This window comes from Photobacterium kishitanii, assembly GCF_003026355.1.
Classification (GTDB): Bacteria; Pseudomonadota; Gammaproteobacteria; order Enterobacterales; family Vibrionaceae; genus Photobacterium; species Photobacterium kishitanii.
Window position 1 is genome coordinate 1 of the sequence record NZ_PYON01000005.1, and the last position, 57,671, is coordinate 57,671.

Annotated in this window: 53 protein-coding genes (1 of these 53 running past the window's edge); 33 read left to right on the top strand and 20 right to left on the bottom strand. The window is 38.5% G+C overall.

What is annotated here, in order from left to right; genetic code table 11:
* The 5 genes from C0W29_RS07245 to C0W29_RS07265 all read right to left on the bottom strand — a co-directional run.
* Positions 1-1,669: VWA domain-containing protein (locus C0W29_RS07245; RefSeq protein ID WP_107277782.1), on the bottom strand; the 1,669-nt coding region annotated here is incomplete at its 3' end.
* On the bottom strand, positions 1,662-2,627 hold the full coding sequence (locus C0W29_RS07250) for a vWA domain-containing protein (RefSeq protein ID WP_036791231.1): 966 nt from the start codon (positions 2,625-2,627) through the stop codon (positions 1,662-1,664). The genes C0W29_RS07245 and C0W29_RS07250, both read right to left, overlap by 8 nt.
* Positions 2,620-3,144: a DUF4381 domain-containing protein gene (locus C0W29_RS07255; RefSeq protein ID WP_045042419.1), complete on the bottom strand. Its 525-nt coding sequence runs from the start codon at positions 3,142-3,144 to the stop codon at positions 2,620-2,622. Before C0W29_RS07255 ends, C0W29_RS07250 begins: the two co-directional genes overlap by 8 nt.
* Complete coding sequence (locus C0W29_RS07260; RefSeq protein ID WP_045042420.1) at positions 3,144-4,094, bottom strand: DUF58 domain-containing protein; 951 nt, start codon at positions 4,092-4,094, stop codon at positions 3,144-3,146. Before C0W29_RS07260 ends, C0W29_RS07255 begins: the two co-directional genes overlap by 1 nt.
* Positions 4,091-5,047, bottom strand: coding sequence for an AAA family ATPase (locus C0W29_RS07265; RefSeq protein WP_036791220.1), 957 nt, complete (start codon positions 5,045-5,047; stop codon positions 4,091-4,093). The genes C0W29_RS07260 and C0W29_RS07265 overlap by 4 nt, the downstream gene beginning before the upstream one ends.
* Positions 5,048-5,717: 670 nt before the next feature.
* Here C0W29_RS07265 and C0W29_RS07270 point away from each other — a divergent pair.
* From C0W29_RS07270 to C0W29_RS07295, 6 genes are all read left to right on the top strand, one after another.
* Positions 5,718-6,458 (top strand): SDR family oxidoreductase, encoded by a 741-nt coding sequence (locus C0W29_RS07270; protein WP_036791217.1) that lies wholly within the window; start codon positions 5,718-5,720, stop codon positions 6,456-6,458.
* A 58-nt stretch (positions 6,459-6,516) separates the two neighbouring features.
* Positions 6,517-7,722 (top strand): acetyl-CoA C-acetyltransferase, encoded by a 1,206-nt coding sequence (locus C0W29_RS07275; RefSeq protein ID WP_045042421.1) that lies wholly within the window; start codon positions 6,517-6,519, stop codon positions 7,720-7,722.
* A gap of 74 nt (positions 7,723-7,796) precedes the next feature.
* A complete protein-coding gene (locus tag C0W29_RS07280; RefSeq protein WP_045042422.1) occupies positions 7,797-8,147 on the top strand; it encodes a phasin family protein in 351 nt (116 codons plus the stop codon).
* Positions 8,148-8,264: 117 nt separating this feature from the next.
* Positions 8,265-10,040 carry a class I poly(R)-hydroxyalkanoic acid synthase gene (locus tag C0W29_RS07285; RefSeq protein WP_045045175.1) on the top strand — a complete coding sequence of 592 codons (1,776 nt, stop codon included), beginning with the start codon at positions 8,265-8,267 and terminating at the stop codon, positions 10,038-10,040.
* Between the two features lie 202 nt (positions 10,041-10,242).
* Positions 10,243-10,647 (top strand): DUF4332 domain-containing protein, encoded by a 405-nt coding sequence (locus tag C0W29_RS07290; RefSeq protein WP_045042424.1) that lies wholly within the window; start codon positions 10,243-10,245, stop codon positions 10,645-10,647.
* Between the two features lie 52 nt (positions 10,648-10,699).
* Positions 10,700-11,005 carry a DUF1496 domain-containing protein gene (locus C0W29_RS07295; protein ID WP_052671661.1) on the top strand — a complete coding sequence of 102 codons (306 nt, stop codon included), beginning with the start codon at positions 10,700-10,702 and terminating at the stop codon, positions 11,003-11,005.
* Between the two features lie 104 nt (positions 11,006-11,109).
* On the opposite strand, the gene C0W29_RS07300 is transcribed toward C0W29_RS07295, so the two are convergent.
* The 6 genes from C0W29_RS07300 to C0W29_RS07325 all read right to left on the bottom strand — a co-directional run bounded on the left by C0W29_RS07300 (position 11,110) and on the right by C0W29_RS07325 (position 18,338).
* Positions 11,110-11,409 carry a DUF406 family protein gene (locus C0W29_RS07300; protein WP_036791199.1) on the bottom strand — a complete coding sequence of 100 codons (300 nt, stop codon included), beginning with the start codon at positions 11,407-11,409 and terminating at the stop codon, positions 11,110-11,112.
* 126 nt (positions 11,410-11,535) lie between these two features.
* On the bottom strand, positions 11,536-13,461 hold the full coding sequence (locus tag C0W29_RS07305; protein ID WP_045042425.1) for a RecQ family ATP-dependent DNA helicase: 1,926 nt from the start codon (positions 13,459-13,461) through the stop codon (positions 11,536-11,538).
* Between the two features lie 234 nt (positions 13,462-13,695).
* Positions 13,696-15,132 carry an amidohydrolase gene (locus C0W29_RS07310; RefSeq protein WP_045045174.1) on the bottom strand — a complete coding sequence of 479 codons (1,437 nt, stop codon included), beginning with the start codon at positions 15,130-15,132 and terminating at the stop codon, positions 13,696-13,698.
* 100 nt (positions 15,133-15,232) lie between these two features.
* Complete coding sequence (locus C0W29_RS07315) at positions 15,233-15,949, bottom strand: PAS and helix-turn-helix domain-containing protein (protein ID WP_230850397.1); 717 nt, start codon at positions 15,947-15,949, stop codon at positions 15,233-15,235.
* 301 nt (positions 15,950-16,250) lie between these two features.
* Positions 16,251-17,129 carry a phospholipase A gene (locus C0W29_RS07320; protein WP_045042427.1) on the bottom strand — a complete coding sequence of 293 codons (879 nt, stop codon included), beginning with the start codon at positions 17,127-17,129 and terminating at the stop codon, positions 16,251-16,253.
* A 165-nt stretch (positions 17,130-17,294) separates the two neighbouring features.
* Entirely contained in the window at positions 17,295-18,338 is a 1,044-nt protein-coding gene (locus C0W29_RS07325; protein ID WP_045042428.1) for an alkene reductase, read from the bottom strand.
* A 124-nt stretch (positions 18,339-18,462) separates the two neighbouring features.
* Here C0W29_RS07325 and C0W29_RS07330 point away from each other — a divergent pair, with 124 nt between their 5' ends.
* Entirely contained in the window at positions 18,463-19,047 is a 585-nt protein-coding gene (locus tag C0W29_RS07330; protein ID WP_045042429.1) for a TetR/AcrR family transcriptional regulator, read from the top strand.
* Between the two features lie 83 nt (positions 19,048-19,130).
* Here the strand turns inward: C0W29_RS07330 and C0W29_RS07335 are convergent, their stop codons facing one another.
* Together C0W29_RS07335 and C0W29_RS07340 are read right to left on the bottom strand one after the other, a co-directional pair.
* Positions 19,131-22,181: an efflux RND transporter permease subunit gene (locus tag C0W29_RS07335; RefSeq protein WP_045042430.1), complete on the bottom strand. Its 3,051-nt coding sequence runs from the start codon at positions 22,179-22,181 to the stop codon at positions 19,131-19,133.
* Between the two features lie 5 nt (positions 22,182-22,186).
* Entirely contained in the window at positions 22,187-23,332 is a 1,146-nt protein-coding gene (locus C0W29_RS07340; protein WP_373455684.1) for an efflux RND transporter periplasmic adaptor subunit, read from the bottom strand.
* Between the two features lie 176 nt (positions 23,333-23,508).
* Here C0W29_RS07340 and C0W29_RS07345 point away from each other — a divergent pair, with 176 nt between their 5' ends.
* Together C0W29_RS07345 and C0W29_RS07350 are read left to right on the top strand one after the other, a co-directional pair.
* Entirely contained in the window at positions 23,509-24,114 is a 606-nt protein-coding gene (locus tag C0W29_RS07345) for a TetR/AcrR family transcriptional regulator (protein WP_036791183.1), read from the top strand.
* 157 nt (positions 24,115-24,271) lie between these two features.
* Positions 24,272-24,682, top strand: coding sequence for a YgiW/YdeI family stress tolerance OB fold protein (locus C0W29_RS07350; RefSeq protein ID WP_036791180.1), 411 nt, complete (start codon positions 24,272-24,274; stop codon positions 24,680-24,682).
* Between the two features lie 64 nt (positions 24,683-24,746).
* Here the strand turns inward: C0W29_RS07350 and yidA are convergent, their stop codons facing one another.
* On the bottom strand, positions 24,747-25,556 hold the full coding sequence (gene yidA, locus C0W29_RS07355) for a sugar-phosphatase (protein ID WP_045045173.1): 810 nt from the start codon (positions 25,554-25,556) through the stop codon (positions 24,747-24,749).
* Between the two features lie 248 nt (positions 25,557-25,804).
* On the opposite strand from yidA, the gene C0W29_RS07360 reads away from it, so the two are divergent.
* The 8 genes from C0W29_RS07360 to C0W29_RS07395 all read left to right on the top strand — a co-directional run bounded on the left by C0W29_RS07360 (position 25,805) and on the right by C0W29_RS07395 (position 34,664).
* A complete protein-coding gene (locus tag C0W29_RS07360; RefSeq protein ID WP_045045172.1) occupies positions 25,805-26,803 on the top strand; it encodes an ABC transporter substrate-binding protein in 999 nt (332 codons plus the stop codon).
* A 17-nt stretch (positions 26,804-26,820) separates the two neighbouring features.
* Positions 26,821-27,717 carry an ABC transporter permease gene (locus tag C0W29_RS07365; protein ID WP_107174039.1) on the top strand — a complete coding sequence of 299 codons (897 nt, stop codon included), beginning with the start codon at positions 26,821-26,823 and terminating at the stop codon, positions 27,715-27,717.
* Positions 27,714-28,925, top strand: a complete 1,212-nt coding sequence (locus C0W29_RS07370) for a quaternary amine ABC transporter ATP-binding protein (protein ID WP_045045171.1) — start codon at positions 27,714-27,716, stop codon at positions 28,923-28,925. The genes C0W29_RS07365 and C0W29_RS07370 overlap by 4 nt, the downstream gene beginning before the upstream one ends.
* Before the next feature lie 168 nt (positions 28,926-29,093).
* Complete coding sequence (locus tag C0W29_RS07375; protein ID WP_045045170.1) at positions 29,094-30,092, top strand: glycine betaine ABC transporter substrate-binding protein; 999 nt, start codon at positions 29,094-29,096, stop codon at positions 30,090-30,092.
* Between the two features lie 348 nt (positions 30,093-30,440).
* Complete coding sequence (locus C0W29_RS07380; RefSeq protein WP_045042432.1) at positions 30,441-31,169, top strand: response regulator; 729 nt, start codon at positions 30,441-30,443, stop codon at positions 31,167-31,169.
* 77 nt (positions 31,170-31,246) lie between these two features.
* On the top strand, positions 31,247-32,698 hold the full coding sequence (locus tag C0W29_RS07385; RefSeq protein WP_045045169.1) for an ATP-binding protein: 1,452 nt from the start codon (positions 31,247-31,249) through the stop codon (positions 32,696-32,698).
* Positions 32,699-32,711: 13 nt separating this feature from the next.
* The gene (locus tag C0W29_RS07390; protein WP_045045168.1) at positions 32,712-33,968 is read left to right on the top strand and encodes an ABC transporter substrate-binding protein; all 1,257 of its coding nucleotides are present in this window, start codon (positions 32,712-32,714) and stop codon (positions 33,966-33,968) included.
* A 33-nt stretch (positions 33,969-34,001) separates the two neighbouring features.
* Complete coding sequence (locus C0W29_RS07395) at positions 34,002-34,664, top strand: alpha/beta hydrolase (protein ID WP_045045180.1); 663 nt, start codon at positions 34,002-34,004, stop codon at positions 34,662-34,664.
* 74 nt (positions 34,665-34,738) lie between these two features.
* Here the strand turns inward: C0W29_RS07395 and C0W29_RS07400 are convergent, their stop codons facing one another.
* Complete coding sequence (locus C0W29_RS07400; RefSeq protein ID WP_052671660.1) at positions 34,739-36,106, bottom strand: MATE family efflux transporter; 1,368 nt, start codon at positions 36,104-36,106, stop codon at positions 34,739-34,741.
* 92 nt (positions 36,107-36,198) lie between these two features.
* On the opposite strand from C0W29_RS07400, the gene C0W29_RS07405 reads away from it, so the two are divergent.
* The 5 genes from C0W29_RS07405 to C0W29_RS07425 all read left to right on the top strand — a co-directional run bounded on the left by C0W29_RS07405 (position 36,199) and on the right by C0W29_RS07425 (position 40,889).
* Positions 36,199-37,083, top strand: a complete 885-nt coding sequence (locus C0W29_RS07405; RefSeq protein ID WP_036791153.1) for a LysR family transcriptional regulator — start codon at positions 36,199-36,201, stop codon at positions 37,081-37,083.
* Between the two features lie 32 nt (positions 37,084-37,115).
* Positions 37,116-39,029 (top strand): metallophosphoesterase family protein, encoded by a 1,914-nt coding sequence (locus C0W29_RS07410; RefSeq protein ID WP_045045167.1) that lies wholly within the window; start codon positions 37,116-37,118, stop codon positions 39,027-39,029.
* A gap of 110 nt (positions 39,030-39,139) precedes the next feature.
* A complete protein-coding gene (locus tag C0W29_RS07415; RefSeq protein WP_045042434.1) occupies positions 39,140-39,472 on the top strand; it encodes a hypothetical protein in 333 nt (110 codons plus the stop codon).
* A 316-nt stretch (positions 39,473-39,788) separates the two neighbouring features.
* Positions 39,789-40,355, top strand: coding sequence for a hypothetical protein (locus C0W29_RS07420; RefSeq protein WP_045042435.1), 567 nt, complete (start codon positions 39,789-39,791; stop codon positions 40,353-40,355).
* A 93-nt stretch (positions 40,356-40,448) separates the two neighbouring features.
* Positions 40,449-40,889 (top strand): copper resistance protein NlpE, encoded by a 441-nt coding sequence (locus C0W29_RS07425; RefSeq protein WP_045045166.1) that lies wholly within the window; start codon positions 40,449-40,451, stop codon positions 40,887-40,889.
* A 103-nt stretch (positions 40,890-40,992) separates the two neighbouring features.
* Here C0W29_RS07425 and C0W29_RS07430 read toward each other — a convergent pair whose 3' ends face one another.
* Positions 40,993-41,898 (bottom strand): LysR family transcriptional regulator, encoded by a 906-nt coding sequence (locus tag C0W29_RS07430; RefSeq protein ID WP_036791141.1) that lies wholly within the window; start codon positions 41,896-41,898, stop codon positions 40,993-40,995.
* A 175-nt stretch (positions 41,899-42,073) separates the two neighbouring features.
* On the opposite strand from C0W29_RS07430, the gene C0W29_RS07435 reads away from it, so the two are divergent.
* Positions 42,074-43,330, top strand: a complete 1,257-nt coding sequence (locus tag C0W29_RS07435; RefSeq protein ID WP_045042436.1) for an adenylosuccinate synthase — start codon at positions 42,074-42,076, stop codon at positions 43,328-43,330.
* 99 nt (positions 43,331-43,429) lie between these two features.
* Here C0W29_RS07435 and pepT read toward each other — a convergent pair whose 3' ends face one another.
* On the bottom strand, positions 43,430-44,671 hold the full coding sequence (pepT, locus tag C0W29_RS07440) for a peptidase T (protein ID WP_045045165.1): 1,242 nt from the start codon (positions 44,669-44,671) through the stop codon (positions 43,430-43,432).
* Between the two features lie 350 nt (positions 44,672-45,021).
* Here pepT and trmY point away from each other — a divergent pair, with 350 nt between their 5' ends.
* The 5 genes from trmY (at position 45,022) to C0W29_RS07465 (ending at position 51,158) form a co-directional block, all read left to right on the top strand.
* Positions 45,022-45,618 (top strand): tRNA (pseudouridine(54)-N(1))-methyltransferase TrmY, encoded by a 597-nt coding sequence (gene trmY / locus C0W29_RS07445; RefSeq protein ID WP_045042438.1) that lies wholly within the window; start codon positions 45,022-45,024, stop codon positions 45,616-45,618.
* Positions 45,619-46,011: 393 nt separating this feature from the next.
* Positions 46,012-47,472: a peptide MFS transporter gene (locus C0W29_RS07450; RefSeq protein ID WP_045042439.1), complete on the top strand. Its 1,461-nt coding sequence runs from the start codon at positions 46,012-46,014 to the stop codon at positions 47,470-47,472.
* A gap of 173 nt (positions 47,473-47,645) precedes the next feature.
* The gene (locus tag C0W29_RS07455; RefSeq protein WP_045042440.1) at positions 47,646-48,965 is read left to right on the top strand and encodes an ABC1 kinase family protein; all 1,320 of its coding nucleotides are present in this window, start codon (positions 47,646-47,648) and stop codon (positions 48,963-48,965) included.
* A 155-nt stretch (positions 48,966-49,120) separates the two neighbouring features.
* Positions 49,121-50,110, top strand: coding sequence for a patatin-like phospholipase family protein (locus C0W29_RS07460; RefSeq protein ID WP_045045164.1), 990 nt, complete (start codon positions 49,121-49,123; stop codon positions 50,108-50,110).
* Between the two features lie 124 nt (positions 50,111-50,234).
* Positions 50,235-51,158, top strand: coding sequence for an alpha/beta fold hydrolase (locus C0W29_RS07465; protein WP_036791121.1), 924 nt, complete (start codon positions 50,235-50,237; stop codon positions 51,156-51,158).
* A 110-nt stretch (positions 51,159-51,268) separates the two neighbouring features.
* On the opposite strand, the gene C0W29_RS07470 is transcribed toward C0W29_RS07465, so the two are convergent.
* Entirely contained in the window at positions 51,269-52,111 is an 843-nt protein-coding gene (locus C0W29_RS07470; protein WP_045042441.1) for a hypothetical protein, read from the bottom strand.
* 271 nt (positions 52,112-52,382) lie between these two features.
* Entirely contained in the window at positions 52,383-53,321 is a 939-nt protein-coding gene (locus tag C0W29_RS07475; RefSeq protein ID WP_045042442.1) for a Dyp-type peroxidase, read from the bottom strand.
* A 471-nt stretch (positions 53,322-53,792) separates the two neighbouring features.
* On the opposite strand from C0W29_RS07475, the gene C0W29_RS07480 reads away from it, so the two are divergent.
* The 5 genes from C0W29_RS07480 to C0W29_RS07500 all read left to right on the top strand — a co-directional run bounded on the left by C0W29_RS07480 (position 53,793) and on the right by C0W29_RS07500 (position 57,070).
* Positions 53,793-53,990, top strand: a complete 198-nt coding sequence (locus C0W29_RS07480; protein ID WP_036791113.1) for a hypothetical protein — start codon at positions 53,793-53,795, stop codon at positions 53,988-53,990.
* A gap of 544 nt (positions 53,991-54,534) precedes the next feature.
* Complete coding sequence (locus C0W29_RS07485) at positions 54,535-54,825, top strand: hypothetical protein (RefSeq protein WP_045042443.1); 291 nt, start codon at positions 54,535-54,537, stop codon at positions 54,823-54,825.
* Between the two features lie 306 nt (positions 54,826-55,131).
* Positions 55,132-56,007: a class I SAM-dependent methyltransferase gene (locus C0W29_RS07490; RefSeq protein WP_052671659.1), complete on the top strand. Its 876-nt coding sequence runs from the start codon at positions 55,132-55,134 to the stop codon at positions 56,005-56,007.
* 155 nt (positions 56,008-56,162) lie between these two features.
* Positions 56,163-56,579, top strand: coding sequence for a GFA family protein (locus C0W29_RS07495; protein ID WP_045042444.1), 417 nt, complete (start codon positions 56,163-56,165; stop codon positions 56,577-56,579).
* Between the two features lie 203 nt (positions 56,580-56,782).
* The gene (locus C0W29_RS07500; protein WP_045042445.1) at positions 56,783-57,070 is read left to right on the top strand and encodes a hypothetical protein; all 288 of its coding nucleotides are present in this window, start codon (positions 56,783-56,785) and stop codon (positions 57,068-57,070) included.
* A gap of 121 nt (positions 57,071-57,191) precedes the next feature.
* Here the strand turns inward: C0W29_RS07500 and hemB are convergent, their stop codons facing one another.
* On the bottom strand, positions 57,192-57,671 hold the end of the coding sequence (gene hemB, locus C0W29_RS07505; RefSeq protein WP_045045163.1) for a porphobilinogen synthase. It continues 513 nt past the right edge of the window; the window shows 480 of its 993 coding nt (coding positions 514-993); its start codon lies off the right edge, out of view — the gene reads right to left on this strand; its stop codon occupies positions 57,192-57,194.

Below are 57,671 nucleotides of genomic sequence, written 5' to 3' on the forward strand. Positions count from 1 at the left end.
CTTTATTGCCTTGCTGACCTTGTTGTTGCTGCTGGTCTTTATTGCCTTGCTGACCTTGTTGTTGCTGCTGGTCTTTATTGCCTTGCTGACCTTGTTGTTGCTGCTGGTCTTTATTGCCTTGCTGACCTTGTTGTTGCTGCTGGTCTTTATTGCCTTGCTGACCCTGTTGTTGCTGCTGGTCTTTATTGCCTTGCTGACCTTGTTGTTGCTGCTGGTCTTTATTGCCTTGCTGACCTTGTTGTTGCTGCTGGTCTTTATTGCCTTGCTGACCTTGTTGTTGCTGTTGGTCTTTATTACCTTGTTGGTCTTTATTAGTTTGTTTCTTTTGTTCTTCCTGTTGTTGACGTTGCTTTTCAGCTTGCTCAACAATAGCCAAGTTCTTTTTAGCATCAGAAAAATCAGGCTGCTGTTGTAAAACTTTCTCATAAGTTGCAGCTGCTTGTTTATAGTCACCTTTTTGTGCGTAGGCATTACCTAAATTGTATTGTGAGGTTGGATCTTGCAACGGTTTAAGTGTTTCTATCGCCTGGTCATATTGCTTAGCTTTATATTCAGCAATGCCTTTCCATTGCGGTGACGTGAAATCTTGTGCGGCTTGTTTATAGTGGCCATCAGTAAAGATCTCATAGGCTTGACGGTTAGTATTTGTCCATGGACTTGCTTGTGCATGATCGATAGGCAATAAAACAAACATTGCCGCTAAAACAATGCCACGACGAAAGCCGAGTAGAGCTAATAATAACAATGGAAGAAGTAACCAGAAGCCGCCATTTAAACGTTCTTGTAGTTCTTTTTCGTGGCCTTTTTTACCACTCGCTAATGGCTTGGCTGTGAAGTTTACAATCGCATTAACATCATTATCGGTCGCTTGTGCCATCTGTAATATGCCACCGGTACTATCAGTAATTGACATTAAAGTACCAATATCAATTTTACTCATTACTGGCGCGCCATTTTCTAGTAATAAATTGCCGCTAGGAAGCTGAATCGGTGCGCCTTCAACGGTTCCCATTGCAAGAATAGAGACTCGATAATGCGTTCCCTTGAGTTCTGCTAATGCTTGTTGAGCAACCGTTTTGGTCATACCGTCAGTCATCAATATAATGTCACCGGTATTGTGACCAGCTTGCTTGAGTAATCGTATTGCTTCTGCAATCCCTTTAGCGGCATTATTACCCGCAATAGGCATTACTTCAGGTGACAGACTTGGAATTAAATTGCGTAATGTGCTGCTATCTGTCGTTAATGGGCTTACTTCGTAGCCATCTCCTGCGAAAGCAACCAGCCCAGTGCTACCTTCTTTCCAGCCAGGTAACATATCTAATGCTTTAAATCTTTCTTGAGTTAAACGATTAGGTTTTATGTCAGTCGCGTACATTGATTGCGACATATTCATGACTAATACGCGCGCCCCACTGAGGTTATAGGCTGGTAGTTTGACTTTTTGCCAGCTAGGACCTGCCATTGCAATAACTGCAATGAGCCATCCTAATGCTAATAAACCTATTGGCCATTTTTTGGGTTGTTGTTGAGTCAGGCCTAGTTTTTCTGCGAGGTGAGGCGCAATTAAGCCAGAATGCTGTGCTTTGCCTTTTAACCATGGCAGAACAATGATCAAGGGAATTAACGCTGCAAACCACAGTGGGTGCATAAAGGTAAAATCAGCCATGACGTTTCCTCATGAAAGCGATAACAACAGATAGGAGCAATGCAAATGCTAGTGGGTAACGGAATAGCTCATCACGTGGACGCCAAGTTTGTTGAGCATTGTTCACTGGTTGAAGTTTATTAATAACATCGTAAATTTTTGCAAGTTGCTGTGGATTTCGAGCACGGAAATATTCACCACCTGTCATTGATGCTATTTTGCTTAACGTCTTTTCATCAAGATCTGAAGAGGGATTAACCACTCGATCACCGAAGAAGCCTTTTTGAATCATTTTATCAGCACCAATACCAACGGTATAAATCTTAACACCACTTTCTTCGGCCAGTTTTGCCGCTTCAATAGGGCCAATAACCCCTGAAGTGTTACCACCATCACTGAGTAAAATAATCACGCGCTGTGGTGCTTTACTATCAATAAAGGTTTTGGTTGCAACACCAAGCCCTTCACCAATAGCAGTACTTTGGCCAATTAAACCAAGTACAGTACGATTAAGTTGTTGCTCAACAGTTTTGCGATCAAAGGTTAATGGTGTTTGTAAATAACCATGATCTGCAAAAACCACTAGCCCTAATCGATCGCCTTTGCGTTTAGCAATAAAATCAGATAACACATGTTTTACTGCCGTAAGACGATCAATACTTTGACCATCTTTAGTAACCATATCTGGGATCGCCATGGATCCAGACAGATCAACAGCTAATAACATGTCACGGTGCTCTGGTTTTATTTCAATCGGATCGCCATACCATACTGGGCGTGCAACAGCACATACCAAGCTTACCCATACTAATGTCATTAGTACTTTTCGAATAATCGAACTCGGTTGTTGTTTCCCTACACCTTGCGGTAATTGCGGCAGATGGATTGCAGCAGGTTGCGCGACAGGTTTACTGAATCGATAAACTAGCCACGCTAATGGCAATAAAGCCCAGGCCCATAGCCACACAAACTCAAACATTGGATGACTCCTTGGTGATCACACTAGCATTACTTTCATTGCTCTTGGCTTTTGCTGGTAGAGCATGCTGTAGCCACAACAATGCTTGTTGCTGACAATCACTAAATTGCTGTGCTGTTAATGGCGTTGAGGAGAAAAGTCCTTGTTGCCATAATTGCTGTTGATCAACAAAACCACGGTGTTTAGTGGGTAAATGCAGATCAAGAAACGTTAGCCATTGCACACCAGTTAAAGGAGCAACCGTTGCGCGCGGAAAATAGCTCAATGCTGCTTGCTTCAATAAGGTATTCATCGCGGTTAACCCTCCTTCTGGTTGAAAGGTTTTTAATAACGTTATCGCTTCTTGCTTTGCTGCTAAGTGCTGATTACGTTGGCGGAGTTGATACCCGGCAATGAAAATTACAATAAGGCTAACGATAATCACTACCCACCATCCCCACGCAAGCGGCCAATAGCTCGGTGCTGTGTGAAGATGAATATCCGCGAGGGGTAATGCTGGTGCTGTAGGTTGAGTCATTACCTTATCCCTTGAGAGTGCGCCCCAAGCTGCTGCAATAATGATTGCGCTGCTGAGAGGGTGTGCAATGGTATAGCGAGTGAGGTTGCCATTTCACTAATAAAATTCTGATGTGTTTGATATTGTTGGCTTAATGAATCACGTGTTTTTTTTGCCGAAAAATCAAGCCACGCTGTTTGGTGGCTATCTGTCACATGTTCATAGCCGCGAAATTGTGTTTGTCCTTGTTCTAGTGGATCAGAAATTTGGACAAATTGAATTCGATTATGTTGACGAAGTTGGCTTAGACGACGTTTATCCGTGGTTCTTAAATGATAAAAATCACTGATAACAATAATTTCACTGCCTTTTGGACATAGATAATGTAATCGTTTTAGCGCCGTTGAGAAGCCTTCACTATTAACATTATCTATTGCTTGTAAGGCATTTTGTTGAGCTGAAATTAAGGCATTAATAATATGTAATGGTCCCCGCTGGCGTGCTGTAGGTTTACATTCAATAGTATTAATGCCGTTATAAATAACCGCACCAACACGATCTTGTTCGTCGATAGCTAACCAACTTAATAAACTGGCAAAATGTGCAGCTTGTACTGATTTAAGCATTAGCTGAGAGCCAAATTGCATGCTGGCGCTGAGATCGATAAATAACATGATCGGTTGTTCACGTTCTTCGGTGAACAGCTTGGTATGTGTTTTACCTGTACGTGCAGTAACCCGCCAATCAATGGAGCGAATATCATCCCCCGCTTGATAAGGGCGCACTTCAGAAAAATTCATGCCACGACCTTTATGGCGGCTTTGATGGTGTCCATTAAGCTGTGACCAGATGCTTTTTGCCGGAGCTAACCATCTTACTGCCTGATTTTTGTATTGCAGTAGCTCTGCTAGACACACATTGACGCCATCGCTATGGGGTGGCAGCGCTACGTTGATGTGTGTTGGCTTCATAAGCTGGCAACCTGTGAAATGAGAGTGTCAATAACTCGATCTGCAGCAATCCCTTCAGCTTGCGCTTCATAGCTTAATAGTAAACGGTGACGTAGCACTGGATAAGCCATAATTTGAACATCTTCAGGGGTTACAAAATCACGTCCACTTAGCCAAGCATGGGCGCGAGCGCAACGATCAAGCGCTAAGGTTGCACGTGGACTGACACCCATTTGTAACCATGATTGCAACTGTTCACCAAAGCGGTGTGGTTCTCGGGTTGCCATCACTAAACGGATAATATAATGCTCAACATCATCAGCCATATGAATGTTTAATATTTCTTTTCGTGCCGCAAAAATATCATTTTGACTAATACGAATTTGCTCTGCTTTTTCTACACCCAGTGCTTCGCCGCGATTAAGGCGCAGAATTTCAAGTTCACTTTCAGCATTCGGATAATCAACATTTAGTTGTAGTAAAAAGCGATCTAACTGAGCTTCAGGTAATGGATAAGTACCTTCTTGTTCAATGGGGTTTTGAGTTGCCATCACTAAAAATAATTCAGGCAAAGGGTAGGTGTTTCGACCCGCGGTTATTTGTTTTTCAGCCATTGCTTCTAACATTGCTGCCTGTACTTTTGCTGGCGCACGGTTAATTTCATCGGCAAGGACTAATGAATTGAAGATCGGTCCTGGTTGAAATGTAAATTCAGCTGTTTCTGGACGGAAAATATCAGTACCGGTTAAATCTGATGGTAACAGATCGGGCGTAAATTGAATTCGATGAAAATCCCCTTCAATACAATCAGCCAGCACTTTTACAGCACGAGTCTTTGCTAATCCAGGAGGACCCTCAACAAGAATATGACCATCAGCAAGTAAAGCAATTAAGAGCTGTTTTACTAAATTCGGCTGGCCAATAACCTGACTTTGAAGGTAATCATTTAGACGTTGAAATGTACTCGCTAACATACGGATATTTCCTTTGATATTCAAAATACTGAAGATGAAACAGTTTTTTTTCGGACTACTAAAATTTGATTAAGTTCACACTTAATTATCCAAAGAGAGCAAATGTGAGTATGAAATTTATGTTTCGATATTTGAAATAGTCTAACTACTAATGTTTGGGCGATATTTTGAGATTCAATCTGTTGGCCATAATTTATAATTTAGTGACGTTTTTGCAACATTTTCAAGATGAGGTGATAGTTTTTATTTTTAGCCGTCATCCGACCACTTTCTTCTAATCTTGTTATCTCCTGTATTTATCTTGCAACAAATAAGCAACAATTGCTGTTTGAGTAGCCGTCATCTATTGAGAGTAATTTATTGTTATTAAAGGTCTTATTGTTATTTTTTATGGTTATTACAATAAAATCTTATGTTAATTTATTGTTCTCATTTCTATTTTATTGATTTTATTATTAATAACGATGATTAATAGTTTTAAAAATGTTAATTCCTTTGCTTGCCATAAATATGCATCTGTGTTGTTATGTTCGGCATATGCAATGTGTTTGTAATTAACATGTGTTATATTGAGTAACTACTTACTAAATGTAACAAACGCATAGCAAAATACTAAATTGATAATTTATTTAAATAAATACGGCAAGATCAAAAGGAAGGAGCCTTGGAAATGAAAAAAGTAGCATTAGTGACTGGCGCTAAAGGTGGTATCGGTTCTTCAATTACTCAGGCTTTAGTTGACGCTGGCTTTCGTGTTGTAGCCACTTATAGTCCTAATAGTGAGCAAGCAGCTCAAGAGTGGTTTAAGGAAAATAATTACTCAGCTGAATCTGTGAAATTGTTGCCACTAGATGTCGTAGACACTGCATTTTGTAAAGAGTCGTTAACAGCATTATTAGAGCAAGAAGGTCATATTGATGTTTTGGTCAATAACGCTGGTATTACTAAGGACACTACGTTCAAACGTATGACCGCAGAGCAGTGGAATGATGTGATTAATACGAATCTCAACAGTCTATTCAATGTTACTCAACCTTTATTTGATTCAATGTGCCAACGTGGTAATGCACGCATTATTAACATTACTTCTGTTAATGGTCTTAAAGGACAATTTGGACAAACGAATTACTCTGCAGCGAAAGCAGGCATGATTGGTTTTACTAAAGCGTTAGCTGCTGAGGGTGCACGTTCAGGTGTTACTGTGAACGCAATTGCCCCTGGTTATACCGGTACAGCAATGGTTGAAGCAATTAAGCCTGAAGTTTTAGAGTCAATTAAAGCAGAAATTCCGATGAAACGCTTAGCGCAACCTCAAGAAGTTGCGGCAGCAGTTGTCTTTTTAGCAAGTGATGCTGCGGCATATATTACTGGTGAAACACTATCAGTAAATGGCGGCTTATACATGCACTAATTGTGCACCTTTATAATAAAAACATAATAATAAATTACATATAGAAAGGATTCAAAATATGGCTAAGGTATACATTGTTGCCGCAAAACGTACCCCAATCGGTAGTTTTAATGGTGCGTTAAAATCAGTTTCTGCAGCACAGCTTGGTGCGGTTGCAATTAAAGGTGCATTAGCGCAAATCAACGTACCCGTTGATGCGATTGATGAAGTTATTTTAGGAAATGTGGTTGGTGCTGGTCAAGGCATGGGACCAGGACGTCAAGCTGCTATTTATGCTGGCCTTCCAAATGAGGTTCCGGCTTATTCACTAAACATGGTTTGTGGTAGTGGCATGAAAGCATTAATGGATGCTGCTGCTCATATTAAAGCGGGTGATGCAGATCTTATCGTTGCTGCTGGTGCTGAAAATATGTCACAAATTCCATTTTGTGCATCATCAAAGATCCGTGATGGTCAGAAGATGGGTAACCTTGAATTAACGGACCTTTTAGTTGCTGACGGTTTAACTGATGTTTTCAATAACTACCATATGGGTGTAACAGCTGAAAACGTGGTAGCTAAAGTAGGTTTGACACGTGAGCAGCAAGATAATTTTGCACTTGCTAGTCAGCAAAAAGCAGTTGCTGCAATTGAACAAGGACGCTTCGTTGCTGAAATTTGCCCTGTAGAAGTTGTTACTCGTCGCGAAACAGTTGTTGTTGATACAGACGAATATCCGAAAGCAAATGCATCTATTGAAGAGCTTGCTAAGTTACGCCCTGCTTTTAATCGTGACGGTTCTGTTACTGCGGGCAATGCTTCAGGTATTAATGACGGCGCAAGTGCAATTATTGTTGCTTCTGAAGCAGCTGTTGCTAAATACAATTTGACACCGTTAGCAGAAGTTGAAAGCTACGCGCAAGCGGGTGTTGCCCCAGAGATCATGGGTTTAGGTCCTGTTCCTGCGGTACTTAAAGCATTAGAAAAAGCAAATCTTTCAATTGAAGATATTAATCTTCTTGAATTTAATGAAGCTTTTGCTGGTCAAGCATTAGGTGTCTTCCATGAAGTAGCTAAAGCAACCGGAACTAAAGTGGAAGATTTAGTTGAACGTGCGAACGTAAATGGTGGTGCAATTGCACTGGGTCACCCTCTAGGTGCATCTGGTAGCCGTATTCTTGTTAGCTTGCTGCATGAAATGTGCCGTCGTGATGACAAATATGGCATGGCAACATTATGTGTTGGTGGCGGTATGGGTACAGCTGTTATTTTAAAACGTGTGTAAGTAAATAAACTAATACAATCAGTGTAATACGGACAATGTTATTACACTTTATTACTATCAATGAGGAATGTTCTATGTATACGGAAATGTTTAAATCTTTTTCTGAGCAAACAGAAAAAACACTAGCACCATACGCAAAATTCAACAAAGTATTCGCTAAAAATGTTGAGCAACTAACTGAGCTTCAATTGTCAGCTGTTCGCGCTTACAGTGATCTTGGCTTAAAGCAACTTAAAGCAGTAAGCGAAGTGAAAGATATTCAGTCACTAACAGCATTTAATGGTCAACAACTTGAAACATTAACTAAGCTTTCTCAACAGCTTCTAGAAGATAGCAATAAGTTTTCTTCTGTAGCACAAAGCTTCAAAACTGAAGTTGAAGAGCTTGTTGCTGATAACGTTAAGCAAGCAACACCTGCTATTTAAGTTACGGTAGATTGCACTACATTTTAGTGTGCAGTGTGATTATCTAATACTTATATCAATCAGCCATATAAGATGATTATATGGCTGATTACTTAGTCCAAGTACAGGGTTTTTGTTATGAACAATCACTTCTTTTCGGACTACTTTGCCAAGCTCCAAGATATGAACCAGTTATGGTGGAAGGAGTTAGACTCCGGCAAGGCAGCCATGAATACCCCAGTAACTAAAGCGCTTAATGATATTAACTTGGAAGATGCCACTGAATTTTTAGAGAAAGCGGCTGCTCAGCCTGGCGCTTTAGCTAAAGTCCAAATGGATTGGTGGGAAAATCAAGTAAAGATTTGGCAGAATGTTGCAATCGGTAATACGACAGCAGAAAGCGCCTTTATTAAGCCAGCAAAAGATGACAAACGTTTTAGTGATCCTGCGTGGGAAAATGAAGCTTTTTATAATTATATTAAGCAATCATATTTGCTATTCAGTAACACAATGCGTGACACAATTGATTCAATCGAAGGGGTGGATGAAAAAGCTAAAGAACGTTTAGGCTTTTTTTCACGTCAAGCTATCAATGCGATGTCACCAACTAATTTTGTAACAACCAACCCCGAGTTAGCTAAATTGACTGTTGAAACTAACGGTGAAAACTTGATTAAAGGGATGGAGTTGCTACAAGAAGATTTGCAAAGCAGTGCTGATGTACTAAAAATTCGAATGACTAATAGTGGTGCATTTGAACTTGGTCTTAACATTGCGAACACTGAAGGTGAAGTGGTTTTTAAAAATGAATTATTTGAATTAATTCAGTATAAACCACTGACTGAAGCTGTTAATAAAACGCCGCTTTTGATTGTGCCGCCATTTATTAATAAATACTATATTCTGGATTTGCGTGAGCACAATTCAATGGTACGTTGGCTAGTAGAGCAAGGCCATACAGTATTTATGATGTCATGGCGTAATCCTGATGCATCATTAAAAGACATTGATTTTGATAATTATGTTTTAGATGGTGTTGTTAAAGCGGTTGATGCGGTTGAAGACATTACCGGCCAAAAACAAATCAATACAGTAGGCTATTGTATTGGTGGTACGCTATTAGCTACGACGTTAGCATATTATGCTGCGAAACGTATGCGTAACCGTATTAAGTCAGCGACATTCTTTACCACATTATTAGACTTCTCTCAGCCTGGTGAAATTGGTGCTTACATCAATGATCCAATTATTTCGGCAATTGAAGCTCAAAATATTGAAAATGGTTTTATGGATGGACGGTCATTGAGCGTGACTTTCAGTTTATTACGTGAAAATAGTTTGTACTGGAACTATTACGTTAATAATTATCTGAAAGGTAATAGTCCAATTGATTTTGATTTACTTTACTGGAATGGTGATAGCACTAATGTTGCGGCTAAATGTCATAACACCTTGCTACGTCAGTTCTACTTAGAAAACAAGCTAGTTGACAGTAAAGGCTATAAAGTTGGTGGTGTGTACATTGATTTGAGTAAGATTAAAGTACCAACATACTTTATTTCTACACAAGAAGATCATATTGCTTTATGGCAAGGTACTTACCGCGGTGCTAAGCAACTAGGTGGGAAATCAACATTTGTCTTAGGCGAGTCAGGCCATATTGCAGGTATTGTAAACCATCCTCAGAAGAACAAATATGGCTTCTGGGTTAATGACAGTAAAGAAGAAAATGCTGAAGTTTGGTTAGCTGGTGCAAAGCGTCAGGAAGGTTCTTGGTGGACGCATTGGAATGTATGGCTAACAGAATTTAGCCCTGCAGAGCAAGTGCCGCCACGTGCAATGGGTAGCGAAACTTATGCTCCGCTATATATTGCACCAGGTGATTATGTGAAGCAGGTATTGCCTCTTTCTTAATCATGTCACTGTTTTTGAAGCCCAGATTATTCTGGGCTTTTTTTTAATTTTTTTTTTAATATTATGATTTAAAAGATTTTTTTTGTTTTATTGTTTATCTTTGAATTTAATTGAGTGTTTTGTTCGTAAATCATGCGGTGTTCTGGTTTTTATTGGCTATATTTTTCAAATAGGTATAACTAAAAAAGACTAGGGGAAAGTAATGACAAAACTCGTTAGTGTTGAAGGTATTGGTGAAACTTACGCGTCAAAGCTAGAAGCTATTGGTGTTACCACGGTTGCACATTTATTAGAGCAAGGTGCAAAGCCAAGTGGCCGTAAAATGTTGGCTGAAAAAACAGAAATTAGCGGTAAACTTATTTTAAAATGGCTTAATCGTGCAGATTTATCACGAATTAAAGGGGTAAGTACTCAATATGCTGATTTATTAGAATCAGCAGGTGTTGATACGGTACCAGAACTTGCACAACGTAATGCTGAAAATTTGCATACTAAAATAGTTGAAGTTAATGAGGCTAAAGCATTAGTTCGTCAATTACCGCCACTTTCAGCAGTAGAAGATTGGATTTCACAAGCAAAATTATTGCCACGCGTAATTGATTATTAATATTTTCGCAGGTGCTAATGATTGATGGTGTTGTGGTCTTTAAGGATGGTGTATGCGTTTTTTAAAGCATGGATTGCTGGTGATGATAGGTGCTATTGGTTTTGTGACTATCAGTGATGCAAAGCAATATGGCACCGAACAGATGGTAACAATTCAACCGGTTGCAGAATTGCAGTTAAGTAATTTACCACAACGTCATTGCCTATATGCAGGAAAAGCCTATTCATTAGGCGCGATTATCAGTACCAGAAATATTGAATTAGAATGTCGTCCGATATCGAATATTGAGCTAAATGGTGCTTTAAAATGGGTCGTGTTGCAACAAACACAAAAATCGACCTTATCTCAAAATAAGTAATACTATAAGTTAATAATAAAGCCAGTCTCAGATCTTATTCATTGAATAAAACTGTCTACTGGCTTCATTTGTTATCAAAGTGATAGCTTATGTTTTTTGATAACTTATTTCGCTAGAGAGCGACTTTTTAGTTCGAAAATTAACTTTTCAGCACTACATTCAAACTGGATACGTGCTGTTAATTCTGTACTTGTTTCATCAACAGGTGTTGTTTCTACTTTAATGTTAGCATTAACTTGTTTTGCTAATGTTAGGTAGTTTGCAAGCTCTAATTCTAGCGCTGCTTTACCATTAGCAAAAACATGTACATCGGCGATATCATCATTTTCTTTGATCATAAAACCCATTTCAGCTGAAACACCACAAGCATCACATGGTTGGTATTCTTCTCTTTCTGTAGTCATAACTTTACTTCCTATTAGTTAGTCTAAGCATCTTAAAGCGATGTGAGGCAGATCGCTATTGATTAATATGAAAAGTCAGTTTTTAGCTATTTAAGCGTTAAACAAGGGTACTTGCTGGTTATTTATTCAACAGTTGCTATTGTATAAGCGGCAAATATGGGCGAAAGTTTGTTGGAAAGGATAGGCTTCTAAAACTCCAAATCCTTCAAGTTGTTTGGCTTTTATTTTGCTGTTTAATGGGGTGCTCATGCCATGTAGAAAACGAGTGATAGCTGCCATTGATGGCGCGGTATCATTACGTTGAATAAAGGCATCACTCCATATTGTAATTTGTTGATCATTAATCTCAGGTAGTGTTGGTAAAGCTGGTAAGGTGATTTTTTTACCACGACAGACTGAGCAGTGGCCACATTGTTGTGGTGCATGATGATCAGCAAAATAACTTGCTAATTTATGACTTAGACAGCTTTCGCTTTCGAAAAAATCGATCATATTTTCGATACGATTAATTTCGCTATGCTCTTTTTGTTGAAATAATTGATATAACGCTTCTGTTTCTGTTTCAATATCAAAATGATGTTGATTAATACGGTAAACATCAGTCATTTGTTTACTTTCAAGGGTGATCCAACCTTGTTCGTGTAAATAATCAATGGCAGCGACAACGCGTTTTCTATCGACTTGGTAGCCCTGCCATAGCGCATCCATATCTAAAGTATGCCAAACTCGAGCTTTTGGTGAGCAAGCAAAAATTGTTTCAATAAATTGACGACGTTCGCCTTGGAAACGTTGCGCAATGTCATACTGTGAAATGTTCATCTTGTAGCGATAATCTGCAAAATAGGTAAACATTGGTTCAATAATATGACGAATTTCAAGATAGACTAATAATGTTTTTAGTGGCAATAACCGAATATTACTGTCTTTAGATAAGCGACCACTCATGATTTCCCATTGCTGCTCTTGTGCTTGTATTTCACGTAAAATATAAGCAATAGCACTGCGGTCTGGAGTGTCACCAAATACAAAATTCTCTAATACATTGAGTCCAGACTTATTGGCAATGACGGTACATTGTGAAACTTCGCCATCTCGTCCGGCGCGGCCAATTTCTTGACTATAATTCTCGATTGATTTGGGTAAGTCAAAATGAATGACTTGGCGAATATTGGATTTATCGATCCCCATACCAAAAGCAATGGTTGCGACGATGCAATTAATGTCGCCATTCATAAATTGTTGTTGAATACTATGCCGACGCTCCGCATCCATACCAGCATGATAGGCTTGTGCAGGAAAGTGACTACGAGTGAGGGCATCAGCCACTTGTTCGGCGGTGTGCTGCAAGGTCACATAGACAATCGCGGGTTCATTACTACCTTGTGAGAGTTGGTGTTTTAGCGTGTCTATTTTCTCATCTTCATCAGCCGCTAATACCGTTAAATCAAGGTTACTGCGATAAAAGCCTGTCACAATAATATTATCTTTGTCGATGGCAAATTTATCCTGCATATCTTGAATAACTGCAGGAGTTGCTGTTGCTGTGAGTAGTAATACTTGCGGTACATTTAAAGCTTGTTGGTAATGTGGCAGTTTCAGATAATCTGGGCGGAAGTTATGCCCCCATTCTGAAATACAGTGTGCTTCATCAACGACTAATAATGAAATTTGGATTTGACCAATAAAATGACGAAAACGTTCGTTTTTTAGACGCTCGACAGAAATCATTAATACTTTGATTTCACCTTGGCGAATTTGCTGCATTACTTGCTGTGTCTGTTGCCATGTTTGGCTGGAATCAATTGAGGCGGCTGGAATACCTTTAGTGGCTAAAAAGTCTAATTGATCTTTCATTAATGCTAATAGTGGTGAAATGACCAAAGTAAGGTGAGGTAATTCAATCGCGGGTAATTGATAACATAATGACTTTCCAGACCCTGTTGGGAATATCGCGGCCGCAGAATGACCATTGAGGACACGGGTAATCACTTCTTCTTGCCCGAGGCGTAAAGAATCAAAGCCAAAATATTTTTTAAGTGTTTGATGATACATGTCTTAATACCCGCTAACCATTGATTGATTGCTATCATACCGTATTGATTTACGGAAAGATAAAAACCATAACCAAAGTTAACTGGTTTTGGTGCGGTTATTCTCATTTTGAACAAAATTGATTTGTTTTTGCAGTAAAAATTGCTGAGTCCGTGACGGGAATAAGATTACCCCTTATATATGCATCGCTGCTGTTTATAAGGGGTCTAAATATGATTAAACAAGGATTAGCGATTATTTCATCAGGCTTGGAGAGGTAATGGCTTTTTTCGCCAGCTCTTTAGCAAACTCAGCGATATCAGCTTCGATAGCACGAATATGATGAGTAACATCAGCTGTATCGACCTGTGTCATTTGGCGTTGTTCCATTACAATATTGCCATTAACAATGGTGGTGCTGACATTACTTGGATTAGCTTGATATACCAAGGTTGCATAAGGGTTATAATTGGGCATCATGTTGGCCGATTGGGTTTCAACTATGATGACATCAGCTTTTTTACCAATTTCAAGTGAGCCAATTTTATCATCCATATGCAATGCACGAGCACCACCGATTGTTGCAAGTTCAATCACTTGCTCGGGAATCATAATGGTTCGATCATTATGCTTTAAGCGTTGCATATTGGCTGCATAACTCAGTGTACGCCATAGATCAACTTGATTAGAACTCATAGGACCATCTGTACCTAGACCCATTGGCAATTGCTGTTGATACATTTCCCATGCAGGTGCAATGCCTGTAGCGCCCTTAGCGTTTGCCATTGGGTTATATGCTACACCTGCCCCTGATTGCTTGATTAAATCGATGTCAGCTTGGTCAACATGAATAGCATGTGCAAGTACCATGCGCTTATCAAGCACTCCGATATCTTTAAGCCAAGCAACAGGGCTTAACTGTTTTGGATTATCATTAATACGACCTGATTCATTACCAAACTCGCCGACATGAATTAATACAGGGACGTCTAATTGCTGAGAGAGTGCACTGATTTGCTGTAGTTTTTGTTTTGAAACGGTATAGGCGGCATGAGGAGCAAAAGCGGGGGTAATTAAAGGATCATTCTTATAGTCGCTAATAAATTTCTGGGCGTATTCAAGGCCACCATATGGCTGCTTTGCATCAACAACTGGGAATTTAATGACAGTTTCGCCTAAGACGGCACGCAAACCGACTTCTTTGGTCGCTTTAGCCATTTCATCTACGTGATAATACATGTCAGCAAAGGTAGTGACACCACTTTGTGCTAAATCAATTGCACCAAGGCGGGTAGCTTGATAAATCAGTTCACGGCTTAGTTTTTCGCTTTCAAGAGGAAAGAAATAGGCAAATAAACGGTTTTCAATACCTTCTTCACCTAATCCTCGAAAAGCAATCATAGGTAAATGGTTATGGGTATTTATCATCCCAGGCATCACAATACCATTTTGGGCATCAATAATGCGTGTTGCTTGATATTTGGATAATAACGTCTGATCGCCAACAGCAATAATAGTGTCGTTATTGATAACAACCACCCCATTGTTAATCAGCTGTTTTTGGCCATTCATGGTGATTATTTGACCATTTTTAATAATTAAACTAGCTTGAGGAAGAGGATCTTGTGTAACGAACGAACTGCATCCGGAAGCAAACAGTAACGTTGCTATTAAACTGATTTTTATACGCATGGTGTGCCAATAATAAGAAGGAAGATAATTGGCGGGATTATAGAGGCAAAGTAATGTAACTAAACAATCCTTTGCCTAAGTTACCGTGATTTTTGTGAGCTTAATCCATTTGTTCATCATTGTTAATAATAATAGACATTGAGGTCCTAAACAGTTGGGCTGGTATTAATGATAACCAACCATTGCCACGAGCATATTCAATTAGTCCTGATCGACTTGAAATACCATAGCAAGAAAATTTAGTGACTAAATTTGCGATTTGTTTTTCGACTGCTTTTGGTGTCCGATGAATTAGCTGTGCTATTTGTTTCGTTTGTCGACCTCGTAATAACCAAAATAAAACAATTTCTTGTGATGGTGTTAATTTTGGTTCTGATGGCCGAGTTGTACTAAATGATAAATTTGATTTATCAGCAGCAAGTACCTCTGCAAAAGAGGTCATATTTATCCAATCTTTTACTTTGCTTGCTGTAAATTGAATCCCCCAAGGTTCACCATTAATAATAACGGGTTGTTTAGTAAACGTATATGCATCTATACCATAAGAGTAGTTATGTACATCTATGGTTACTATCGTTTTATTTTGCGCTAATGATAATTTATCCTGCTCAACAAAAACGTCGGCAAATGCAGCTGTGTCACATGGTAAGTCACTATCTTTTAACCCTTTTATATCTGGCGGGGCATTAACAAGATCTCGATAAGCATCATTGGCATATTCAAAAATACCATCTTTCGATTTTAAGCCTGCAGGGTAGGGAGATAAAGATAACATGTGAATTAGTACAGATAAGTACGTTGATTGATTAATATTCACAGGTTCATTCTATCAATAATTTATTTTAATAGTAATGTTTATAGGTAGGGGAAATCCCCCGTTTTACAGTAAGGTTATTTAAAACATATATTATTCTATGAGTAAAGACATAATTATTTAAAGAAAAAATATAATATTAATACTTTCATATTAAAGCTAAGAAGGCGAGTGTTTTTTTGAGGCTATTTAGTATTTTTAATATCGAATTAAGGAATAGTTATTATTTTTATCTCTAGTTTATTATGTGTGTTGTTTATATGCACTTATATGCTAGAGATAAAAAATAAGTTTAACCATCTAATTAAAATGAGAAGCCAATACCACCGGCATTGTCATAATGGTTATAGTCTGAAATAGAAATGCCATAGCCACTTTCAAACATTAGGTATCCGCGTAGACGTTTATAGATAGGGAAATTCAGAGTGACCTTTTCATAGCCACGAGAGAAGCCACTTTCGAGTGCATTTCGTACCGTGAAGGTGATCATTGTCTTGCCATCAATATTCCAATTCATACTGACACGGCCATAGCCAAGGTAGTTAGTGATATCTTTGTTATAGTCTTTGGCTCCAAAATCGAGTCGTGCCCAAGGTTTAATACTTAATGTTAGGGCATCTTTTTTGAAGGTCATATCAATAAAAGCTCGGTTCCAGCTGCGTTCTTGCTCACCACCACGGCCATTAGACTGATGAACTAAACCTAATGTACTCCCCGCGTAGTGAAAATTGTTGCTGTATGTCGTCTCTGTGGGGAAGGTCCAAAAAACAGAAGGTTCATACTCTGTGTCTCTAAAGAAAGCCGATGATGCATAGGCTTGCCAATTTGAGCGCTGGGTATAGGCAAAGAAAAGTTGGTCATTATCATATAAAATACCTGAAAGAAGGCGGTATTTTAAACTGATTTGAAAATTGACATTATATTTACTTAGTTTACCGTCATCTGGTACAACTGATTGATATTCTTTGTAATTTGGAGATTGAGTATAATAGAAAGGTAGAACAAAGTTATCTTTATATTGCTCTAAAAGTAACGCATTATCACTGCTGTAATTTAGAGAGTTGTTGATAGTAGATGAGGTGGATTCATCTGCATATGCGTGAGAGGTGTAGCCACTTGTTGCGATAAATAAACTCGCTAATAGTATCTTTGGGCTAGATTGTTTCTGTCGGATATTCGTCATTATTTTCTATCATTATTATTTTAGCTATTGTTATCATAAAAGCTAAACTAGGCTTTTGTCTATCGATACAAATGCAAACAATGATTTTTCGTTATTTATCTCTAAATTATTATAAGCAGAGAAATAAACGCCTTAATAATGTGATATTAAGGCGTAATATAAAAATTATACTAATTGAGCAAGCATAGTATCGTTATATGGAACCAATGTTTGGTTCGCTTGTACTTTGCTAACATAATCTGGATTGGCGATTAATGGGCGCCCAATCGCGAGTAAATCAAATTTGCCAGCTTCAATTGCATCGCTGCCTGTTTGTGGGCTATAGCAGCCGACACCAATTAAAGTACCTTGATAATGGGTGCGCATGTAATGTGATACGCTACCATCAAGATATTCAAAGTTCATGCTGTCATCAAAAATACCAACATGCAGATACGCTAAACAACGTTTTTCAACTTCAGGTAATAAATAATCAAATACCGCACGATCGCGTGTGTCACCTTCAAGATTAAAGTAACCGCCAGGAGATAAACGTAAACCTGTGCGATCACGACCAATGCGTTGACTAATAGCATCAATCACTGCCAGTGGGAAACGAGCCATATTCTCTGGCGTACCACCAAATTCATCATCGCGAACATTAGTGTTGAAGTGTAGAAATTGATCGAGCAAATAACCATTTGCGCCATGAATTTCGACGCCATCAAAACCAGCATCGATAGCGTTCGCTGCTGCTTGACTAAAATCAGCAACAAGTTGTTCAAGCTCAGCTTTAGTTGCAGGTTTAGGCGTTGTGTAAGTTAGCTCGCGCATTCTTGGTAAAGTGCCTTCAAGTGCGATAGCTGAAGGTGCGAGAACATATTCGCCACCAAAAAAGAATGGGTGAGCTACACGACCGGTATGCCATAGTTGTGCAAAAATCTTACCGCCATTGTGATGAACAGCATCCGTAACATTACGCCAGCCATTAATTTGCTCTGGTGTAAATAAGCCAGGAGTATGTGGATAACCCTGACCATCAGCACGAATTAAAATAGCTTCTGAGATAATAAGCCCAGTATCGGCGCGGCGTGCATAATAATCGACCATCGCTTGTGTAGGGATTAAGTCATCATCAGCCATGCAGCGTGTTAATGGCGCCATAATGATACGGTTTTTTAACGTAAGCGTATCGTTGAGTACAAAAGGATGAAATAGGGTATCGAGCATGATTATTGCCTCTAATTTGAATGCCCGTTCAAGTTAGACTTATTTGAACGATCATTCAAGAGTTTTTTGAATGATTGTTCAATATTCAGTAAACTAACAATAGGTAAAGCAGAAGAGAGTCATTATGCGTAGTGCTGAATTTGATCGTGATCGAGTATTACGATCGGCAATGGATGTTTTTATAGCCAAGGGTTATAGCAATACCAGTATGCAAGATTTAAAACAAGCAACAGGGCTTCATCCCGGTTCAATTTATTGTGCTTTTAACAATAAACGAGGGTTGCTATTAGCTGCGTTAGAACATTACCGAGATCAACGTTATGCTCAGTTTGTTGCCTTGTTTTCTCAATCGGTCTCAGTAATAAGTGCGATTGAAACGTATCTTGAGCAAGTCGTTGATGAGTGTGAGCGTGAGCAGATTAAAGATTGTTTATTGCAAAAAGCATTGAGTGAGCTTGCGCAACAAGATATTGAAGTGGCTGATACTATTAGTCATATGTTGAAACAATGGCAGCAGACGTTAGCTGAGCAACTTGCACTTGCACAACAGGCTAATGAAATTAGTAACCAGTGTGATAGCCAGCACTTAGCACAATTTTTAGTGATGGGAATTTATGGCCTGCGTACTTTTTCTCATACTCAACCAGAACCTGGTGTATTGCGACGTTTAGCGGCTGATCTTATTGAATATATTAAGCAAAAGCGCTGATATTTATTGCTGTTAAATATAATCAGATATAAAAAAAGGAGTGAACATCAGTGATGTCACTCCCTCTTTTTTAGTTGTTATTGTTAAGTTTGTGGTTTTTCAACCTTAACGCGGAACAATACTGCGTAGAGTAATGGGATCACGACTAATGTTAGGATGGTTGCGAACAACAGACCAAACATGATCGTTACAGCCATACTCTTAAAGAACGGATCTATCAGCAATGGTGCAACACCTAAAATTGTTGTGAAGGCACCAAGTAATACTGGTCGAGCACGACTAAGTGCAGAATCAATAATCGCTTGATACGGTGTTTTACCTTCCGCTATTTCAACATCGGTTTGGTCAACTAATACGATAGCATTTTTCACCATCATACCGATTAAGCTTAAGAAGCCTAGAATCGCCATAAACTCAAATGGGGTTTGGAATATCACTAAACCTACCGTGACCCCGACTAAAGCTAATGGTACTGTTAGCCAAATTACTAAAGGCTGGCGAATTGCGTTAAACATAAAGATCACTGCTAAAATCATTGCTGCAAAGCCATAAGGGGCAGAGGTAGCAAGACCCACATTCGCGTCTTTTGATGCTTTATATTCGCCGTACCATGTCAACTCATAACCTGGTGGTAATTCAATTGCTTCAATTTTGCCACGTAGATCATTAAACGCATCAGCCGTGAATACACCAGGCGCTGGATCGGCTTGTACCAGAATCGTTGGAATACGATTAATACGACGTAAGATTGCGTCTTCCCAAGCGACATTTACCGATTCTATTAATTGGCTAACCGGAATTAAACCATTCACCATACGGCTGTAGACTTCGGTGTTTTCAATCGCACGCTCATGAGTACGCTCGTTATCTGGTGCGCGTACTACGATAGGGATCAAATCATTACCTTCACGGTAAACACCAATGTTACGACCATTCAATGTTTGTGCAATCGCTTGGCTTATTTCTTGGTTAGTTAAACCGAAACGCTGCGCTTTTTCTGCTGAATATACTGGCTTGATTACGGGTACTTGTTGACGCCAGTCATCTTGTACCGCTATCAAGTTCGGATCGCTTAGCATAATTGCTTTTGCTTGCTCAGCAAGTTCACGTAATACTTTACTATCAGGGCCTTTAAAGCCGGCTTCAATTTTCTTACCGCCGCCGCGACCAAGCATGAACTTCCATACTTTGATTGATGCTTCAGGGTATTTATGATCAAGTTCAGTTTGAAGTTCAACCAGTAATGGCGCAATGTTACGGTAATCATCAATGTCGATCAGTAATTGACCATAACTTGGATTACGTGCTTCTGGTGCATAGGTCAGCATAAAGCGTAAACCACCGCCACCAATGAAGCTTGAAATATTACTGATGCCTGATTTTTGTTTAACGTCTTGTTCTATTTGAGCAATAACAGCTTCCGTATTTTTTATATCAGTACCTTGTGGTAGGTACACATCAACCACAAATTGGGCGCGCTGTGATTCAGGCATAAACCCTGGAGGAACAAATTTAACTCCCCAAACGGCACCTAAAAGAGTCGCAACCAGTAACAAACCTGTCGTTTTACGATGGATAAGTACCCATGTTAATAAACCTTTATAGCCATTAACGACTTTGCTTGGTTTATCAGCCCCCGTTTTTACTTTGACTTTTAAGAACTGATGACACAATAACGGGGTAACTGTTACTGCAAACAACCAGCTTAATAGCATTGAGTAAAGGATTACCCAGAATAATGAACCGGCATATTCCCCCATATCGGAAGGTGATAGACCGATAGCACTAAATGCACAGATACCAACAACAGTACCACCTAATAATGGCCATTTAGTGGCATTAACAACTTCAGGAATAACAACGTCACGATCTTCATTATTTTGTAAGCGAACTAGAATACCATCAGTGACTACTATCGCGTTATCGACCAGCATTCCTAGGGCAATGATTAATGCACCTAAAGAAATACGTTGCATGGCGATATCGTCAATCAACATAATGCACAAGGTACCTGCTACGGTTAGGATTAATACAAAACCGATAATGATCCCTGAACGAATCCCCATAAATAGCAACAGTACGATAAATACAATCACAACGGCTGCAATGAGGTTATCGATGAAATTAGTAACAGAATCACGCACTGAATCTGATTGCATCGAGATAACATTCAGTTCCATACCCAGTGGACGTTGGCTTTCTAATTCAGCAATACGAGCTTTAACCGCATCACCCATGTCGACAACATTGCCGCCAGTAACATTAGAAATACCAAAGCCAATCGCACGCTCACCGTTATAGCGCATCAACATTGATGTTGGCTCTTGGTAACCACGCTTAACATTAGCAATATCTTTGAGGCGTAATACGGTGTGGTTATCACCGATACCAACTTGAAGATTTCTCAAGTCATTAAATGAATTTACATTTGGTGTTGGCATGACAGGAATACGCATACCATTTGAGGTTAGGCTGCCAGCAACATTAACAATATTTTGTTTTTGTAATACTGATAATACATTATCAACTGAGAGACCAAACTTAGCTAAACGCTCGCTTGTGAACTCAACAAAAATAGTTTCTTGTTGCTCTGCAAGTGTTGCCGTTTTTGCTACACCAGGAACAAGTACAAGTTCACGACGAAGACTATCAACATACTCAGATAATTGTTTATCACTAAATCCGTCGCCTGTTACCGCAAAAAATAGCGCATAAACGTCAGAGAAATCATCGTTAACAATCGATGGACCTGCACCTGGAGGTAATTGACGCTGGGCATCATTAATTTTACGGCGCAACTTATCCCATACTTGTTGAAGATCAGCTTGGTTTTTTGCGAACTCAAGTTTTATCTCAACAGTTACTTCAGACATACCTTGCTTTGAAACTGATTTAACCTCTTTCAGTTCCTGCAATGACTGGACAGCACCTTCAATAATATCAGTGACTTCATCAGAAACCTCTTGTGCTGTTGCACCGGCATAAGGCGTGATAATCACCGCTTGGCGGATCACAAATTCAGGATCTTCAAAACGGCCTAATTTTAGATAGCTGATATAGCCACCAATTAGAATGATGGCAATCATCACCCACACACTGGTGCGCTTAGCTATGGTATAGCGAGCGATATCCATTAATTTTATGCTCCGTCCTGAGTGTTATCTGTATATGGGCGAATTTCCATACCAGTTTTAAGTTTTGATACGCCTGCAATAACAACACGTTCGCCAGCTTTTAGACCTGAGGGAACCGTAATGCAGTTTTTATTAATAGTGCCAACTTTGATATAGCGTTTTTCGACGATGTTATTGGTATTCACAATCCATACAAATTGTTTGTTTTGGTTATCAGGTACGACTGCAGTTAACGGTACAGTTAGTGGGTTGTTCTTATTATCTCTATAGTCTTCAGGGCACTCATCAACACTCGGGGTTACTCTGACTGGCATGCCTGGCAGGATATTTAATCCTTTTGAGTCATCCAATCCCAAAACAATCGAGAATGTTTGTGTAATAGGGTCGGCCTGAGTTGAGTAAGTACGTAAACTTAACGGTAATAAATGGCCGGGAATCGTGGTTATCTCAGCGTTAGCTTTTTCACATTTCAAACCCGTTAGCATCACGGTATCTGGAATGTTAACGACTACTTCTAGATCATCAAGATTATGCAACGTTAAGACTGGCGTATTAGCTTGAATTCGAACGTGATTATCAATTAATTTACGGCCAATGATGCCATCAAATGGTGCGATTAATTGAGTGTAAGCTAGTTGATTCTTAGCATTTTCAAGGCGATTTTGCGCTAAGTTATAACGCGTCATTAGCTCGTCTAGATCACTCTTAGCAATTGCTTGTGAACTTTCATAAATCGACTTACCACGTAAATAGTCTTTTTTGGTGTTATTTAACTCAAGTTGTGCTGTTGTAAAGGCAGTTTGGGCATCTTTAGGATCTAATTTCGCGAGTAACTGACCTTTATGTACTTTGTCGCCTTCATTTACAAAAATATGACTAACACGGCCATTAACTTGAAATGATAAATCAGCCCGTTCTGCTGAGCGAATTACGCCATTAAAACTTAAGCTAGTGTCAGCTTTTGACATAACAATTTGAGTGAGAGCTGGCCTAATGATAGGCGTGGTGACAGTTGTTTCTTCCTTACTGTCACATCCTGACAACATCACTACCGCTAAAGATAAACTAACCGCTATAGCCAGTTTATTGATTGTTAACGATGTCACATTGGACATTGCTGAATGAGTTTTCACCGTGTTCTCCACTATCATTAGGTTGATGATTAACGATGGTTTATCATGTTAAGTCACCATTAAAGTAAACTAAGACTGCATTTTAGTGAGAAAAAACTAATTGTAAACTATTGAGTGTACTTTTTTGTTGCAGATTGTTAGACTGAGCTCATAAAATTAACTAAAAGATAGTGATGATAAGGAATGGATTAAGGATGAAACAAACGGAACGCAAGCATCTAGCAATCATAGAGGCAGCTAAAGAAGAGTTTATAACGCACGGATTTTTAGCAGCAAATATGGATCGTATTTCAACCGAAGCTGCGGTCTCTAAACGTACGTTATATCGTCACTTTGAAAGTAAAGAAGTATTATTTGTTTCAGTATTGACGATTATTCAGGAATCCGTTGCTGAAAATATAAAGTACGAGTTTGATCCAACTGTTACATTGACTGAACAGCTAACTGCAATTACACGTCGTGAAGCAGATATATTGTATTCGACTTACGGTATTCCGCTATCGCGCACTATTGTGGTGGAGTTTTTACGTCAACCTGAATTAGCAATGAATCTGATTAAAGATTTATATAGTACTAAAGCTATTACTGATTGGTTTCAGCAAGCTATTGCCGCAGGGTGCTTGGTTGATAAAAATCTTATGTTACTCACTAGTATTTATATGAGTTTATTTCAAGGATTACTGTTTTGGCCGCAAGTAATGAATGTATTACCGAATAGTGAAGGTAAGGTACTTGAAGATCATATAGAAACGGTGGTGTCGGTATTTTTAGCATCGTATAAGGTTAAAGAATTACCTTAGGTGTTTTAATCGTGATTTTATATCCTAACTTTGTTGAATAGAATACTATTGCTGTAATTAATCGCTTAGAGTTATACTTCAAAAAAGACATGTATTTATCATTAATGCATCTAAGAGATTATGTTCTCATTTAAATAACCCTGTGGAATATAGACAAATGAAAAAATTACTTGCAGCTTCAGTTATTATGCTTTCATCAATGTCAGTGATGGCAGCAACGCAATCAACACAAGGTGGCTTTAATGGTCCAACTGAAGCTGCCCCACTTGTTCAAGCACAAGGTGGCTTTAATGGTCCGAGTGCTATTCCTGTATTAAATACAGTAAAGGCTGCATCGCATGCTGATGATAATGCCGCAGTAGAACTTACCGGCCACATTGTATCTTCAATCGGTAAAGAAGATTACATGTTTAAAGATGCAACTGGTGAAATTAAAATCGAAATCGATCATAAAGATTGGCATGGTATTACAGTAACACCAACCACTAAAGTTATTATTCGTGGTGAAGTAGATAAAGATTGGACTGTACGTACTATTGATGTTGATACAGTTACTCTTGCTAAATAATTAAATTAATAATCGAAAAGAAAAAGCCAGCACTGCTGGCTTTTTTTGTGCGTATTTTTAGAGGTTAAGCATTAAGAATGAATTTTTCAATAACCTGAGCAACACCACTATTATTATTAGTGTCAGTAATATAGTTCGCAATTGCTTTGGTTTCTTCCGTTGCATTTCCCATCGCAACACCTAAACCTGCAAATTCGATCATATGATGATCATTACCTGCATCACCCATCGCTATTACTTCATCTTGGTTAATATTTAAAAAATCAGCTAGCGCCTTAACACCAACACCTTTGTTACTGTTAGTGTGCATAAACTCAAGGAAGAATGGTGCACTTCTTACAATAGTATATTGCTGATATAGAGCTGGTGGTAATTGTGCTATTGCGGCTTCAAGACGTTCAGCATCATCAATAATCATTACTTTCATAATTTCTTCGTTATCATCAAGCTCTGCAAAGTCGGCTAACGTAATAGTTAGGCCATTAATTTTAGCTTCGTGATCAGTATAATAATTATGTTGTGGAGTAATCAGTCCTTGACGGCGGGAGAATGCATGAACATGAACGCCAAGATCGTGAGCAATTGCTGCAATTGCTTTTGCATCGCTACCGATTAATGTTTGGCTTCTGACTACTTCTTGGCTAGCAACTCGCTGTATCAAAGAAGCGTTATATGACAGTACAAAATCATTATCGCTATTCATATTGAGCTCTTTTAAAGCCCATGTCATGCCTTCAATAGGGCGGCCAGATGCTAATACAACATATACCCCTTGAGCTCGCGCCGCTGCAATAGCTTGTTTATTGTGCTCTGAGATAGCGCCATCTGAATTCAGTAATGTGCCATCCATATCGAGTGCGACTAATTTATACATTGTTATTGTCCATTACTAAGAAAATACTTGCGTCATGATAAGCAAAATTAGCAATAAAAACGATAAAAAGTCGTATTTATATTTAGTGAAAAAGAGCTGTTGTTTAGGATTGAATCAATACAATTTGATGCGATTATGTGACTAAATTGTTTTTAATTTGTTGTTGTTCTTTGTGTTGTGGTTGTTATTTGTTTAGACTACTAAGTATTATTAATGTTTAGTGGTAGATAAATAAAGGGAAGTTATTTATGCGTAAATTAGCTCTAGCATCTTTATTCATGGCAAGTTTTTCAACACAAATTAATGCTGAGGAATGTGGCAAAGTTACTATTGCAGATATGAATTGGAATTCAGCAACTTTAATTGCCAATGTTGACAGCTTTATTCTACAGCATGGTTATGGTTGTGATACTGAATTAGTGCCGGGAGACACCATGCCGACAGGTACATCAATGATTGAAAAAGGTGAACCTGATATTGCGCCTGAAATGTGGAGTAATTCATTAAAGAGTGCACTCGATCGTGGTGTAAAAGAAGGGCGATTAAAATTTGCCGGGCCGACATTTTCTGATGGTGGAGAAGAGGGGTTTTGGGTGCCTGAATATATGGTAGAAAAAACGCCTGAATTAGCGACCATTGCAGGCATAAAAAAGAATGCCAAACTATTTACCCACCCAGAGGATCCTGATCAATCTGCATTTTATGGTTGTCCTGCGGGTTGGAACTGTCAGATATCATCAGGCAATTTATTTAAAGCACTTGATTTAGCTAAAGCTGGATTTGATTTGATTGATCCAGGCTCTGGTGCTGGCTTATCGGGGTCAATTGCAAAAGCTTATGAACGTAAACAACCATGGTTTGGTTATTACTGGGCACCAACAGCAGTACTTGGTAAATATAAAATGGTTAAAGTTGATTTCGGTTCTGGTGTAGATGCGAAATACTTCTCATCGTGTATTACTAATCCTGAATGTACCGATCCTAAAGTAACCATGTATCCGCCATCAGCGGTTGATACTGTTATTACCACTTCATTTGCTGATCGTTCAAGTGATGCCGTGAAATATTTATCAGCACGCTCATTTACCAATAGTGAAATGAATGGGTTATTAGCATGGATGGAAGATAATCAAGCTGATGGTGAAGCCGTGATGGTTGAGTTTTTGACTAATCATGAAGCTATCTGGACGGCATGGGTATCAACAGACGTCGCTAAGAAAGTTAAAGGCGCATTAAAAGATTTATAAGTAAATGGATGATACTTATGTCAAATGATTCATGGTTAACAGAATTTCCTCAACTTGAACGAGCACAGTTAGTTGAAATTAGGAAAACATTAGATGGTAGCTATCGTGCATTCTCTCGAGAATATGGCGATACCATTGAGAGCTTCTTTGATCCGCTACTGGCTTTTTTAATTTGGTTTGAAAAACTGTTGCTGGCAACGCCATGGTGGCTAGTTATCGCTGTGTTAACGGGAATCGCTTATGTTGCTAGTCGTTCTTGGAAATTATCACTCGGCGTTGTGATTTCCTTTGTGCTGATTGGTGTTTTTGGCATGTGGGATAATACTATGCGAACCATGAGTATTATTTTAGTCTCGACATTGGTCGCAATCGCGATAGGTATACCGACAGGCATTGCGATGGCGAGATCGGATCGAATTCAACGTATTGTGACGCCAATGCTTGATGTCATGCAAACAATGCCTGCATTTGTCTATCTGATCCCGGTGGTGATGTTACTTGGAATAGGTAAAATCCCTGGTGTGATAGCTGTTGTTATTTATGCAGTTCCTCCTGTTATTCGTTTAACCAATTTAGGTATTCGATTAGTAGACGAAGAAGTATTAGAAGCTGCTACAGCTTACGGTGCGAGTCCGATGCAACGATTATTCGGCGTACAAATACCGTTAGCGATGCCCAATATAATGGCGGGTATTAATCAGACCATTATGATGGCGTTGGCGATGGTCGTTATTGCATCGATGATTGGCGTTAAAGGTTTAGGGCAACCAGTACTTAAATCAATTACTAATCAATATTTCACCTTAGGGTTGCTAAACGGATTAGCAATTGTGGCATTAGCCATTATTTTTGACCGTATCTCTCAAAGCTATGCTCAGCGGAGTCAGCAACATTTAGGAGGGACGCCTAAATGAGTTATAAACAAAGCAGTACTCCACTTATTCAAGTTAAAAATTTGTATAAGATCTTTGGTCCTAAAGATAAGCAAGTGCTCACCAAAGTAAAAGCCGGGGAGTCTAAAGATGCTATTTTGGCTGAAACCGGTCATACCGTAGGGTTAAGTGACATTAATTTGAATATTTATCCCGGTGAGATTTTTGTCATTATGGGTCTATCAGGATCGGGAAAATCAACATTAATACGTCATTTTAATCGGTTAATTGAACCAACCGAAGGCAGTATTATTATTGAAAATACGGATGTGATGACCTTAAATGCTAAGCAACTGCAAGATTTTCGACGTCATAAAATGTCGATGGTTTTTCAACGGTTTGGTTTAATGCCTCATCGAACGGTATTACAGAATGTTGGCTATGGTTTATCTGTTCAAGGGGCGAAAACGGCACAGTGGCAACAACAAGCACAGCAATGGTTAACCACGGTTGGGCTTGCGGGGTATGAGCAAAGTTATCCAGCCAATTTATCTGGCGGTCAACAACAACGGGTTGGACTTGCGCGTGCGTTATGTACTAATGCCGAAGTATTATTGATGGATGAGGCTTTTTCGGCATTAGATCCACTCATTCGTAGTGAGATGCAAGATCAGTTAATTGAATTACAAGAAAAACTACATAAAACAATTATTTTTATTACGCATGATCTTGATGAGGCATTACGGTTAGGGGATCGTATTGCTATTTTACGAGATGGTAAATTGGTGCAACAAGGTAAACCCGTCGATATTTTATTACACCCTGCTGATGATTATGTCGAAGCATTTGTTAAAGATGTTAATCGTGCTCGTGCATTAACGGTTGCAACAGTAATGAAGCCACAAGGTGTAAGAATTTCAGCAGAAACTATAGGTGAAGCTGTAACAGAAATGCGTAATGCGAAAGATGATTATGGGTATTTTATTGATGAAGAAGGTTATCAAGGCGTGATTACGCAAGAAACCTTAGAGCTTGTAAAGGAATCTGATTATAGCAAAGCCATTGATCAATCGATGTTAGAAACCGTACCTGCAATAACAACGGATGCATTACTGGAAACAGTGATCCCTGAGACACTAGATAACGAACATCCATTACCTGTTATTAATGAGGAAGGAGATGTTACGGGACGATTATCGCGTTCAACATTAGCGGAAGCATTAAGCGATCAAGCTACTCCGCGAGAATAATGTAACTTTTGTAAAGTTTTTGTTGCATTGTAAAAGCCCAACACTCTTGACGTTATTGTTAAGGGTGTTTTTTATATTTGGCGGTTTCTTTTTTGGTGTTTGATATTGAGGTTGTTTAGAATGGTAGTAATAAATTGCATTTAAGCAGTGATAGATGGGAGAGTATTGATGCTCAAGCAACTGACAGTATTCATGGTATTGTTTGCGATAACGTTTAATGTACATGCGACAGAATGTGGCAAGGTAACTATTGCAGATATGAATTGGGATTCAGCTACTTTTGTCGCTAATGTCGATAGTTTTATTTTACAGCATGGATTTGGGTGTGAGACAGAGCTAGTGCCGAGCGAAACGATCCTTGCTGCGAAATCTATTCTAATCCAAGGTAAGCCTGACATTATTCCTGAAATGTGGCGCAATGCATTGAAAGGGGGATTGGAGCACGGCATTGAAAAAGATAAAATTAAGTTTGTCGGTAAAGTATTGCATGAAGGTGGCTTAGAGGGGTTTTGGGTACCGGCTTATATGGTAGAAAAAGAGCCATCATTAGCGACTATTGCTGGAGTTAAGCAGCACAGTTATTTATTTAAACGTTCAGATTTTGGCAATAAACAACCTTTTTTTAGCTGTGCACCTGATTGGCGTTGTCAAAATGCAGTGACGAATTTGTTTAATGCCCTCGATCTTAAGCAAGCCGGTTTTGAGTTAACACCGACAGATGCCGTAACTGGATTATCAGGATCCATTGCTCATGCTTATGCAAAAAAGTTACCTTGGATTGGTTACTATTGGTCACCAACGGCAGTATTAGGTAATTATAAAATGGTACGAGTTGACTTTAATTCAGGCGTTGATCGTGAACATTTTAGAGAATGTATTGAAAAACCTAACTGTAAAAATCCTCAAATAACGATGTTCCCCCCTCGCGCTGTCGATACGATTGTTACCCTTAAATTTGCTCAGCGAGCGCCTGAGATTACCGCATACTTGTCAGCTCGTCGTTTTTCAAATCAAGATATGAATAACTTAATGGCATGGAAGGTAAATAATAATGCTGATGGCGAGCAAGTTATGGCGGAATTCCTTAACCAATATGAAGCAATATGGGCCCAATGGGTATCACCAGAAGTTGTTGCTAAGGTAAAGGGAGCGCTTGCTGATTTATAATCATAGTTGCACTTTAAGTGATATTAAAATGCCATATCTAGATGTTATGCTGAATATTACTCAATTTTATACTACTGATTTTCTATAATTAATAGTGTAATTTGTTAGTAAGGTAACGGTTTTATCATCAAAACGACGTCATTTACTGACTTTTATGATAGTTGATGGTCAAATGTAGTGTTGCAACAAAAGATAAGCCATATAAAGATTTGCTTAATGTAGTAAAGGTATACATCACAACATTCAAATTGTGGCAGTTAATGATGTAATAATGAGCATTATAATCAAATCACAAACGGTTATGGTTAAAAATAATAATAAAATATGTATCAGTGAAGGATGAGTAAAATGGGGGCAATTAAGACGGTACTCGTTGTTGATGATGACCAAGAAATCCGTGAATTACTGGATGAGTATTTAACAAAAAACGGTTTTGAGGTGATTACTGCTGCGGAAGGTGAAGAGATGAAACGGCGTTTAGCGGCCGGTTATCCTGATTTGATCTTATTAGATGTTATGATGCCAGGTGATGATGGTTTTACCTTGTGTCAGTATATTCGTAAAAGTTCGAATGTACCTATCATTATGCTCACTGCGGTCTCTGACGAAATGGATCAGATCATTGGCCTTGAAATTGGTGCTGATGATTATATCGCTAAGCCGTTCAGTCCTCGCCAATTATTAGCACGAATTAAAGCCTTATTAAGACGAATAAAGCCAATGGAAAGTCAACCATTATCAACTGAAGCTAAATTTATTCGTTTTTCTAATTGGCGACTTGATACTACCACTCATTGCTTATTTGATCTCGATACCAAGCAAGATTTTGAACTGACGGGTGGTGATTACTCATTATTGATGCTGTTTTTATCTCGTCCACAAGAGATATTAGATCGTGACACGATTTCTTATGCGACCAGAGGCCGTGACACCTTACCTTCAGAGCGTGGAATTGATGTTGCTTTAAGCCGCTTACGACATCGATTAGGTGATAAAGGACGTACTCAACGTTTAATTAAAACCAGTCGTGGTAATGGTTATATCTTTACTGCTGATGTCGTTTACGAAGACGCATAACATAATAATAATAGCGTTGGATAAAGTGTGATTGCTGGTATGAGGATCACACTTTTTTACTATATGGATAATGGTCAATGAATTGGAAAGTGTTGTACCCGAAATCATTAGTTTCGAGAACATTGTGGTTAACATTATTAGCCGTATTTTTGGCACAAGTTATTGCAACTGCGATTTGGTATAGCCAATCGAAACAGCGAGACTTAGATGGATTGCAATCTACTTCAGCGAGTATGGCAACCATGTTTGCATCCACGGTGACTTTTTTCCAATCATTACCGATGCAATATCGCCATATCGTATTAGATCAATTACGTAATATGGGCGGGACTCGCTTTTTTGTTTCTTTTAATGATGAAGAGATTCATATTAAGCCGATTGCTAATTCAGAACAAAAACAGATGGCTGTTTCGGTGTTTGAAAAAGTGTTGCACCAAAAATTGCCGCGTTTGCCGACGATAAAAGTTGAATTCTCTCGTCCTGAAACACTACATGTGCTTAAAAATGATATTTTATTAAGCGACCTACCACGATCGTGGGTTCATAATACTTTAAGTTTAGAACCATTAAACCCGCCTATATTAGTGGTTCAAATTGAATTAGAAAAAGATCAATGGCTGTATATTGCCGCATTATTACCAGCACCTTATATGAACTTAAAAGATGAAGTGATCACCCGTCAACAAATTTTGTTTTTGGTCTTTATTACCAGTTTGTTGTTGATGTTTACTTATATCATGGTGCGCCGTCAAATAAAGCCGTTAAAGCAGTTGGCTGATGCAGCCAATGCCTTAAGCCTCGATATTTATCAACCACCACTGAAGGAAGAAGGGGCGACGGAGTTGGTGATGGCCACTCAAGCATTTAATCGCATGCAACTGCGGTTACGACGTTATATTGAGGATAGAGAGCAGCTATTTTCGTCTATTTCTCATGATCTTAAAACACCTATTACCCGGTTACGGTTACGGGTTGAGTTAATTGATGATGATAAGAAAATTGATAAATTTAATCATGATCTTGATGAATTAGAGATGATGGTTAAAGGGGCATTGCAGTGTGTGAAAGATACAGATTTACATGAAAATATTGTTCCAATTGATTTGAATTTATTATTGGCAAGTATTGCTGAACGCCATAATCATCATGATACCAAAGTGGTTTTACCGATATTAACTATCGCTCCGATGATGGGGAAAGAATTAGGCCTAAAACGTTGTCTCAGTAATTTAATTGATAATGGGGTTAAGTATGGCGACAAAGTCACTGTGGCGGTAGTAGACAAACCAGATAAAATTATTATGACGATCACCGATCAAGGTAAAGGTATTCCTGAATCGTCATTATCAGCAGTGTTTGAACCTTATTTTCGTTTAGCAACCGATGCCGAAGGCCATGGTTTAGGGATGGGAATTGCGCGTAATATTATTCATGCCCATGGTGGTAAATTAGTGATTAAAAATGGTTTAACACAAGGGTTGATTGTTGTGGTTGTATTACCACGAGTATTGCCGGTAGCACTGGCTTAAAGAAAGAGAAAACATGAAACTAAAAAATATTATGTTGGCATCGGTCTTAGCGTGGCTACCTGCGACATCAGCAATGGCCGCAGGACAAGTTGAGGTGTTGCACTGGTGGACATCAAGTGGTGAAGCAAAATCAGCCAAAGTGCTTAAACAGATGATGGAGCAGCAAAGCCATAGTTGGAAAGATTTTGCTGTTGCTGGTGGTGGTGGTGAAAGTGCAATGACGGTGTTAAAAATGCGCGCAGTATCTGGTAACCCACCCACAGCAGCCCAACTTAAAGGGCATGATATTCAAGAGTGGGGGCGACTAGGCTTTCTCACATCGCTTGATGATGTTGCTCAACAAGAGCACTGGGATAAAGTATTGCCTCCCGTTGTGGCTAACATTATGAAATATAATAATCATTATGTGGCTGTGCCTATTAACGTACATCGGGTTAATTGGTTATGGATTAATCCTAAAGTGTTTCAAGCTGCCGATGCAAAAGTCCCCACAACTCTAGCTGATTTTTTTATCGCGGCAGATAAAATTAAAGCTGCAGGATTTATTGCTTTAGCGCATGGCGGTCAGCCTTGGCAAGATACGACCTTGTTTGAAAGCATAGCATTAGCAGTATTAGGCTCTGCTGATTACCGTAAAGCATTTGTTGATCTTGATATGGCAATTATCAATAGCAATAAAATGGTAGAGGTATTTAAGCAGTTTAAACGGATGAAAGCCTATATAGATCCACAGGCGAAAGGACGCCATTGGAACTCTGCTACAGAAATGGTGATTGATGGCCAAGCTGCAATGCAGTTTATGGGGGATTGGGCTAAAGGTGAATTTGCCCAAGCTGGAGAGTTGCCAGGTAAAGATTATTTATGTGTACCAGCGCCTGGTACTCAACATCAGTTTACGTTTAATATCGATAGCTTGGCGTTTTTTAAATTAAAAGGTACTGAAGCTGATAATATTGCGCAGCATGACTTGGCACAAACATTATTAATGCCGTCCTTTCAGCGGGTATTCAATTTAAATAAAGGCTCGATTCCAGTTCGATTAGATATGGATATGTCGGCATTTGATCAGTGTGCGTTAGATTCGATGACAGCGTTTAAGCAAGCTTCATTATCAGGTGATTTAGTGCCAAGTTTTTCACAAAACTTAGCCACAACAGCTGATGTTCAATCAGCTATTGTCGATGTGGTGAGTGAATTTTTTAATCAGACAGATCCGAATCCAACATTAGCCCCTTCTCGACTTGCGCGGGCAATAAAATCAGCGATATAGTGAATAAGGTTTATAAAGGATAAAAATATGAATATAACCTATTTACCTTGTGTTGAAGTAGAGCCAACCGTTAGTGCGACAGCGAGTGTTATTTGGCTACATGGTTTAGGCTCTAACGGCCATGATTTTGAAGCAATACTGCCACAATTACAGTTGCCGACCGACATGCCGGTACGATTTATTTTCCCTCATGCGGCTTCTATTCCCGTCACTATTAATGGCGGTGCTGTGATGCCGGCATGGTACGATATTATTTCATTGGATGTGGCACGTAAGCTTAATGTCGATCAACTGATGCACTCGGCTCAACGTGTGATTGATCTTGTTGAACGTGAAATCAATCGTGGCATTGCATCAGAGCGGATCATTTTGGCAGGATTTTCCCAAGGTGGGGCTGTGGTCTATCATGCCGCTTTGTGTTATTCAAAACCATTAGCGGGTCTACTTGCGTTATCAACCTACTTTCCAACGGCAAATATTATTCAGTACAGCGATGCCAACCGTGACATTGATATTGAGATCATGCATGGTAGTTATGATCCTGTGGTTGTGCCTAAATTGGGTGAAATGGCTCGTGATGATTTGATTGCAGCGGGTTATCACCCTCAATGGCGGACGTACCCGATGGAACATCATGTATGTATGCCACAAATTAAAGATATTGCTGCCTGGATAAAATCACAGCTTAGTCTGTAAAATAGGCATATATAAAAATAACTGCGGATAATATCATTATTATCCGCAGTATTGTTTATCGTTCAAAGAATAGATTACACCGCAGGTTGCGGTATTGATGGTGCAATTTTATTACGCTGTTGTAAGTCACTCCACACCATTGGTAGCACAATAAAGCTTAACAATATTGTTGATAATGGCATCGATAGCCATACACCATTGACACCTAACCACTGCGGTAAGAAATATAAAAATGGCAACTGTACTAACATGTTGCTTACTGAAATAGCTAAGGCTTTACCTGCTTTATCAACTGACATGAAATACACGGTTGCGAGGACAATTAAGCCATCTAAAAACATCGCAAATAAGTGTAGTTTAATACCAGCAATTGCTTCTGAGGTGAGAGCAGCATTACCACTGTTAAATAACCCAATTAATGCACGAGGGAAACTATACAATAATGCAAACCACGTAATACCCGCAATAATTGTCACCTTAATTGCTAAATAGGTTGTTTTACTAATATTTTGCGGTTTTTTAGCCCCATAGTAATAACTAACAGGTGGCTGCATACCTTCTGCGATACCTTCGGCAACGAGATAATATAACGTCATCATATAACCAACAATCGCAAATGCACCAACCGTAAGTTCGGTACCATATTGCATAAATTGGTAATTATGCAAAGCGACGACAAAGCTGGCATAGAGATACATGATTAATACTGATGAGCCAAGGCTGACAATTTTCCAGCAGTGGTTGAATCGAATATTTTTCATTGTTAAATGGATGCGGAGTGGAGAATATGAAGAACAAAAATAGATGATCCCGCCAATAACAGTGACAGCTTGTGCAATGATGGTCGCAATGGCCGCACCTTGTAATTGCCATTTAAAAATACCAATGAACAGATAATCCAGTGCAATATTGGTTAATGCGCCTGCAATTAATAAACCTGTGGCTATTTTGGGGCTGTCATCATTACGAATCAGCATCGGGATTGCACCGGCAAAAATGGTAATAAATGCCGCCCAACCAAAACTTTGAACATATTGGAGTGCTAATGCTTTTATCGTGTGATTTGCACCTTGAATGGTTAACAATGTTTCACCAAAATGAACAAATAACACTAATGCAATTACACTGACTGCGGCAATTAATAGTACCGCGTGATCTAATGCTCGTTGTGCATGCTGTGGATTATTTTCTCCTCGAGCAATTGAAATCAGCGTACCGCCGCCAATACCAATCATCAAACCTAAGCCTGATAATAAATAGGTAATTGGCCACGCCATATTAATGGCTGCTAATCCTTGATAACCAACATAATGCCCAACAAAAATGCCATCAACAATTTGATATAGTCCCGTTACGAGCATCGCCGCAATAGATGGAATCGCATAACGCCAAAAATTTTGGCTAATGGTGAGCGTTGGCGGTGGTGAGTGAGTGAATTGCATAAGGTGCCTCATTGTCTTAGTCACAGTATTATCCTTGTTTATTAGATTGTTCAAAGATAATATCTATCTTATTTTCGGATGGTTTGAGCGTGATGGATTGGACATTAGATCAACTTAATGCATTTGTTATATCAGTAGAACAAGGCTCTTTTTCAGGCGCAGCTCGACGAATAGGTAAGGCACAATCACGTATAAGTACCGCAATCAGCAATCTTGAAGCGGATTTAGGCTTTGATTTGTTTGATCGCAGCGCGCGTCTACCTGTGCTTACTCTTGCGGGAGAACAAATGTATGAAGAAGCTAAAATCGTTTTAGCGCAATGTGATCGGTTGCAATCTCGTGCATTGACCTTAACTAAGGGTGAGGAGGTATCGCTTACTATTGCAATGGATGAAGCCACTCCAACAACAGTATTTGAAGAATTTTTTGAACGTGTAGCAGCCACCTTTCCACTGTTGAAGTTAACCATTATTAGTGGCTCAAAAGATGATATTGCAAGTCAAGTTAATGATTTAACAGCTGATTTGGGGATTTTGTTTTTTAGTAAGACCTTACCAAGTAGTCTAGAGTTTACACCTATTTGTGAGTTTAATTCATCGCTTATTGTTGCTAAAAACCACCCGTTAGCAAAAATATCTGCTCCAACGATGCAGCAGCTGAGTCAATATCGACAATTATTGATTTGTGATCGTATGGGTTACTACCACACTGATGCTCTTTCAGCTAACTATTGGCATATCGATAGTTATTATTCGATCACGGCGTTTGTCTTGAGAAATATGGGGTGGGCATTTGTACCTGACCATGTGTTTAATTATTCAATATTTAAAGATGGGGTAGTGAGACTATCAATAGAAAATATTCCAACCTCACCTTGGATTGACATGGGATTAGTAAAGCGACGCGATCAAGGTAATGGTCCAGTACTGCGTTGGATGTATCAAGAACTTAAGACCATGTTTGCCCAACATAATTAACAGCTTATTATTTGTATATGGTAGCAAAAGTAATGGAAAATATCGTAGCTAGAGATCCTTTACCATTGATTGTGGCTGGACCTATTTTACGTAAAGTAACCGCTCAAGAATTAACACTATGGTTAGTCACGACACGTAAGTTTGAGGCTGATTTTAGTGTGTTTATGGCTGCAGAAGATACGCCTTTTTATAAGGCTACATTTAATACGGCCGAGCAAATTCAAATCGGTAAACATGCATGGGTTGTACTTGCACGTTTTATGGGAGACTTTCCACAAGATACCCCTCTTGAATATCAGATAATGACAGCTGAAGGTTCACTAACCGAATTAATGCCAGATTTATTGTATGACAATGAATCTCGTTTGAGTGTCGTTATTCAGAAGCGCGCTGATTATGTATTGCATGGCTCATGCCGTAACCCCCATTATCCTAGTAAAGATAGTTTGGTTGCTGCTGATAATAAAGTAAATGGATTAGCATCGTGTGAACGTCCAAGTTTATTAATGATGAGCGGTGATCAAATTTATGCGGATCATGTTGCTGGGCCAATGTTGGATGCTATTGAACAAATATCATTATTGTTAGGTTTACCTGATGAGACTTTTGAAGAGGCGAAAATTGTTGATACCACGGCCTTGTATCAACATCCTCAAAATATTTATGGGCGCGATAAATTATTACCCCATTATGTTAATGATGAAAGCTGGTGGCGACGTTGCTTACCTAAAACAACAACACCTATTTTTAGTTCGCGTGAATGTGAAAACCATTTAATTAGCTTTAGTGAATTCTTTGCAATGTATTTATTGGTGTGGTCTCCGGCGCTATGGCCGTTTGTTGATCGCAATCGTTTTGCGCGTAATGGTTACTGTAATGCCGGTGTTGCGGTATCACTTAAGTGGCAGCAAACATGGGATCATGAAGCGCCGATTATTGATGAATTTGTTGCAGGTCTTAGCCAGGTTCGTCGATTAATGGCTCATATTCCAACGTATATGATTTTTGATGATCATGATATTACAGACGATTTTCAATTAAATCGTCGTTGGGAGACAGCGGCTTACAATAATTTATTTTCACGTCGTATTATTGGTAATGCCTTGATTAGCTATTGGTTATGTCAGGGATGGGGGAATGCCCCTGAAAAATTTACCCAAGCATGTTTAGATTTAGCCCTGACATTTTTTAACCATCCGACGCCACAAGCACAAGATGCTTTAGCTGAGTATTTTTACAGATTTGAAGATTGGCATTATACGATTTCAACAATACCTAAGATGGTGGTGTTAGATACTCGTACTCGACGTTGGCGTTCAGAGTCTAATGCAAATCGCCCGTCAGGACTGATGGATTGGGAGGCATTAGTTGAATTACAACAAGAACTATTGCATGAATCAGCAGTAATTATTGTTTCTGCTGCGCCGATGTTTGGGGTTAAATTTATTGAAACTCTACAACGAATAATGACGCTATTAGGCCAACCATTAGTGGTAGATGCTGAGAATTGGATGGCACATCCAGGTTCTGCTAATACCTTGTTAAGTATTTTTACTCATACTAAAACGCCGACGACTTTTATTATTTTATCGGGTGATGTGCATTACTCATTTGCTTACGATATTACATTACGTAATTTGAAAGGGCAGTTTAAAATATTTCAAATAACTTGCAGTGGACTTAAAAACGAATTTCCGAATCGATTATTACGTTTTTGTGATTGGATGGATCGTTGTCTCTATAGCCCACATTCTCCTTTAAATTGGTTTACTAAGCGAAAACGTTTGCTGATTAAAAAGCGCGATCCAGATGTTGCTGGCCACCATCGATTAATTAATAAAAGTGCGATTGGTGAATTGTATCTTGATGAGCAGGGATCTCCCCGTGTTATTGATATATTAACCGCTGAAGGGGAAGTTATTCATTTTCCACCTAAAGTGTCTTGATGATAAAATTTCATTGATTTTACTTGTAAATGACAATTGTATCACTGTAGTATGTATGTGAATTTATTGTTAATTGTAAGTGCTATTCATTCGTTGTAAGTGAGGTTTGTATGCGTTTTTCACAGAAGGTAGGTTTAACCTTAGGCGCTTCTTTGCTTATCCTTACTATATTATTAATTATTGTTGCAGGACGAACTTATAAAACAGAAGCTGTAGTTGGAAGAGTAGTGAACGTTAATAGCGACACTTTTCAAAGTGAAGGTAAGTTTCATTTACAGGTTATGTCTGATCAAACAAATAGTATGATTAATATTGATATTCAAGATGGATTATATTGTCCTATTGGCTCTCAAGTGGTGTTTGTGCAAAAGAGTTGTATGTTATTTGGCGATGACGCCTATGAGTTCATTTCATGTGATTTTTCATATTTACCACCACATTAAATAGCCAATTATATTTACGTTAATTTTGTTTCAGATAGACGTTCTAAATAGCGTGACGTTTAACTTATTATAATAAGAAAAGATGTTACGTAATAAGTGATATTTTGTTTTTTGACTGCCAGTAATCGTTAATAAATATGAATGTTATTTCTCATATTTGTGGTTTTATTTTTATAAATAAAACAGATTTAATACCGCATAATGAAAAAAAATGACCTATTATTGACTTTGACATGACGTTAACTAGATATATTTTTCATGCTGATGGTAGATACTGTTAAGGTTATATTTTAATGTGAGTTTTACAGGAGTTGATATGAAGAAAAGTATTATTGCTATAGCGATCGCTGGTTTAGTGCTTGTTGGTTGTGATCAAGCAAGCCACGATTCAGCAAAAGAATCTGCGGCTTCGGTAAAAGCAACAGCGACCCAAGTAAAAGATGATGCTGTCACAACAACTGATTCAGCACTAGACTCAACGACTAAAGCTGTTGAAAGTTCTGCTGATGCTGTAAAAGATACCGCAGGTAAAGTAGCTGATAAAGCGAAAGAAGTTAAAAATAATGTAGTAGATACTTCAGCAACTGCAGTAGAAGATTCTAAGAAAGCCGTTTCTGATTCAGCTAATACTGTTGAAAATAAAGTATCTGAGTTAAAAGGTGATGCTGCAAATGCAACATCTGATGCTATTGATGCTTCTAAAGAGGCCGCTGCTGATACAAAAGATGCGATGAAAAATGCCGCTACTGATGCTGTCGACACGGCAACAGAAGTAAAAGATGCTGCTATGGATAAAACCAAAGCTGCGACAAGTGATGCTGCTGATATGATGGATAAATCTGTTGATTCAGCAGAAAAAAAAGTATCTGATTTAACTAATTAATCAATAATATAAATTAATAAAAGTATTGATACTTACACTAAGATGCCGAGCTATTATTGCTCGGTTATTCTTTTTTTCACAAGGAGTATTACGGTGAAAAAAAAATGTTTATTAGCTGTGATGGTCGTACTTGCACTTGCAGGTTGTGATCAAGCAAAAGATGGTGCGAGTGCGGCTGCTGCGAAACAAGCAGAAGCGCATAATGCACAAAACTCATTAGATTGGATGGGTGAATATACAGGCATTCAGCCTTGTGGTGATTGTTCTGGAATTGAAACGAGCTTAACCTTAAACAAAGACGGTACTTTTGTCTTAAATGAAACTTATCAAGGTAAAGATACTAAGCCGTTTGTTAATGAAGGTAAGTTTAAGTGGAATGACCGTGGTGATACCATTACGTTAAACCTTAGCAGTAATCAGTCAGTGAAGTATTTCGTTGGCGAACATCGTATTTTCCGGCTAGATCAAAAAGGCCAGCGTGTTACGGGTGATTTAGCGGATGCTTATACTCTTACGCAAAACGACGACAATTAATTTTTAAGAAAATGCCCTGAAGAGCCTCTTATTTATCAATAAGAGTTATCAGGGCATTTTTGCATCTGATGATTAACACTTATGTATTTTAGCCATTATCTCATTATTGTGAGCGTTGGATTTCATCATCGACCCAGCGTAATAATTGCTTTATAGCGCGTGATAACACCTGATTTTGACGCACAATATACCCAAGACTCGTGGTGGGGAAGTGCGGTAATGGTGTAATTGTGGTTTGTAGGTGTAGTTTCGAATGTAATGAAAAACTCGGTACAATAGCAACGCCAAATCCCGCTTCAGCCCAGTCTATTTGTGCATCAACACTGCCGACTTCCATAACATGATATTTGGCCAGCTGTAAGCTTGGTAAGGCTAAATCTATTAATTCGCGGGTACGGGTATCATGACCCAATAAAATCAATGTCGGCTCTTCTGCAGCAAGAGGTTGTGGTTCAATAACTGCGTTTGGATTATGAGATAATTGTTGCCAACGCTCTAAACCATTACCTAATGCACACCATTTAACCTGGCGTAGTTCCATAAAATGCAATGGCTGGCTTTCTTTTTGGGCGATCACAAAACCTAAATCAGCTTTGGCACTTTTTACGAGTTCAGTTGCTTGTGACGAGGTGGTATTAAAAAGTGATAAATCAATACCAGGATATTCTTTTTTAAACGCCTGAAATGGGCTGATAAGTAATAATCTCGAGATAATGTCACTTGCCGCAATAGTCAGCGTACCTTGGTTTAGTTCATTAATCGCATTAAGATCTGCTTGGCAAACTTGCAATTCCATTAAAGTGTTTTCAGCACTTTTAAGTAACCGCTCACCCGCTTGAGTTAACCGAAATGGATTTCTTTCGATTAATTTAACCCGTGTTGTTTGCTCTAGTTGTTTAATATGAAGACTAACATTAGGTTGCGTCATATGAAGCGCTGCGGCTGTTTTTCCAAAATGTTGGTGCTTAGAAAGTGCAACGAATGTATTAAGCCAATGCAAATCTACCATTTTTACCTTCTTATTTTGGTTCAGACGCTATTATTGATAGTAATATTACCAGAATAAACTCAATCACTAATGTACGCCATATAAGAGATTCTTATCAAGTTAATAACGATTATTAATTATTTTTATTGCGTCATTGATCATAGGATAGAGGTCTTGCTTTTGAGGAGTTTAAATTATGTCGTCTATTGTTGTTGTTGGTGCTAACTGGGGTGATGAAGGTAAAGGTCGTATTGTTGATTATTTAGCAGACCAAGCTTCAGCGAGTATTCGTTTCCAAGGTGGTAATAACGCAGGTCATACTGTTGTTAACGATTTTGGTACATTTAAACTACACCAATTACCAAGCGGCGTATTTAACCCTGATTGTATCGCTGTTTTAGGCCCTGGTATGGTTATCAGCCCAGAGAAATTAAGCCTAGAAATCGAAGAAGTAGCGACATCAGGTGTTGAAGTTAAACTTTGCATCTCTGATCGTGCAACACTATGTCTACCATTACACGCACTAGAAGACACCCTAGAAGAAGAACGTCTAGGTGCTGGTGCATACGGTTCAACTCGTCAAGGTATCGCACCTGCATATGGCGACCGTGTAATGAAGAAGGGTATTCTTGTTGGTTGGTTAAATCAGCCTGAAGTACTACTTGAGCGTATCCAATTTATGATGGATTGGAAATTGCCACAGCTTAAAGCGTTATACCCATCAATGGAGTTTACGCAAACTGCTGAAGAAATGACAGAGTGGCTACTTGAAGTGTCTCAACCTTGGCGTGACAGCATTTGTAACGTTACTGAGCCACTAAAAGCGTTACAAAAAGAAGACAAAACATTATTGTTTGAAGCACAGTTAGGTGCTGGTCGTGACTTAGTTTATGGTGAATACCCATGGACAACATCTTCTAACGTAACTGCAGCTTATGCAGGTATCGGTAGTGGTTTACCAGCACTTCACCCTGAGCGTGTTATTGCCGTTGCTAAATCATTCAGTTCTTCAGTTGGTACTGGTACTCTGATCACTGCAATGGAAGATCAAGATCAATTCCGTGAAGATGCTAAAGAGTTCGGTGCTACAACTGGTCGCCCACGTGATATGGGTTACTTTGATGCAGTAGCAACACGTAATGGCATTGAGCTACAAGCAGCGACAGAAATCGCATTAACTAAGATTGACTGCTTAAGCGGTATGAAAGATCTTAAAATCTGTGTTGCTTACAATGGTGATCACACTGAAAACCCAATTTGGCCTCAAACTGCATCATTAACAGCAGTCTATGAGCAAATGATGGGTTGGGAAGAAGACATTACGGGTTGTCGTAAGTTTGAAGAACTACCTGAAGGCGCACAACAATATGTACTTCGTATTGAAGAACTAATGGGTGTTCCTGTTAAGATGGTATCAGTAGGTCCTGAGCGTGACCAAATGATCCTACGTTAATCGTAGCGTAATCAAAAATTATAACGGGCGAGTTACTTAGTAACTCGCCCGTTTTTTATTTGTTTATTTATTAGAATGACACACCTTTAAACCCTCGCTTTATTTCCCATATTGCTCAGCAGTAATGCGAATTACATCGACCACTACATTACTTGCCGCTTGTAATGATGGCACTGGTAAATACTCATAAATAGAATGGAAGTTGTGCGCACCAGTAAAAATATTAGGGCAAGGTAAGCCTTTTTGGGACAATACTGCGCCATCATAACCACCACGCATTGGGGTTGTTTTCATTTTAATATGATTACGTGCATAGGCTTGTTTAGCTATTTCAATTGGAAAGCTGGCATCGCCTTGAAGGCTATTAGCAACATTTTGATAGCGATCTGCAAGGGTGATAGTAACAGCAGCATCGCCCCATAAGGCTTGGCAGTTTGTTGCTAATGTAGCCAGATACTTCATTCGTTGCTGGTAGCCTTGTTGAGTGAAATCTCGAACATCCATTTTCAAGACGGTTTTAGCACTATTACCGTTCAGATCTTTTACCCAATAATAACCTTCACGGCCATCAGTATATTCTGGGGCTTCTCCTGGCGGTAGCATCGCAATAAACTTGTGTGCCATCAGCAGTGAGTTTTTAAGTTTGCCTTTGGCTGACATTGGATGTGCTGATTGACCGATAAAAGTGATGACAACATCACCCGCGTTCCAATTTTCATCAACAAATTCACCAATGCCACAGCAATCTAGAGTGTAACCAAAATCAGCACCAAAAGAGTCAACATCAAAGGCTTTTGCACCGCGTAAGCCTTGCTCTTCATCTGGTAAAAATGCGACTTTAACATCGCCATGTTCAATATCAGGATTATCAATCAGAATCGTAAGTGCGTGTATAATCGCAGCGATAGCGGCTTTATCATCAGCCCCTAATAAACTAGTACCGTCCGTTACAATAATGTCTTGGTTCTGATATTGGCTAAGTTCTGGAAATTCAGCTTGTTTGAGAATGATATTTAATGTGGGATTAAGAACAATATCGCCACCAGTGTAATGAACAATTTGTGCATGGGTATCATTGTTCTGTTCAGCACTGGTATCTAAATGACCAAAGAAAGCGACGGTAGGAATGGCTCTGAGACTATTACTCGGTAGGGTTGCTGTAAGAATAGCACTGTCACGTAAGATGATATCGTGTAAGCCCAGTTGTGTTAACTCAGCGGCTAATATTTTAGCTAATTGCATCTGTCCTAACGATGAGGGCATTATTCCAGCTGCACCATTTTCACGGCTGGTGGTAGTATTAATTTTTGTGTAATTTATAAAGCGGTCAACAATATTCATTATATTCATCCTGAAGAAGACATTATTGATAATAGAAGCGACTCTTTGCTTGAATTGTCATCAGTATAAACGGATGGCAATAATAGAGTAGATAAATATGAGCTCTTATAATGAGATGGAAGATTCCATTATTTATTATTATTAATAAGGAAATTAACAAGTTGCTGATTATAATTTGTGATCTTGGCTGATATTATTTTTAATTATGACTAATAGATTCTTTTATCGATCACGGAGTTTATTTTTAGGGTTACATCAGTTGTAAAACCAAGGATAATAGTCAGCATCTATTGTTGATTTTCTGTAGTAGGCGATCAACGAGAACATTTTAAATTTCTAGGATATTGATTATGCGCGCTTTCGTATTACGAGCCCGTTCAGCCCCAACCGACAGTAAGTTGTTAATTGCGTCAGTTGGACAAGACGCTCACACTGAGATATTGGCTCACGTTTTAATGAATGCTATTTTTGTAGCGCAGTCGCATCGTGAAGATATTATGGTGCATTTAGTTCTTGAAAGTACGCAAGATTTCTCTCGCACTATTAGTTTTAGTTCTAATGATATTAGTAACTTATCGGGTTTTCATGAGCAAGCTTGGCTTGAAAAAATAGCCCATGCGTTAGATAAGTCTATTGGCATGAATAAAGAGCAGTTGCGTAATGTCGAGCCTGGTATTTGTGTTCGTACTATTAGCTTTGAAAAATTAGTTGGTGAATTAGCAGAAGATTACCAATTATATATGCTCGATAAAAAAGGTGATTTTATTCGAGATATAGAGTTGGCTGCCAACCCATGTTTTTTACTGACTGATCATATGCCGATGCCCAAGAAAAGTTTTAATAGCTTAAAACGTTTAGGCGCTGAAAAAATCAGTTTAGGGCCTAAGATGTTATTTGCATCGCAATGCATTGTATTAATACATAATGAATTGGATTTAACATTATAATTGTTTGGTATTTGTTAGTTTTTAACAAATAAATAAAAAGCCGTTAAGTGATAGTTGATATTCTAGCTGATTACTTAACGGCTTTTTTATACTTAAATTTAAGTGAATTATTATGCGGAAAGGTAGAGTTAAATGATTTTTTATGTGACTTTTGTGCGGTAAATATAACTATAAGTGGAAAATATCGCCATATAGTATATAATTAAGCGTCATTTTTTATGTACGATAAAGTCCTCTTTATTAGTGTGAAAATTAAGATACTAAATATGGAGCAAGATTAAGCTTGAGCTTGTTGATGTTCAGTGTATTTTCAGTACTAAATACCAACGGTATTTCGAATTAAATAACAATTATTACCGTTAGCCTTTATGGCCCCTTTACCTAGGAAACAATATGCAATTATCCTCTCAGCCTAAAGGGCTTTTTCACCTCATTGCGATACAGATGTGGGAATTCTTTAGTTATTACGGCATGCGGTCGTTATTAATTCTCTTTTTGACTCAAAAACTTTTAATGTCTGACGACCACGCATATGCTTTATACGGTGCTTATACATCGCTGGTTTATGTTACTCCGATCTTGGGCGGTTATTTAGCTGACCGCTATTTAGGCAATTATTGGTCAGTGATCATTGGTGGCTCTTTAATGGTTGCTGGTCATGCTGTACTTAGTATTCCTAGCCATGATAATACGGTGCTTTATGCCGCGCTTGCTTTGATTATCTGTGGTTATGGGTTCTTTAAAACGAACTCAAGCTGTTTATTGGGTGAGCTATATAAAGATCATGAAGGTGCTCGCGAATCTGGATTCTCGATTTCTTATATCGGGGGTAATGTAGGTTCTGCGTTAGCGCCGATATTCTGTGGTTATGCTGCAAGTCGTTGGGGCTGGAATGTAGGTTTCGCTCTTGCAGGCATTGGTATGCTAATCGGTTTGATTATTTTTAGCACTGGCCGTAAGCATTTTGCTCATGTTCAAAAAGCAAATATACCCGCATTACGTCAAAAGACCGCTGGTTTTAGTCACTGGCAATTGATTATTCTTGGCGTGATAGTATGTGCCATAGGTTTAGTGTTTGTATTACAAGACTTACTTGCTGGGTATATTCTTGCTGTTATTTTGGCTTTCTCTGCTTTACAGATGTTACGTCTATACCGTAAGAGCAGCACGGAAGATCGTAAGAAGCTTAATGCAATCATTTACTTTATGTTATTTGGCATGGTTTTTTGGGCGTTTGATCAGCAAGGTGGTAGTTCAATTAGCTTATTCATTGAGCGTAATATTGATACGAATATATTCGGCTACCATATTCCAACAGCCTTTTTCCAATCAGTGAATCCAGTTGCTGTTATTGTTGGTGGTGGTGCAGTTGCATGGTTATGGAAAGTGCTGGCATCGCGTCAAATTTCAGTACGTACCTTAACTAAGCTGAATATGGGTTTATTTTTGCTAACAGCTGGTTTTAGTTTGATCACTTTATCGTCTAAATTAGCGATGGTGAGTGGCCATACAACGTTCTTATGGCTGTTTATTGGTTTGTTCTTGATTGGTATTGCGGAACTGTTTATTGACCCTGTAGCTTTATCTGCTATTACACGCATGAACCCTCAAGGTGCAACGGGTACGGTAGCGGGTATTTATATGTTAATGGGTGGCTCTGTTGCTAACTATTTAGCAGCAAATATTGCAGAACTTACCTCAACAGGTACGCAAGCGACGAATACTGCTGATTTAATTGCTTCGGCAACGCAGTATCACCATGTGTTCCAATCAATTTTCATTGTAACAGTAGTCGTGTTAGTACTCGGGTTATTAGTTAATTTTAAAAATCGTAACGAACCTGAATACGATTAATATACGCACTTAGAAAAGGTCGATAATGTAAGCTATTTTTAGCGGACATTATCGGCCTTTTTTTTTGACTGTTTATAGTGATTTTGTGTCAGACGTCGATAATGTCTTTTATGATAGTATTAATAGCAGCAATCAGTGATTAAAGATGGCTGTTCATAGTAAAGAGTCTCTAAATGAATGATAAAAATCAGTATTCAAAAGTGCCAAGTGGTCGATTATCACGGTTAGCTAAACTTGGGTCATTAGCAACACGAGTTGCTTCTGGTATGGTTGCTGAAGGGGCAAAACAGTTAGCCACTGGTCATCGACCTAAAGTGAGTGAATTGATTTTAACCCCAACGAATGTTAAACGCGTTGCTGATCAATTAGCTGATTTACGCGGTGCGGCAATGAAAGTTGGCCAATTATTATCAATGGATGGTGGTGACTTATTACCACCGGAATTAACCGAATTGCTATCACGATTACAGGCAAATGCTAAACCAATGCCAATAAGCCAATTAAACCATTCTCTTGAACAGCAATGGGGCTGTGATTGGCAACAGCAATTTAGTCAGTTTTCATTTTACCCGATTGCAGCGGCATCGATTGGACAAGTGCATAAAGCGACAACCCAAGATGGACGTCAATTAGCCCTGAAAATTCAATATCCAGGAATTAATAAAAGTATTGATAGTGATGTAAATAATGTTGCTACCTTATTGAATATCAGTGGGTTAATCCCAAAAAAGTTGGATGTCTCTGAGTTATTGGATGAGGCTAAAAAGCAACTTCATGCAGAAGCTGATTATTTACTTGAAGCGCAATATGTAAAACAATACCGTCAATTATTAGCCACTGATACACGCTATTTATTACCCGATATTGATGATGATTTGACGACTAAACATATTCTTGCGATGACATTTGTTGGTGGTATTGATGTCGATAAATTAGTTCATCAACCACAAGTAGTACGTGATCATATTATTGAACTTGCTTTTCGCCTGATGTTTAGGGAAGTGTTTGAATTTAGATTAGTACAAACCGATCCTAACTTTGCCAATTATCGTTATGATATTGAGACGAAGCAATTAGTACTGCTTGATTTCGGTGCCACAAGGGTTTATCCCCAACATATTGCAGATGGTTATCAACAGTTAATGACTGGTGCCGTGATTGATGATCAACCACGAATGTTAACTGCATTGAAACAAATTGGTTTTTTCTCTCAGCCGATTGAACCTCAAGCTCAACAAGCGTTATTAGGATTGTGTTTACAAGCCTGCGAACCTCTGAGGTATCAAGGTATATATGATTTTGGTCAATCCGATATGGTAGGTCGAATTCGTGATGCAGGCAGTCAGTTAAGCATGAAACAAGGTTATTGGCATACACCGCCAGCAGATGCGATTTTTTTACATCGTAAATTAGGCGGACTATATTTGTTAGCAGCAAAACTAAAAGCGCAGGTTGATATTAATAAAATATTTTTATCCTATATGACTGAATAATTATATAAGGCAGGTTATCTCCTATGAGTCAAGCGGCTCATATTTAGAATATCAGTTATTATTTTGGGTAATTTATACTTTACTCCACAGTGGTTATACTAATCACTCCTAAAAATAATTTGTATGACAAATGCCCACTAAAAAGTAAAAACGCTATGACTGGTAAACACATCTCTTATGCAGTACAGAATATTGAAGGGCTTTCCTTTGATACTACAGATATATCAAAAATAGCTTTAGTCACCGAAGGTGGCGGTCAGCGCGGTATTTTTACTGCTGGGGTGTTGGATGCCTTTTTAGAAGCAGAGTTTAATCCGTTTTCTTTAATGGTGGGTACATCAGCAGGATCGCTGAATTTAGCGTCTTATATTTGTGGCCAATATAAGCATGCATATAAAGTTATTACTCAAGCGACAACAGATCATCACTTTTTTGATGTTTATCGGTTTATTTTTGGTCGGGAAGGATTGGATTTAGATTGGTTAATGAAACAAACACAAACAAGTTTTGAGCTTGATTGGCATCAAGGACGTGAGAATATGCGTTCACGTACGGTGTTAGCTTCAGCAAGTGGCGTTACTAGCCATCAGGCATCGTATTTTAACTTAAACAGTGATAACTGGTCATTAGCATTAAAAGCATCATGTGCTGTGCCAGTGTTAAATAAAAAACCTATTTTCTCTCAAAATGAATATTGGGTCGATGGTGGTTTATGCGCACCAATTCCAGTCCAAGAAGCTTATGAGCGGGGTTATCGTCACATTGTGGTGATACGAACTGTACCAATCGATACTTCATTTGACCATTGTTGGATGACAAATATCCGTCGTGCTCTAGGTAATTCTAAAGCCGCAGGTATGATTGAAATGTTGTTAGAGCATGAAGATAACTATCGAAAAACCCAAGAGTTTTTAAGTAATCCTCCGGATGATGTTACTATTTTTGAAATCCATCCTCAAAAACCATTACGATCAAAAATGATTGGTAGTGATATCGCTTCACTGGATATGGATTATCGCTTGGGATATCAATCAGGTAAGTATTTTTTAAATACCGTTGGTCGCCATATTAATATTCAAGATGCACCTTATAAAACTGATTATAAGCATGGTGTGACCGATACTGATTTAATGAAATATGCTTAATTTTAATATTCAAATAATATCATATTAAAATGATGTGTTTGAGGGGCCTTTACTAAGAAGTTGTTAATAAATGAACCAAAATAAGGTGGAATTTTCAACCAAGGAGTCGGTGTTTACGCAATTGATGGAAAATGACGTTCATAGTATGTGGTTGCAGCGTAAACAAAGTGCATTTAGTGGTAAAGATGGGGTACAGATCCAATGGATCAGTGTGACTAATCCTATCAATACTCGCTGTATTGTGATTGTGAATGGTCGTAATGAAAGCTTTTGGAAGTATCAAGAAATTTTCTTTGAATTTTCACGACAGGGTTATGATGTCTACGCTTATGATCATCGAGGCCAAGGTGCTTCTGGCCGCTTAACTGCAGATCCTGAGCTGGGTCACGTGCATAGTTTTGATGATTATGTTGATGATCTAAATGCATTTATTACTCAAGTTGTAGATAACGAAAAATCTTACCAGCATCACTTTTTATTGGCTCACTCAATGGGTGGAGCAATCACCACTCTTTATCTCGAAAAATATAAGAGCCATTTTGATGCGGTAGTATTGAATGCACCTATGTTTGGCATCCATATGCCAGTGCCTCTAAAGCTGGTTGCATCATCGATAGCTAAGATTATGGAACATTATCAGCATGAACCTTCGTATGTTTTAGGGCAGAAACCTTATCACGAAGAGCCGTTTGAAAATAACGCTTTATGCCAAAGTAAATTACGTTATGTTTGGGCGAAGCATTTATATCAAATTCATCCAGAATTACGTATTGGCGGACCAAGTCCACGCTGGTTATGGCAAGCGATTCAAGCAGCAGATCATTGTATTCGTGATGTTGAAAAAATAGATATTCCGGTTTTATTACTTCAAGCAGGCAGTGATACTATCGTTGACAATAGTAGCCACCACCGATTTTGTTGCCAGAATAAACATTGTAAGATGAAAGTTATTCGTAATGCACGCCATGAGATCTTAATGGAAAAAGATGTTATTCGTAATCAAGCATTATGTGAAACGCTGGCTTTTTTTAATCAATTTATAGTGTAAATTGATTAAAAATATCTATTGAAGCTAAAACAGCGGCTGTATTTAATTATTAAATACAGCCGCTGTTTTTTTATGCGATATAAGCCAAGTTATTGTAAAATAAATTAATGTTATTGGCAGATAAACCAAGATTTAGCATCAGCTTCAATAAAAGCTTTTTTATGCCACGGTAATGGTGTTGATACTGGTGCGATACGTACATCACCTTTGATTTTACGTGTAGCAAGTACACGAACCCTACCATCTTTCACACTTTCAATCGTACCTTTGTATGTCACCCCATACGCGTCGTCTTGCGATTTTTTATACATACATACAGTTTCACCAACATGTGTAGCAATAAAGGCGGTCTCCTCTGTCCATGCTTCTTCTGCTGGCGGTGGTGTTACATCATCGAGGTGCTCAATAGCTTTAGTACTCATTAATTTACGATGAACTGAATAAGGTTGATAACCTAATAATGTTGCACCATCAATCCATGCTGTCTGAGGAATATCGCGGTTCTCAATGATACGCATTGTGACGAAGGGACCATCAGAACAAATATCTGCCCATAGATCAATGGAGGAAATGCGTGCTGCAAAAAGGGGGGTTTCCTGATCGGTATTTGGATGTTGAACACACCATGTACCGGTATCTAAATTAACCATTGAACCTTTGTTTATGGTACAAGTTTTGGTCGCTAACTGATTAAACTGTTCGATATCTTGCTGGGCTTGTTGGGCGCTATTGGAGCAGTAACGGTAGCTATAAGAGAAGGTTTCTTTTGGATAAAACAGACCTTTATCAACAACAACGCCATTTTTACGTGCGCTATCGGCCGCAATGAATTTTTTGGCCGCTGTTTTAAAGCTGTAATCAGGTGCTGGTTTTGGTGGTGGTGGTGAACTACAACCCGCAAGCACAGCGATAACTGCAGCGAGTGATACGCGGGTAAAAAGGGTGTTGTACATTCTTGCCCCCAGAAAAAAAGCTCTTTATATACGTAATAAAAAAGCGCTAATAATAAATAAGTCTATAGGGGACAACAGAATTTGTTAGGAAGCAAGCCATTATTCTGTAAAAAAAAATGAGCTTTAATAGATTCAATGAGTTACTGGTGACGAAGATTCACTTATGTATATTGATTGTTGCTAATTGTGGTAATTATCAGCGTTATAATGCAATCAGCCCATTGACAGGTTGCATCAACGGGCTGAGAAATTTACAGATTATTAACTAAGATTAATCTGCAAAAGTATCAAGTAATGTTTGTGAAATGATGAAGTAGTTTGTACCTGTTTTTGCTTCAACAAAGTCAAGTAGGCGATCATAATCACCATTGCTATCAGCAAAAATCATCTGTTGCAGTGATGTGCTCATTGTAACAGGAGAGGCCGTTAAACCGATAAACATGGTGCCATGTTCCATTGCGTTACCGTAAGGACGATTTTGACGAAGCATTTTGATTTCTTTCTCGTCAACAATTACTTTACTCTTATTGTTATGTGCCCAAGCAGGCTTTACGTCATCATCTAGTTCAATATCATCAAGTTTAGTTCGACCAATAACTTGTTCTTGATATTCCGTTGCTTGTTTATCCCATAAACCTTGGCGGTCAATGTAACGCTGGACGGTTAAATAACTACCACCTTGGTGAATATCGAGATCATCAACGACTAATACTGCATTCATACGAGCTGCATTTTTAGGGTTTTCTGTGCCATCAACAAAATCAATCATGTCGCGACTATCAAGGTATTTAAAACCTTGAATATCTTCAATTAATGTTGCTACATCTGCAAATGCTGATGCTAAGTATTTAGCTGCCTGATAGTTCAAATCCATGCGCTCGGATTTGATCATGATAAATATATCGCCAGGAGTACTTGGGAAATTGCGTTCGCCATCAGTCATGGCTTTAAAATCTTGTAATAAAGCAGGCACAGCCGTTGCTGGGAAAGCGGTTGACCAACCATGATGAGATACACCGACTGTAAAACTAAGGTCTGCGGTTGAATCTTTTTGGCCAATAGATTTTTCAATGATCTGAATTTTAGCGAAAGCATCACTCACTGCTTCTGCATTCACATCTGTTTTAAAAACAAAAGTGAGGTATTCAGCAAAAGTATTTGGATTGGATAAAGTACCTGGTTGGGCACGTTCAGATAACATTGCATTCATAATAGTAGACCTTAATTAAAGCTATCTTGTAACGGTACGCTTTTTAGATAGCGAGCTATAGGTAAATTTTTGTAATGTAAAGTTTCACATTTTAGACTGTAAAATGATACCTAATCTGTTGTTAATAGTGAAACTGCGCAGCGCACTAATTATTTATATCGTTAATAATTTTACTTCTAACACTATTAACGTGATGTTATGGGCTTAGTGATGAGTTTTGCGAATAAAAGCATAGAAATACATGAGGCAAAAAGGCGACATAGTGCTAAAAATTATTTGCGTTAAAGCATGCTTTATTTGTAAGCATGAACGATCAAAACTACGCAATAAATAGAATGATGACTAGTCTTTTTTCGTTATTTTATTACGAATATGGCGTTGCTCACAAACTTGTTGTTATTTGCTTTTTTCAATTTAAAACCTTTGATACTAAGTACTGCATGTCGACACAGGTTTCTTTAGGAGGGTATTGTGTCTATTAACTCTATCGATTATTCAGAAATTTCTTCCGTTTCATCTAAGTGGGAACATAAAGATGACTCGGCGACCAACATCGCAGATAGCAAGAAGCAGCAAGGTGCTGCACGACGACGCATTGAGATGCTACGCGATATTCAAGCAAGCGGGTTAACCCTTGCAGAGGCAAGAGAGTTAGGTTTATTGCATTAAGTATAGGTTGAATCAACGCATTAGCCACACAAAGAGGCGAGATGCATGTACCAATTATTCATTAACCGCATTACAACGCAACAAATGTTAGACGTATACTATTGTCAGAGGCAATGTAACAATACTTACATGATTAACGCGAGCAATACAGTTACCGTTATAGCTCGCACTCTGAACTCAGCATAGGGATACCGATCGTGGTGTCCCTTTTTCTGGTCTAAATAAACCCACACCCAACTCGATGACGTTTGCAGATGTTGTCTATGCCCCAAACAGCTACCGTTATTCCCTACAGTGAATGCCCGCGAGGGCGATAGGAAATCTACTATCCACATGTTGTCGAGTTTATATTTCTTCGTAAAATGTAACGTCTTTCACAGGTGTCTTTAATAGTGTTAGTTGTATGTTTTAAGTCGTTGTTATTTATAGATCAAATAGCTTTGGTGCGAATGGGGGATTTAGGAATAAATTTGACACAATGCTGAGTATTTGGAGTGGAGAAAAAGAGTAAGATTAGCGCTAAATTTTCTATTCTGGATTTACAATGAAACACATTCTACTTTTAATACTCGCTGTTATTTCTTTTCAAACATACGCTCAAAGTAAATATGTGTGTACTAAAGCTCATGCTGAGCGTGACGTTGAAGTTATTTACCATGCTCCTGGTAGTCAGACACTGTGTGAAGTTAAATATACCAAACAACATCAGAGTGACATTTTATGGAGTGCGCAACATAAAGTGGGCTATTGTGAAACTAAGGCACAAAAATTTACTGAAAAATTGGCTAGCTTTGGATGGTCTTGTTATGCCGTTAATGATGAGCTAAAAAGCTAATTATTAACGATTCCCTCCTTTTATTTGGATCAACTTCTCTCTAATATCCATGAAGCAAAAATACATGTTATCTGTACAGTATTTTTGCTTCTTATTATCTTTAAGCATTTTGTTTTCTCTTAAAAAACACGGCAATTATTATTTGCGATACGGCCAGACATTTTAAATCGACGTTTTAAACTATAGTAATAAAACTATTATTATTGGCATATAAGCATGTGATAGGTTGGTTTGACTATCTTATTTACTATTTATGTACTTAAATTTAGACGTTAGCCGTCTTTGTATTATTTGAGGACGTTGGTCATGCGGCAAAAAATTGATGCAGATTATATTCATAAGTTAAATAAAGATTTTCATGATCAAGAAGAAGCATTTAATTATGATGCTAGAATGGGAGCGACATATGATAATAAATCACAACAACGGACGATTAAAGAGTTAGAGTCTGTATTAGGACATACGCTTCCTAAAGGAGGAGTGGTTGTTGATGTCGCTTCTGGAACCGGAAATTTAGCGGTTAAACTTGCAGCAACTAATTGGTATCAACAGGTAATTGGCGTAGATATTAGTGAGCGTAGTTTGGAAGTTGCTCATAAAAATGCTCATTTAATGAATACACAGATAAAAACGATTGTTTCAGATATGACGATACTCCCTTTTGATGATAATAGTGTTGATTTAGTGGTTGGTTGTGCTTTTTTGCATCATTTGCCGGAACCTAAAAAATTCATGAAAGAACTCTTACGAATTTTAAAGCCAGGGGGAGAGTTTGTTTTTATCGGTGAGCCGACCACTCATGGTGGACAACTGATTGATATTATCAAAAAGCCGTTAGTCTTGATCAATAATACTCGTCGCTATTTTTCTAAGCAACATCAGCGGCAAATGCGGTGGGATCACGCCAATATTGATGTACATGATTTTAACCAGCAAGATGCTGAACAATTATTATGTGGTTTCAATACTCCTAAGATTATTACCGAAGGTTTTTTATCCCCCATTATTGACCAAGGGTTGATGACGCCTATTCGAAGTGTATTGAGTGAGACTTCGATGATAAAGCCGCTATTTTTATATATTAATCGTGGTCTTTATTGGTGTGATATAACCATTTTCAATTATGTTATTCCTAAATTTTGGCGAGTGTCACTTAAGCTCAGTGGTGAAAAGCCGTTGTAAGTAGATGTAGAATTATGTCTAACAGTGTTATTTCTAGGTATGGTTTAGGGTGCTATTTAAGCTAAACATCACAGAATTAAACCGTGTTTATATACAGTACTTTTAAGGTCGCTATTATGATGAGCCAGATTAATGATTAGTTAAGGAATTATTCGATGTCTCATTCAGAAGCAAGCTGTCTTTGTGGTGCGGTAAAAATTATGGCCACAGAGATTAATCCTAAGTTTACTGTGTGCCATTGCCAATCATGTCGAACGTGGGGTGGTGCTCCATTTTTTGCTGTGCAATGTGGCACTAAAGTGGAATTTAAGGGTGAAGAGAGTATTAAAATATATCAATCATCACCTTGGGCATCGCGTGGTTTTTGCTGCGAATGTGGAACGCATTTATTTTATAAAGTGAAAAAAACAGGTGAATATAATATGCCTGTTGGTTTGTTCTCTGCCTTGAAAGGGCTAAAAATGGAGATGCAGTATTTTAGTGATGCTCGCCCTAGTTATTACTGCTTTACCAATGAGACTCAGCAAATGACTACAGCTGAAATTATGGCCTATTTTGCGAAGGAAATGTAATTAAGTCTCTCTGCTAACTCACCATGGATTATATCTGTGGTTATTCACTTAGTTTGTCTTGATAGCATGTCTTGATACAGTGTATTTTTTGATGACTTAGTCACGGATGAACGAATTATAATAATAGCCACTATGTATGAGCCACCATTGATGCTTATGATGTATTGGCTGTTCTTAAGTAATTCATCTAAAGGGAGATTAAGATGTCTAAATTTCAATTCTTTTGTATGCCAAATACTGACCGCAAGAAATTCACCTATCTCAAAATGGATAGCGATAGTTTTATGGTTGAAAAAAAACAGCTCTTAAAAATCGGCTTTGAAGTGGAAGATGATGTGATTTTTGCAGACAATGCAGATGAAGCGATAGAGAAATTCAACTCAAACTATGTGTATGCATTGCAAGAGTACGCCGATTCTTCTGTGGGCGGTGGTTTGGGAACGTTTATTATTGAAAGCTATAAAGATATTATTCGACGGTTTAAATCATAATTTCACTCATCGTGTGAACCAGCCTTAAGCATAATAGATATTTGATCAATTATGCTTAAAGACGGGAGAGTATAAATTTACAAAATAACAAATGTTGTAATCAATAGCCGTAATAATTAAATTATTCTTTATCTTGGGCTAACCACTGTGCAACTTGTTTAGTGTAATAGCTAACGATAAGATCAGCACCAGCACGTTTAAAACCGGTTAATGTTTCATACACCACCCGTTTTTCATCTAAAGCACCAGCTAATGCAGCAAATTTGATCCCTGCATATTCGCCACCGACTTGATATACCGCGAGTGGTAGATTAGTTTTACGACGAAGGTTGGCAACCACATCAAGATAAGGTGTACCAGGTTTAACCATCAAAATATCTGCACCTTCTTCTTCATCAAGTAGAGCTTCTACTAACGCTTGACGGCCGTTGGCACAATCCATTTGATACGCTTTGCGATCACCACTTAACTCACAATCAACCGCAGTACGGAATGGGCCGTAGAAAGCAGAAGCAAATTTTACCGCATGGGCAAGAATAGCTACATGCTCAAAACCTGCTGCATCTAAACCTTCACGAATGGCTTTAACTTGACCATCCAT

Bases quoted from the DNA above. Each gene is read 5' to 3' on its own strand.
- C0W29_RS07410 (WP_045045167.1), top strand. From the start codon at position 37,116: ATGGAAAATATCGTAGCTAGAGATCCTTTACCATTGATTGTGGCTGGA.
- C0W29_RS07370 (WP_045045171.1), top strand. From the start codon at position 27,714: ATGAGTTATAAACAAAGCAGTACTCCACTTATTCAAGTTAAAAATTTG.
- C0W29_RS07310 (WP_045045174.1), bottom strand. From the start codon at position 15,132: ATGCGTATAAAAATCAGTTTAATAGCAACGTTACTGTTTGCTTCCGGA.
- C0W29_RS07285 (WP_045045175.1), top strand. From the start codon at position 8,265: ATGAACAATCACTTCTTTTCGGACTACTTTGCCAAGCTCCAAGATATG.
- C0W29_RS07475 (WP_045042442.1), bottom strand. From the start codon at position 53,321: ATGAATGCAATGTTATCTGAACGTGCCCAACCAGGTACTTTATCCAAT.
- C0W29_RS07430 (WP_036791141.1), bottom strand. From the start codon at position 41,898: ATGGTAGATTTGCATTGGCTTAATACATTCGTTGCACTTTCTAAGCAC.
- trmY (WP_045042438.1), top strand. From the start codon at position 45,022: ATGCGCGCTTTCGTATTACGAGCCCGTTCAGCCCCAACCGACAGTAAG.
- C0W29_RS07415 (WP_045042434.1), top strand. From the start codon at position 39,140: ATGCGTTTTTCACAGAAGGTAGGTTTAACCTTAGGCGCTTCTTTGCTT.
- C0W29_RS07385 (WP_045045169.1), top strand. From the start codon at position 31,247: ATGAATTGGAAAGTGTTGTACCCGAAATCATTAGTTTCGAGAACATTG.
- C0W29_RS07320 (WP_045042427.1), bottom strand. From the start codon at position 17,129: ATGACGAATATCCGACAGAAACAATCTAGCCCAAAGATACTATTAGCG.
- pepT (WP_045045165.1), bottom strand. From the start codon at position 44,671: ATGAATATTGTTGACCGCTTTATAAATTACACAAAAATTAATACTACC.
- C0W29_RS07295 (WP_052671661.1), top strand. From the start codon at position 10,700: ATGCGTTTTTTAAAGCATGGATTGCTGGTGATGATAGGTGCTATTGGT.
- C0W29_RS07280 (WP_045042422.1), top strand. From the start codon at position 7,797: ATGTATACGGAAATGTTTAAATCTTTTTCTGAGCAAACAGAAAAAACA.
- C0W29_RS07325 (WP_045042428.1), bottom strand. From the start codon at position 18,338: ATGCTCGATACCCTATTTCATCCTTTTGTACTCAACGATACGCTTACG.
- C0W29_RS07290 (WP_045042424.1), top strand. From the start codon at position 10,243: ATGACAAAACTCGTTAGTGTTGAAGGTATTGGTGAAACTTACGCGTCA.
- C0W29_RS07365 (WP_107174039.1), top strand. From the start codon at position 26,821: ATGTCAAATGATTCATGGTTAACAGAATTTCCTCAACTTGAACGAGCA.
- C0W29_RS07490 (WP_052671659.1), top strand. From the start codon at position 55,132: ATGCGGCAAAAAATTGATGCAGATTATATTCATAAGTTAAATAAAGAT.
- C0W29_RS07340 (WP_373455684.1), bottom strand. From the start codon at position 23,332: ATGATAGTGGAGAACACGGTGAAAACTCATTCAGCAATGTCCAATGTG.
- C0W29_RS07270 (WP_036791217.1), top strand. From the start codon at position 5,718: ATGAAAAAAGTAGCATTAGTGACTGGCGCTAAAGGTGGTATCGGTTCT.
- C0W29_RS07460 (WP_045045164.1), top strand. From the start codon at position 49,121: ATGACTGGTAAACACATCTCTTATGCAGTACAGAATATTGAAGGGCTT.
- C0W29_RS07305 (WP_045042425.1), bottom strand. From the start codon at position 13,461: ATGTATCATCAAACACTTAAAAAATATTTTGGCTTTGATTCTTTACGC.
- C0W29_RS07455 (WP_045042440.1), top strand. From the start codon at position 47,646: ATGAATGATAAAAATCAGTATTCAAAAGTGCCAAGTGGTCGATTATCA.
- C0W29_RS07260 (WP_045042420.1), bottom strand. From the start codon at position 4,094: ATGAAGCCAACACACATCAACGTAGCGCTGCCACCCCATAGCGATGGC.
- C0W29_RS07435 (WP_045042436.1), top strand. From the start codon at position 42,074: ATGTCGTCTATTGTTGTTGTTGGTGCTAACTGGGGTGATGAAGGTAAA.
- C0W29_RS07465 (WP_036791121.1), top strand. From the start codon at position 50,235: ATGGAAAATGACGTTCATAGTATGTGGTTGCAGCGTAAACAAAGTGCA.
- C0W29_RS07470 (WP_045042441.1), bottom strand. From the start codon at position 52,111: ATGTACAACACCCTTTTTACCCGCGTATCACTCGCTGCAGTTATCGCT.
- C0W29_RS07500 (WP_045042445.1), top strand. From the start codon at position 56,783: ATGTCTAAATTTCAATTCTTTTGTATGCCAAATACTGACCGCAAGAAA.
- C0W29_RS07345 (WP_036791183.1), top strand. From the start codon at position 23,509: ATGAAACAAACGGAACGCAAGCATCTAGCAATCATAGAGGCAGCTAAA.
- C0W29_RS07255 (WP_045042419.1), bottom strand. From the start codon at position 3,144: ATGACTCAACCTACAGCACCAGCATTACCCCTCGCGGATATTCATCTT.
- C0W29_RS07335 (WP_045042430.1), bottom strand. From the start codon at position 22,181: ATGGATATCGCTCGCTATACCATAGCTAAGCGCACCAGTGTGTGGGTG.
- C0W29_RS07495 (WP_045042444.1), top strand. From the start codon at position 56,163: ATGTCTCATTCAGAAGCAAGCTGTCTTTGTGGTGCGGTAAAAATTATG.
- C0W29_RS07250 (WP_036791231.1), bottom strand. From the start codon at position 2,627: ATGTTTGAGTTTGTGTGGCTATGGGCCTGGGCTTTATTGCCATTAGCG.
- C0W29_RS07300 (WP_036791199.1), bottom strand. From the start codon at position 11,409: ATGACTACAGAAAGAGAAGAATACCAACCATGTGATGCTTGTGGTGTT.
- C0W29_RS07265 (WP_036791220.1), bottom strand. From the start codon at position 5,047: ATGTTAGCGAGTACATTTCAACGTCTAAATGATTACCTTCAAAGTCAG.
- C0W29_RS07390 (WP_045045168.1), top strand. From the start codon at position 32,712: ATGAAACTAAAAAATATTATGTTGGCATCGGTCTTAGCGTGGCTACCT.
- C0W29_RS07380 (WP_045042432.1), top strand. From the start codon at position 30,441: ATGGGGGCAATTAAGACGGTACTCGTTGTTGATGATGACCAAGAAATC.
- C0W29_RS07485 (WP_045042443.1), top strand. From the start codon at position 54,535: ATGAAACACATTCTACTTTTAATACTCGCTGTTATTTCTTTTCAAACA.
- C0W29_RS07450 (WP_045042439.1), top strand. From the start codon at position 46,012: ATGCAATTATCCTCTCAGCCTAAAGGGCTTTTTCACCTCATTGCGATA.
- C0W29_RS07400 (WP_052671660.1), bottom strand. From the start codon at position 36,106: ATGCAATTCACTCACTCACCACCGCCAACGCTCACCATTAGCCAAAAT.
- C0W29_RS07405 (WP_036791153.1), top strand. From the start codon at position 36,199: ATGGATTGGACATTAGATCAACTTAATGCATTTGTTATATCAGTAGAA.
- C0W29_RS07360 (WP_045045172.1), top strand. From the start codon at position 25,805: ATGCGTAAATTAGCTCTAGCATCTTTATTCATGGCAAGTTTTTCAACA.
- C0W29_RS07275 (WP_045042421.1), top strand. From the start codon at position 6,517: ATGGCTAAGGTATACATTGTTGCCGCAAAACGTACCCCAATCGGTAGT.
- C0W29_RS07375 (WP_045045170.1), top strand. From the start codon at position 29,094: ATGCTCAAGCAACTGACAGTATTCATGGTATTGTTTGCGATAACGTTT.
- yidA (WP_045045173.1), bottom strand. From the start codon at position 25,556: ATGTATAAATTAGTCGCACTCGATATGGATGGCACATTACTGAATTCA.
- C0W29_RS07350 (WP_036791180.1), top strand. From the start codon at position 24,272: ATGAAAAAATTACTTGCAGCTTCAGTTATTATGCTTTCATCAATGTCA.
- C0W29_RS07330 (WP_045042429.1), top strand. From the start codon at position 18,463: ATGCGTAGTGCTGAATTTGATCGTGATCGAGTATTACGATCGGCAATG.
- C0W29_RS07420 (WP_045042435.1), top strand. From the start codon at position 39,789: ATGAAGAAAAGTATTATTGCTATAGCGATCGCTGGTTTAGTGCTTGTT.